Genomic DNA, 57,671 nt, shown 5'->3' with positions numbered 1-57,671 from the left:
TCGTGCACACCCCCGCCCGAACCACCGGGTGGGGCAGGTCACACCGGTTACCGTAGGCACCGTGACCGACACCCGAGAGCGCCCCCGCGCCGACCAGCGCCGGGCTCCCGAACGCTACCTCTCCACCCCCGCCGCGGGCATCGAGACCCGGCACGCCTTCTCCTTCTCCGGGCACTACGACCCGCGCAACACCCACTTCGGCGCGCTGCTCGCCTGCAACGAGGAGACCCTCGCCCCCGGCGCCGGGTACGAGCCGCACCGGCACCGCGACACCGAGCTGTTGACCTGGGTGGTCTCCGGCGCCCTCGCCCACCGGGACGACGACGGGCACGCTGGCGTGGTCCGCCCGGGCATGCTCCAGCACCTGAGCGCCGGCCGCGGCGTGACGCACACCGAGCGCAACGTCGGCGGCGCCGCCGAGCCGGTCCGTTTCGTCCAGTTCTGGCTGCAGCCCGACGAGTTCGACGCCCCGCCGGCGTACGGGCTGCGCCGGGTGGCGCCCGAACCGGGCGGGCTGACCCTGCTCGCCGCCGGCAGCGGCCGGCCGGCCGGGCCGGACGTGCTGCGGCTGCGGCGCGGCGACGCGGCGCTGCACCTGGTCACCGCCGGCCCTTGGCAGCCGCTGCCCGAGCTGCCGGCCGCGCCGTACCGCTACGCGCACCTGACGGCGGGTTCGGTCGGCTACCGCACGGTGCCCGGACCGCAGGGCGGCGGCCGCTCGCTGGAGCCCGGCGACAGCGTCCGGATCACCGGCGGGGCGTTCGCCGACCCGGTGGCCGGGCCGGACGGCGCCGAGCTGCTGCTGCTGGAGATGCACGGCTCGCTGCTGCTGGGCTGAGCCCGCCGGGCCCGGTGGTGGCAGCCGGCCCGCCCCGGTCAGCCGCGCAGTTCGGCCAGCACCGCGTCGGTGAACGGCGGCCACACCTCGGCGGCCCACGGCCCGAAGTCACGGTCCGTCAGGGCGACGCAGGCCACGCCGGCCGCCGGGTCGACCCACAGGAAGGTGCCGGACTGGCCGAAGTGGCCGAAGGTGGCGGGCGAGCTGGTGGTGCCGGTCCAGTGCGGGCTCTTGTCGCCGCGGATCTCGAAGCCGAGCCCCCAGTCGTTCGGGCGGCGGTGGCCGAAGCCCGGGAGCACGCCGCTGGTGCCGGGGAAGGCGACCGCGCGGGTGGCGGTCCGCACCGTGGACGGGTCGAGCAGTCGCGGCGCCTGCAGCTCGGCCGCGAACAGCGCGAGGTCGGCCGCCGTGGACAGGCCGCCCGCGCCGGCCGGCGAGCGGTGCGCGGTGTTGATCAGCGTGGACCGCATGCCGAGCGGCTCGAACACGGCCTGGGCCGCGTACGTCCCGAACTCGATCCCGGCGGCCTCGGACAGGGTCCGCGCCAGCACGTCGAAGCCCGCGTTGGAGTAGAGCCGCCGCTCGCCGGGCGGGGCCATCACCCGGTGCTCGTCGAAGGCCAGCCCGGAGGTGTGCGCCAGCAGGTGGCGGACGGTGGAGCCCTCGGGCCCGGCCGGGTCGTCCAGCTCGAAGACGCCCTCCTCGACCGCGACCAGCACCGCGTACGAGGTGAGCAGCTTGGTCACCGATGCCAGCGGGAACAGGTGCTGCTGCGGTCCGTGGCCGCCCAGCACCGCGCCGTCCTTGGCCCGCACCACCGCGACCGCCGCGTTCGGCGCCGGCCAGTCCTCGATCATCCGCAAGCTCTGCATGGCCCGAACTCTAGCCACCCGGGGCCGTCGTGCGCGTGGCAGGCTTGCTTGGAGTGCACTCCAACTCAGTAGCTTCGTAGCCGTCGCCGATCACCGGGGGTCACCCATGGCAATGCTCGCACCGATCTCGATCGACCCGCGCGGCTGCGGGGAGGCGTACAACCGGCCCAGCCAGGACCCGGACCGCACCCCGCGGCACGCGATCGGCGAGGTCGCCGCGGCCAGCGGCCTCAGCGCGCACACCCTGCGCTGGTACGAGCGGATCGGCCTGCTCGAACCGGTCGACCGCTCCTACTCGGGCCAGCGCCGCTACAGCGACGCGGACCTCTCCCGGCTCGCCTTCCTCGGCCGGCTGCGGCTGACCGGGATGCCGGTCGCCGACATGCTCCGGTACGTGGAGCTGGTCCGGGCCGGCGACCACACCTACGACGACCGGCGCGAGCTGCTGGTCGAGCACCGCGCCGAGGTCCGGCAGCGGCTGGCCGACCTGCACGCGACCCTCGCGGTCCTCGACTACAAGATCGACCTGTACTCACGCCTCCCCGACGCCGGGGAGCAGAAGGAGAGCGCATGACGACCCTCCCCACCACCGCGCTCGGCAGCACCGGACCCGTCGTCGGGATCCAGGGCCTGGGCTGCATGGGCATGAGCGAGTTCTACGGACCGACCGACACCACCGAGGCGCTCGCCACCCTGGACGCCGCGCTGGAAGCGGGCGTCACCCTCTTCGACACCGCCGACGTGTACGGCTCCGGGCACAACGAGGAGCTGATCGGCCCGTTCGTCCGGGCCAATCGCGACCGGGTGGTGCTGGCGACCAAGTTCGCCATCGAGCGCCGCGCCGACGACCCGACCTACCGCGGGGTGCGCAACGACCCCGCCTACATCCGGACCGCCGTCGAGGCCTCGCTGCGCCGGCTCGGCATCGAGGCGATCGACCTCTACTACATGCACCGCCGCGACCCCGCCGTGCCGCTGGCCGAGTCGGTCGGTGCGATGGCCGAGCTGGTCCGGGCCGGCAAGGTCCGCCACCTGGGCCTGTCCGAGGTGACCGGCGACGAGCTGCGCGAGGCGTACGCGGTGCACCCGATCGCCGCGCTGCAGTCGGAGTGGTCGGTGTTCTCCCGGGACGTGGAGCGCACCGCGGTGCCGGCCGCGGCCGAGCTCGGGGTGGCCTTCGTGCCGTACTCGCCGCTCGGACGGGGCTTCCTGACCGGGGCCTTCAGCGCGGCCGAGCAGCTCAGCGAGGGCGACTTCCGGCGCAGCCACCCGCAGTTCAGCGGCGCCAACGCGGAGCACAACGCGCGGCTGGTGGCGCCGATCCAGAAGATCGCCGCCGAGCGCGGCGTCACCGCGGCCCAGGTCGCCCTGGCCTGGGTGCACCAGCGGGCCGAGGTGCACGGCCTGACCGTGGTGCCGATCCCGGGCACCCGCAAGCGCTCCCGGCTGGCGGAGAACACCGCCGCCGCGACGCTGCGGCTGACCGCCACCGAGCTGGTGGAGCTGGAGCCGATCTCGGCCGAGGTGACCGGCAACCGGTACGCCGACATGACCTTCACCTCGGCGGGCCGCGAGTAACCGGACGACCGGGGCGGGGGCGGTGACACCGCCCCCGCCCCGACCCGCGCCCGTCCGCGGGGCCTCAGACCTGGCGGCCCATCCAGCCCGCGAGCCTGGTGTACGCGTCCGCGTCGGCCGGCACCGGCCGGACCGGGCCGAACGGCAGGTCGCCGCCGCGCGGTTCGGCGGGCAGCGCCTGCTCGGCGACCGTCAGCGCGAGGAGCGCCAGCTCCTCGTCGAGCTCGGCCGCCGGGTCCACCACCTGCGCGATGTCCCAGGTGTGGGTGACGGCCTCCATCACGTAGCCGCCCAGCGCGAACCGGCCGGGCATGACGCCCCACGGCACCGAGGCCGGGCGGTCCAGCCTCCCGTCCTCGGCCCAGGCCCTGGCGGCGCGGGCCCGGGCCCGGTCGAGTGCCGCCGCCCACCCGGCGTCCTCGATCTCGCCGGTGGTGGCCGGCACGTCCAGGCTGAGACCGCCCTCCCCGACGTAGGAGATCCGGTGCACGCCGCCCACGGTGTGGCCGAGCAGCGCGCGCAGGTCGTACTCGGTGCACGGAGTGGGCCGCTCCAGCTGCTCCGGGGTGATGCGGGCGACCAGCTCGCCGAGCTGGTCGAGGGCGCGCAGGTAGATCGGGCGGGGGTCGAACGAGGCGTCCATCAGGGATGCTCCTTGCCGTACGGATGCGGTCTGCGGTCCGTACTGTCCCGGCAATACCTGACATCCTGTGTCAGGTTTTAGGCTGGCTTCCGTGAAGGCCGACCGACTGCTCTCGATCATGCTGCTGCTCCAGACCCGCGGCCGGGTGCCGGCCGGCGAGCTGGCCGAGCGGCTGGAGGTCTCCGTCCGCACCGTCTACCGCGACGTGGAGGCGCTGTCCGCCGCCGGGGTGCCGGTCTGGGCGGAGCGCGGGCGGCACGGCGGGATCGCCCTGCTGCCGGGCTACCGCACCGACGTCACCGGGCTGACCGCCGACGAGGCGAGGGCGCTGTTCGTACTGGCCGCCGCCGGGGCGCACGACGCGCTGGGCCTGGGCGCGGCGATCTCCACCGCGCTGCGCAAGGTGATGGCCGCGCTGCCCGCCCCGCACCGGCCGGCGGCCGAGCGGACCAGCGAACGGATCCTGGTCGACCCGGAGCGCTGGCTGCGCGGCGGCCCCGCCGCCCCGGTCGAACTCGGCGAACTGCAGCGCGCGGTCTTCGCCGACCTGCGGCTGGAGCTGGTCTACCGGCACAGCGGCGCGGCCCGGCCGAGCGCGTACACGGTCGACCCTTACGGGCTGGTGAGCAAGGCGGGGGTCTGGTACCTGGTGGCGGACCTGGACGGCGGGCCGCGGCTGTTCCGGGCCGACCGGGTGCGCTCGGCCCGGGTCGCCCAGGAGCCGGTCCGGCGGCGGCCGGGGGTCGGCCTGCCGGAGGTCTGGGCGGTGCTGCGCGAGCGGGTCGAGGGCCTGCCGGACGAGGTCACGGTGGTGGCCCGGGTGCGGCGCAGCCGGCTGGAGATGTTCACCCGGATCCACGCGAGCCTGCTGGCGGCGCCGCCGTCCGGGACGGACCCGGAGTGGGCCGAGGTCCGGCTCGGCCTGCGGGCGGTGGCGGCGGCCCGGATGCTGCTGGCCTTCGGCGCCGACGTGGAGGTGCTCGACCCGCCGCAGGCGCGGACGGAACTGGCCCGGGCGGCGGCCGAGGTCACCCGGCTCTACGGGGCGGGGCCGGCGGGTGCGCCGGCGTAGGCCCTCAGGCCACGGTCGGCGGGTGGCTGACGCTGTCGTAGTGCCCGAGCGCGATGGCGCCGAAGTTGTGCAGGCTGGCGGTGCCGGGGGAGAAGTATCCGTTGTGGCCGGCCGCGCCGGTCGAGGAGACCTCTATCGCGCCGAACCCCGTGCTGGTCGGGTCGGCGCCGTGGCCGAGGCCGCCCACCTCCAGGTACGGGACGTTGCCGATCCAGTCCGTGCGGTTGCGGGTGGCCCAGACCTCGACCCCGTGGCCGAGTTCGGCGGCGGACGCCACGCCCATCCCGGGGCTGCCGAAGACCACCAGGTCGGCCGGGGTGCCCTGGTCGATCGAGGGGGCGGCGGTGCCGCAGACCACCGAGCCGTAGGAGTGGCAGAACAGCGCGGGGGCCCGGTCCGGGTGGCTGGTCATCCGCAGGCCGTCCAGCAGGCGCAGCAGCCGGGGCGCGCCGACCTCGGCGAGCCGGGAGGTGACGGCGTCGGGGCCGAGGCCGGACGGGGTGACGTAGCCGGTCCAGGCGATCACCGCGGTCCGGGTGCCGGGGGACTGCCGCTGCTCCTCGGCGAGCAGGGCGCGGGCCATCCCGGCGGGGGAGCGCAGCGGTTCGACGGCCTGGTCGAAGTGGCCGAGGTCGGCGTCCGAGCCGGGGACCAGCACGGCCACCCGCTGGGCGGTCGCGAGGTCGCCGTAGACCTCGCTGACCAGGCCGCGGCCGCGCGGGTCGAAGGCGAGGATCTGCCGGCCGTCGGAGAGCAGGTGGCCGGAGTCGTCGGCGCGGGCGGCGGACAGCGCGCGGGTGGCGGCGTCCAGGCGGTGGTCCTCGGCGCGGGCCCGGGCGCGGTCGCGTTCGGCCGCGATGGCGATCCGGTTGGCGTGGTAGCGCAGGGCGAGCGGGGCGCCGTCCAGGTTGCCGACCACCAGCGGGTAGGCGGCGGCGAGGCGCTCGGTGTCGGCGGGGCTCAGCGAGGCGAAGAACGCGGCGACCGAGGCGGCCGGGGCGGTCGCGGGGTCGGGGAGGTCGCGGCCGAGCGAGTGGTCGGAGACCCAGGCGGCGCTGCCGGCGGGCGGGGTGGCGATGGCCACCTGCTCGTTCGCGGCCGCTGCCTGCGCGGCGGCCGCGCCGGCGTCGACCAGGACCGCGCAGCCCGCGAAGGCGCCTATCAGAATGCGCTTGACACGCCTGCGCTGCATGGCGTCAACTCCCTCGGGGCCGGTGACCGTCACAGCGGGCCGGGCCCGATGGTGCTACGACTGCCAACTACTCGTCAGCCAGCGTAGAGGGAAGCGGTAGCCGAAGCCGGTCTTCAAACTGTGTTCTGGCTCACATTCGCTCGTGCGGGTGGCGGAAACCGACCGGATCCGACCGGTTCAGGTCCGGTCCACCTGGGCGTGCAGCCGCTTGGGCGCGACGCCGCGCCACGCGTCGGTGAGCAGCTCGCGCAGCTCCTCCCGGCCGACCCCGGCGAGGGCCACCAGCACCCAGCCGTGCCGGCCGACGTACGGGGCGAAGGAGTAGACCTCCGGCGCGGCGGCCAGCAGCTCGGCCTGCTCCTCCTTGGTCGCCTTCACACAGACGTTCCCCGACTCCGGGCGCCCCATCGCGAAGATCTTCCGGCCGACCCGCAGGGTGACCTGCTCCCAGGTCGGCTCCTCGTGCGCCTCCGGCAGGGCCAGGGCCATCTTCCGGAACTGATCGAACGTCACCATCCGGCCAGCGTAGTGCGGGGGGCCGACATCCGGCCGCGAGCGCCGCCGCCCCGCTCGCCCGGCGTGCGCGGCGGCGGTCACAGCACGCCCAGCGCGTAGACCGTGAAGGCCGCCGCCCCGGCGCCCGCCGCCGCCCGCCACAGCCGGGACGGCCACGGGCCGTCGAACCGCCGGGCGTGCCGCCCGATCGCCACCAGCACCAGCGCGAACACCGGCAGCCAGGCCAGCCGGGCGAGCACCCAGCCGAGCGAGCCCGGCTCCGTGGTCAGCCCCGGCACCGCCGCCAGCGCGGAGGCCGGCAGCGCCACCGCGAACATCGCGGTCTGGTGCCAGCAGAAGATCGTCATCGCCGACAGGTTGACCAGCACCACCGGCAGCCACAGCACCGGACGGCGCAGCAGCCGGGCCAGCCGCCCGCGCAGCAGGATCGCCGCGCCGCACTGGGTCGCGGCCAGTGCCAGCACCAGCAGCGACGGCGGGTGCGAGTTGGTCCGGGCCGCGCCCGGCACCCCGACCATGCTGGCCGGGTAGTGGAACACCGCCAGCAGCACCGCGAACAGCGCCGCCCCGCCGAGCAGCAGCAGCCGGCCGCCGGCCCGCCCGATCCTGCCCTGCGCCCAGCCGACCCCGAGCTGGTAGGCGAACAGCCAGCCGGGCAGCAGGTTGACCAGCGCCAGCCAGGACGGCACCGAGCCGGCCCACGGCCCGTACCGCAGCAGGTCGACCACGGCGACCGTGCCCAGCAGCGGGGCCGCCGCCCACCCGCCGAGCCGCCGGCCGGCCGCCACGCAGTACGGGGTCAGCGCGGTCAGCACCAGGTAGATCCCGATGTACCAGAGCGGCTGGACCACCAGCACCGCCCCGGTCCGTACCGTGCCCTCCGGCACCCCGGCCAGCCGCAGCACCGGGATCAGCACCGCCCACACGGCGGCCACCCCGAGCACCGGACGCAGCAGGCGCACCGCCCGGCCGCGCAGCCAGCCGGCCGTGCCGGTGCCGCGCTCCCGGGCCCGGGCCAGCGACTTCGCCGCCGCGTGGCCGCCGACCAGGAAGAACAGCCCGAGCAGCTGGAGCACCCAGCTGAGCGGGGCGAGGAAGCCGAGCGCGCCGAGCGGGCTGGCGTTGTGCAGCACGCCGTCGCCGGCGGAGCGGGTGAAGCCGCCGAGCAGCCAGTGCCCGGTGGGGACGGCCAGCAGGGCGAGGGCGCGCAGCCCGTCCAGGGCGCGGTCCCGGCCGGCGGGGGTGCGGGCGTCCACGGTGGCGGCGGCCCGGCGCAGCAGGTCGGATCGCAGCAGGTCAGATCGCATCGCGGCACTCCTGACCGGCGCCGGTGCAGGTGACGGCGGCCGGGTCGCCGGCGGCGAGCGCGGCGAAGTTGGCGAGCGAGGCGGTGCCGGGGGCGAAGTAGCCGGTGTGGCCGTGCGAGCCGGCCGAGGAGAGCACCCGGGCGCCGAAGGCCGGGTCGGTCGGGTCGGTGCCGTGGCCGAGGCCGAGCACCGAGACGTGCGGCACGTCGCCGATCCAGTCGGCCGCGTTGCGCTCGGCGGCCCAGACCGGGACCCGCAGGTCGGCGGCGCGGCCGGTGCCCATCCCGGGCGAGCCGAGCACCACCACGCCGAGCGCCTGGTCCGGGCCGAGGCCGGCGCGGGCGCAGACCACCGAGCCGTAGCTGTGGCAGAAGACGGTGGCGGCGCCGCGCTGCGCGGCGAGGCCGGTGAGGAAGCGGGCCAGCCGCCGGCCGCCGGCCACCGCTAGGTCCTCGGTGACGGCGTCCAGGCCCAGCCCGACCGGGGTGGTGTAGCCGGTCCAGGCGACCACGGCGACCTGCTCGCCGGTGGCGGCGCGCAGGGCCCGGGCCATCCCGGCGGGGGTGCCGCCCGGGTCGCCGGCCCGGTCGAAGCTCATCAGGTCGATGTCGGAGCCGGGCACCACCACGGCGGTGCGCGGGGCCAGGGTCAGGTCGCCGAACACCTCGGCGACCTGGCCGCGGCCGCGCGGGTCGAAGGCGAGGATCTGCCGGCCGGCCAGCGAGGCGTACCGCTCGGCGCGGGCCCGGGCGGCGGCCCGGGCGCTGCCGCCGAGCCGCTCGTCCCCGGCGGCGGCCAGTTCCGCGCTCCGCTCCTCGGCCAGGGCCAGCGCGTTGGCCCGGTACCGCAGCTCGACCGGCGCACCGTCCAGGTTGCCGACCACCAGCGGGTGCCGGACGGCCAGCGCCTCGCGCCCGGCCGGGGTGAGGCCGGCCAGGAAGGCGGCCACCTCGGCGGGCGTGGCGGTCGCCGGGTCGGGCAGCGCCACGCCGAGCACGGTGTCGGCCCGCCAGGCGGCGGTGCCCGGCGGCGGCCCGGTGACCGCGACCTGGCCCGCGGCCGCGGTCGCGGCACCCGTACCCAGCACCGCGGCCGCGGCCAGCACGGTGGCCACCAGGGTGCGCCCGAATCGCTGCATCTCGTTCTCCCTCTCGTCCGTGAACGTGAGGAAGCTAGGTGGACGGCGGCCCGGCGCACGTCACTCCGCGGAGCCAACTGCCGTGTGGCACCGCGGTATTAGCGGCAGGCCCCCGGGTCGGGCCGGGGGGTATCCCCCCGCTCCGCTCACCGGCCGGGCGTCACCAGGCCCGACTCGTACGCCAGCACCACGGCCTGGGCGCGGTCGCGCAGGTCGAGCTTGGCCAGCACCCGGCCGATGTGGGTCTTCACGGTCTGCTCGGCCACCACCAGGCGCTCGGCGATCTCCTGGTTGGACAGGCCGCGGGCGATCAGCTCCAGCACCTCGGTCTCCCGCGGGGTGAGCCCGTTGAGCCGCAGCGCCGGGTCACGGCGCCGGGCCGGGCGGGTGCGGGCGAAGTCCTCGATCAGCCGGCGGGTGACGGACGGGGCGAGCAGCGCGTCGCCGGCCGCGACCACCCGGACGGCCGCGATCAGGTCGGCCGGCGGGGCGTCCTTGAGCAGGAAGCCGCTGGCCCCGGCGCGCAGCGCCTCGTACACGTAGTCGTCCAGGTCGAAGGTGGTGAGCATGAGGACCTTGGGGCGGTGGGTCACGCCCGGCGGCGGGGTGAGCAGCCGGCGGGTGGCCTCCAGGCCGTCCATCTCGGGCATCCGGACGTCCATCAGCACCACGTCGGGGTGGGTGCGCCCGCTGGCCTCCAGGGCCTGCCGGCCGTCGGCGGCGTCGCCGACCACGTCGATGTCGCTCTGGGCGTTCAGCAGCGCGGCGAAGCCGGCCCGGACCATCGCCTGGTCGTCGACGATGAGCACGCGGATGGTCATGGAGCTTTCTCCCCCGGGGCGGTGACGGGCAGGACGGCGGCGACCCGGAAGCCGCCGTCGGGCAGCGGGCCGGTCTCCAGCGTGCCATCCAGCAGCCGGACCCGTTCGCGCATCCCGACCAGTCCGTGCCCGGTGCCCGCGGCGGGTTCGACCGCGGCGCCGCCGGGTGCCGGGGCGGTGTTGACCACGGTGACCCGCAGCCGGCCGCCGCCGGCGGTGAGCGAGACCCGGGCCCGGGCGCCGGGGGCGTGCCGGACCACGTTGGCCAGCGCCTCCTGGACGATCCGGTGGACCGAGAGGTCGACGGCGGCGGGCAGCGGGGTGAGCTCCTCGACCTCGGGGCCGACCGCCAGCTCGGCGGACACCCCGGCCTGGGCCACCGTGTCGACCAGCCGGCCGAGCTCGGCGATCCCGGGCTGCGGGGCCTTGTCGGGGTCGGTCCCCTCGCTGCGCAGCACGCCCAGCAGCCGCCGCATCTCGGTCAGCGAGGCGCGGGCGGCGGCGGCGATGGTGCCGAACTCGGCGACCGCCTCGGGCGGCAGCCCGGTCAGCCGGTAGGGCGCGCTGTCGGCCTGCACGGTGATCACCGACATGTGGTGGGCGACCACGTCGTGCAGCTCGCGGGCGATCCGGGCGCGCTCCTCCAGCAGGGTGCGCAGGCCGCGTTCGGCCTCGCTGATCTCCTCCTGCTCGGCCAGCTGCCGGCGGGCCTCCCCGCGGCCGCGCAGGCTCCAGCCCAGCAGCAGCACCGCGCCGCCGAGCACCACGGCGACGGCCGGGGCGTCGCCGGCCCGCGATCCGAAGGCCGCGGCCGCGGCCACCGTGCCGAACAGGGTGACCAGCCAGACCGCGAGCAGGGCCTGCCCCCGTTCGCGCAGGGCGAGCGCGCCGAGCAGGAACAGGTAGCCGATCAGGGTGGCGGCCGGCCACGGCCACGGCCCGGCCTTCGGCGGGGAGCCGACCGTGACGGCGGCGGTGGCCGCGGTGGCGGCGGTGACGATCCACCAGGCCGGGAGCGGGCGCCGGACCGCGAGCAGCAGCGGCACCGTCTGGGCGAGTGCCAGCACCGTCGCCGGGTAGCCGTCCAGGCCGTACGAGCCGGTCAGCACCACGATGTCGATCGGGAGCAGGGTCGCGACCAGGGTGACGGCCAGCGCGGGCGGTAGGGCGCGCAGCCAGAAGCTGGGGGAGTCGCCGAGCAGCGGGCGGCGGTCCGGGGAGGGGTGGGCGAGGCTGCGCGGGAGGTCCTGCAGCCGCTCCTGGAGCGTGGGTCCGTTCACCCGGCCCGAGCGTAGGGGCTCGGGCCGGGGATGTCGTCGTACCGGGGTGCCGCGCCGGATGTCGTACTGCGGTACGACTTCCGGCAGGGGCCCGGCTCGACCAGGGAGGGCCTAGTCGCGCCAGGAGCCGGCCAGCGCCGGTCCGAGCTGGTCGAAGTGGCGCTCGATCAGCTCGATCATGCCGTCCGGGCCGGCGTCGGCGCCGGCGCCGTCGGTGCTCCAGGACAGGTGGGAGATCCGCAGCACGGCGCCGAACACGGCGGCCAGCAGCCGGGGGCGCAGGTCGGTGGCCGGGTCCAGGCCCTCGCGGTCGGCGAGCACGCCGGCCACCACCCGCTCCTGCTCGGTGGTGCGGCGCAGGTGGGCGGCGAGCAGGGTGGGCGTGGTCTCGATCAGCTCGAACAGTTCCAGGGCGGCGGTGACGCCGCCGGTGCTGCTGCCGCGCGCCTCGCCGAGGGTGCGCCAGGCCTCGGTGATCGAGGCCCGCATGGCCTGCAGCGGGTTCTCGCCGACCGGGCGGCTGCGCAGGCAGTCGATGAAGAAGTCCTCCGCGTCGGCCATGACGGCGAGCGCGACCTCTTCCTTGTTGGCGAAGTAGCGGAAGAAGGTGCGTTGCGAGACGTCCACCGCGGCGGCGATCTCGTCGACCGTGGTGTCGCCGTAGCCGCGGTCGAGGAAGAGCGTGTGCGCGGCGCCGACCAGGGCGTCGCGGGTGCGCTGCTTCTTGCGCTCGCGCAGCCCGAGCACCCGGCAGCCGGGGTCGGTGGCGGGGGCGGTGACGGGGGCGGCCATGGCGGGGCCTTTCGACTGCGACGGTGCCGGTGGGGGTGGGTGCCCGGCAGGTCCACCCTAGCGCTCTGACATATGTCAGCATGAGTCACAAGTCACAGTTTGCCGAATGTCAGTCGCTGACATAATATTCCCCGGGTGGCGCCGTCGGCCCGACATCTCGTGGGGACGGGTGGGCCGGGGCGCCACCTCGTCCGTCCTGCTACCCCCTCCAGCCCTCGGAAGGCGTTCCGCATGAGCCAGTCCGTCGTCAACACCGACAAGGCGGACGTACCGCCTCGGCGCAACGAGCCCCCGTCGCCCGCGAGCGGGCTGCGCGGCCACCCCTGGCTGACCCTGCTGACCGTGGCGGTCGGCGTGATGATGGTGGCCCTCGACGGCACCGTCGTGGCCATCGCCAACCCGGCCATCCAGGCCGACCTGGGCGCCTCGCCCGCCGACATCCAGTGGGTCACCAGCGGCTACCTGCTGGCCCTCGCGGTCTTCCTGATCACCGCCGGCAAGATCGGTGACCGGTTCGGCCACCGGACCACCTTCCTGGTCGGCGCCACCGGCTTCGCCGCCACCTCGGCCGCCATCGGCTTCGCCGGCTCGATCCAGATGGTGATCCTGTTCCGGGTGCTCCAGGGCCTGTTCGGCGCGCTGCTCCAGCCCGCCGCGCTCGGCCTGCTGCGCGGTGCCTTCCCGGCCGAGAAGCTGAACATGGCGATCGGCATCTGGGGCGGGGTGATCGGCGCCTCCACCGCGGCCGGCCCGATCGTCGGCGGCCTGCTGGTCGAGCACGTCAACTGGGAGTCGGTCTTCTTCATCAACATCCCGGTCGGCCTGATCGCGCTCGCGCTCGGCCTGTGGATCCTGCGCGACGTGCGCAACGAGAACTCCGCCAAGTCCTTCGACCTCCCGGGCATCGTGCTGCTGTCCGGCGCGATGTTCATGCTGGTCTGGGGCATCATCAAGGCCCCGACCTGGGGCTGGGGCGACGCCACCACCTGGGTCTTCCTGGGCGGCGCGATCGTGGCCATGGCGGTGTTCGCGTTCTGGCAGACCAGGGCCGCCGAACCGCTGATCCCGCTCAGCCTGTTCCGCTCGGTCTCGCTGTCGGCCGGCACCCTGCTGATGGTGCTGATGGCCTTCGCGTTCTTCGGCGGCGTCTTCTTCGTCACCTTCTACCTGCAGAACGTGCACGGGATGACGCCGGTGCAGGCCGGCGTCCACCTGCTCCCGATGACCGCCATGATGATCGTCGGTGCTCCGCTGGCCGGCGCCGCGATCGGCAAGGTCGGCCCGCGGATCCCGATCGTCGCGGGCATGCTGTTCACCACCGCCGCGATGCTCGGCATGTCCACCCTGGACGTCGACTCCGGCACCGGCGTGATGTCGCTCTGGTTCGTGCTGATGGGCCTGGGCCTGAGCCCGGTCATGGTCGGCGCCACCGAGGTCATCGTCGGCAACGCGCCGCTCGAGCTGTCCGGCGTGGCCGGCGGCCTCCAGCAGGCGGCCATGCAGGTCGGCGGCAGCCTCGGCACCGCCGTACTGGGCGCGGTGATGGCCTCCAAGGTCACCGACGTGCTGCCCGCGAACTGGGCGAAGACCGGTGTCCCGCTGCCGCAGGGCGCCGAGGGCGAGGGGCTGAAGCAGGCCGCCCAGCTCGGCATCGCCCCGCCGGCCCCGGCCGGCACCCCGCAGCAGCTGGTGGACGCGATGGCGGGCGCCGTCCACACCTCCTTCGTCAGCGGCATGTCGGTGGCCTTCGTGGTCGCCGCCGTGGTCGCGGCCCTGGCCGCCGCCCTCGGGCTGCTCACCAAGCGCGGCGCCAACGAGACCGGGCCCGCCGTCCACATCTGACGACGGACCCGTACGCCCCACCGGTCACCTCAGGTGCCCCGCCGACCTCATCCGGTCAGCGGGGCACCTGCCACTGCCGGCCGCCGGCCCGGCCGCACTCCCGCAGCCGCAGCCCGGTGTCCCCGGCGGCGCCGTCCGCCGGGCCGAGGCACAGACCCGACGGGGCGGCGACCAGCGAACCGTCCGCGCGCGGCCACCACTGCTGGGCGCCGGTCCCGTTGCAGTGCCAGAGCTGGACCGGTGCCCCGGGGTCGGACCGGCTGCCGCTGACGTCCAGGCACCGGCCGAGCGCGCGCAGCGTGCCGTCCCGGGCGACCGTCCAGCGCTGGCCGGCGCCGCCGTCGCAGGTGGCCTCGCGGGCCGGGGCGCCGTCCGCGGAGCCGTCCGGGCCGACGTCCAGGCAGCGCACCTCGCCGCTGTCGGCGCGGCCGGTGACCGGCCCGCCGGCCGCGGTGTCCGGGCCGACGTCGAAGGAGGGCGGCGCGTCGGCGGGGTCGGCGCCCCAGGCCGGATCCGGCTCGGCGGCCAGGGTGTAGCGCAGCCGGCCGCCGTCGCGCACGAAGTCCTCGCCCACCCACGGCCTGGTCGAGGGCCGGCCGTCCACCGTCAGCCGGTGGACGTAGCGGACCTCGGCCGACGCGCCCGGCGCGCTGATCCCGATCGCCGGGCCGTGCTCGCCCCGGCGCACCGTCACGGCCGGGAACAGCGGGCTGGCCAGCACCAGTTCGGCCCGGCCGGGCGCCTGCGGGTACATCCCGAGGGCCGCCCAGACCGCCCAGGCGGAGAACTCGCCCAGGTCGTCGTTGCCCACCAGGCCCTCCGGGGCGTCGGTGAACAGCGTGGTCAGCGCGCGCCGGACCACGTCCTGGGTGCGGTGCGCGTGGCCGGCGTACAGGTACGCCCACGGGGTCTTCAGCGAGGGTTCGTTGCCGAGGAAGGCGTGCGGCGCGGCGGGCCCGGCGTTCAGCTCGGTGAAGAACGCGTCCAGCCGGGTGGCCACCGCCTCGTTCCCGCCCATCGCGTCGAACAGCCCGCGGTGGTTGAACGGCACCATCCAGGCGTACTGCGCGCCGTTGCCCTCGACGAACCCCTCCCGCTGCGACGGGTCGAAGGCGGGCCAGCCGTGGTCGGCGCGCCGGGGCTGGAGGTAGCCGGTCTGCTCGTGCAGCAGGTTGCGCCAGTTCGCCGAGCGGCGCAGCAGCAGCTCGTGCGTCCCCCGGTCACCGATCCGGGCAGCCAGCTGGGCCACCGCGAAGTCGGCCGAGGCGTACTCCAGGGTGGTCGCGGCCGGCCCCCACACCCCGGCGCTCCCGTCCGGCACGAAGCCCAGCGCGTCGTACGGGCCGAAGGCGGGGCGCTCGCGCGCGTCCCGGCGGCCCGCCGTCGCCAGCCGGACCAGGGCGGCGGCGTCGAAGCCGGTGGCGCCGAAGGCGTGGATCCCGGCCGCGATGATCGGCAGCGGGTCGCCGACCATCACCCCGGTGCCGCCGTTCGCCAGCGTCCAGCGGTCGAAGTACCCGCCCTGGGCGCCCTGTTCGACGATCGACTGGGCGATGTCGGCGGCCTCCTCGGGGGCCAGCAGCGCGAGCAGCTGGGTCTGCGAACGGTAGACGTCCCAACCGGAGAAGTCCGCGTACTGGGCGTGCTGCCCCGGGCGGGTGGTGTGCACCTGCCCGTCGAAGCCCGGGTAGCGGCCGTCCACGTCGCTGAGCACGCTCGGGTGCAGCATCGCGTGGTACAGCGCGGTGTAGAGCACCCGCCGCTGTGTGGTGGTCCCGCCGCCGACCGCGATCCGCCCGAGCATCCCGTTCCAGGCATCGCGGGCCCCCGCGGCCACCCGGTCGAACCCGCCGGGGCCCTGCTCGGCGGCCAGGTTGGCCCGCGCGCCCTCGACGCTGACGAAGGAGATCCCGACCCGAGCGGTGACGCTGCGGTCGGTCGAGGTGTCGAAGGAGACCAGTGCCTTCGCGGGCGAGGCGGTGGCCGCCGGCGCCTGCGCCCCGGCGCGCGCAGCGGCGGCCTGCGCCTCGGCCGTCCTGGCGGGCTGCGGCGCGATCCCCTCGCTCTCCCCGCTCGCGCTGCGCCGGCCGGTGTCCAGCCGTCCGTCCGTCAGGATCCCCGAGGTGCTGAACGGCCGGTCGAAGACCACCGAGAAGTACAGCCGGTAGTGGTTGCCCGTGCCGCAGAAGCCGCCGCTCTCGGTCCAGCCGGACAGCGAGTCGCGGCCCACCTCGATGGACCCCGAGGCGTGGTTGAAGGCCCGGCCGGCGTCCACGGTGAGCGAGGCGGTGTGCCCGGCCGGGTAGCTGAACCGGGCGATCCCCGAGCGCCGGGTGGCGGCCAGCTCGGTGCGCACGCCGTTGCCGAAGGTCACCGCGTACGCGCCGGGGGAGGCCGTCTCGTCGGCGTGCGAGAAGGCGGCGAAGTCCACCGGGACGCCGTCCAGCACCGGCATGAACGGGACGTTGCCGTAGTCCCCGCAGCCCGCCCCCGAGACGTGGGTCAGGCTGAAGCCGCGGATCCGCTGGTCGTCGTAGGAGTAGCCGCCGTTCTGGTACGTGGCGGTGTCCGGGCTCCACTGCACCATCCCGAGCGGGGCGGCCGCACCGGGGAAGGTGTTGCCGGCCTCGCCCCCGATGCCGTAGTCCGGGCCGCCCGGCCTGGTCCCGACGTAGGTGTTCACGTACCGGGCGGGGTCCTCGATCCTGACGACCCCGCCCTCGGGGCGGGCCGCCCCCGGTGCGCCGGCCGTCAGGGCCGCGCACACGGCCAGCGCCAGCGCCGGTCGGACGATTCGGACGATCTTCAAGAAGCCTCCTGCCGATGGACGGTCAGGCGGCTCCTCGCAGGTCTGCCGGCCGCCCCGCGCTCCGCGTCCGCCCATCGTGCAGGCCGCCCGCGCCCCGACCCGGCGGCGACAGCTCGAAAGTCCCCTGCCCGGCCCAACCACGGGCCGGGCGGCTGCCCCGGACAGCGGCTACCGGCCGCGCCCGCGCGCGAACCGGCCCTCGGCCAGGTCGATCACCGGCGCCGGGTAGTCGCGCGGCGGCCGCTCCAGCAACCACGGCCGGTGCACCGCCGGGCCCGGGACCTCGGCCAGCTCCGGCACCCAGCGTCGGACGTAGTCGCCGTGCGGGTCGAAGCGCTTGGCCTGGGTGAGCGGGTTGAGCACCCGGTTGGGCCTGGTGTCCGTCCCCGTCCCGGCCACCCACTGCCAGTTCAGCTGGTTGTTCGCCACGTCGCCGTCCACCAGCAGCGACAGGAAGTGCGCCGCGCCCGCCCGCCAGTCCAGGTACAGGGTCTTGGCCAGGAAGCCGGCGGTCAGCAGCCGGGCCCGGTTGTGCATCCAGCCCTCGGCCGCGAGCTGGCGCATCCCGGCGTCCACGATCGGGTACCCGGTGCGGCCCTCGCGCCAGGCCGCCAGCTCGGCGTCGTCGTGGTGCCAGCGGTCGCCCCGCGGCCGGTAGTCGGCCCGCGCCGCGTCCGGCCGGGCGGCCAGCACCTGGTGGTGGAAGTCCCGCCAGACGAGTTGCCGCACGAAGGCCTCCGCCCCCGCCCCGCCGCGCCGCTCGGCGAGCGCCACCAGCTCGGTCGCCGACAGGCACCCGAAGTGCAGGTACGGCGAGAGCCGCGAGGTGTCGTCGCCGGCCAGGTCGTCGTGCTGCTCCTGGTAGGCGTCCACGTCCCAGCCCGACCAGCGCCGCCGGCCGGCGCTCTCGCCGCCCTCCGGCAGGTCCGGCGAGTCGGGGCGCACCGCCGGCACCGCCACGCCCGGCACGTCCGCCGGCACCCGTACGGTCCGCGGCGCGGTCAGCGGCGCCCGGCGCTCGGCCTGCCGCCAGGCCCGCCAGTACGGCGTGAAGACGCCGTAGTGGTCCTTGCCGGCCGGGGTCACGGCGCCGGGGGCGAGCGCGGTGAGGACCGCCTCGTGCACCCGCAGCCGCTCGCCCAGCTCCGCCCGCAGCCCGGCCTCCCGGCGGTGCGCGAAGGCACTCACCCCGGCGGCCAGGTGCACCCCGCGGGCGTCGAGCCGCCGCGCCAGCCGGACGGTCTCGGCCACCGCCTCCCCGCGCCGCACCACCAGCCGCCCGCCCCGCGAGCGCAGCGCGCCGTCCAGGTCGGCCAGGCAGCCGGCCAGGAACGCGGCCCGGTTGGGCACCGCGAAGCCGGTGGCCTCGACGCCCTCGTCCAGCACGAACAGCGGCACCACCTCCGCGGACTCGGCCAGCGCCGCGCGCAGCACCGGGTTGTCGTGGACCCGCAGGTCCTGGGTGAACAGGGCGATCGAGATGGACATCCGCCATGACTACTCCATCCGGCCCCCGGGCCGCCCGTGGCGCGCCGGTCGGAGCGCGGCGGCCGGTGGGCGGCGGGAGACTGGAGGCGTTGCTCGGGGACGGTCGTTCGGGACACGAACAGCGGGATGGGCATGGGTTCTCAGGACGAGGGCGCCCCCGGCGCCGGCCGGCTGCTCGCCGGCCGCTACCTGCTGGGGGAGCAGCTCGGGCGCGGCGGGATGGGCACGGTCCGGGTCGCCCGGGACACCAAGCTGGGCCGCCTGGTCGCGGTCAAGGAGCTGACCGTCACCGGCCTGCCCCCGGGCGAGCTCGCCACCCTCGGCTCCCGGATGCAGCAGGAGGCCCGGGCGGCCGCGAAGATCGGGCACCGCGGCGTGATCACGGTCTACGACGTGCTGGAGGAGGACGGCCGGCCGTGGATCGTGATGGAGCTGATCGAGGGCCGCTCGCTGGCCGAGGTGATCCGCTCCGAGGGCACCCTGCTGCCCCGGGACGCCGCCCGGATCGGCGAGCAGGTGCTGTCCGCGCTCGACCAGGCGCACCGGCAGGGCGTGGTGCACCGGGACGTCAAACCGGCCAACGTCCTGCTGGAGCGCGGCGGGCGGGCGGTCCTCACCGACTTCGGCATCGCCCTGCTGGAGGGCTCGCCCGGGCTCACCCGGACCGGTGATTTCGTGGGCTCGCCGGACTTCATCGCGCCCGAGCGGATCACCGGCAACCGGCCCGGCCCCGAGTCCGACCTGTGGTCGCTGGGGGCGACGCTGTACGCGGCCGTGGACGGGCAGTCGCCGTTCCACCGGACCAGCAGCATGGCCACCCTCCAGGCGGTGATCGCCGACCCCGTCCCGGAGTCGCGCAACGCCGGTGCGCTGGGCCCGGTCATCGAGGCGCTGCTGCGCAAGGAACCGACCGAGCGGCCGAGCGCGGCGCAGGCGCTGGCGATGCTGGCCGAGGTCGGCGGCGGCACCGGGCGCACGGTGGGGAATCCGTTCGCCGACCGGACCCCGTTCGCCGGGCAGCCGCCGACCGCCGGCCCGACCCGGACCGGGGCCACCCCGCCGACCCTGCGGGCCACCCCGCCGACCCCGCCGCCGGGCGCACCCGGACCGCCCGCGCCACCGGGCCCCGGGCCGGGCGGCGGCGGCCACCGCCGGCGGACCGCGCTGATCGCGGCCGGGACGGTGCTGGGCGCGCTGCTCGCCGGGGGCGTGGCGTACGCGGTGGTCAGCAGCACCGAAGGGGACGGCGGGAGCGCGGGGGCGAGCCCCGCCGTCACCGCGGCGACCGGACCGGCCACCCCGTCCGTCACCAGCGCCCGGCCGAGCCCGACCCCGAGCACCCCGCACGCGAGCACGGCGAGCAGTCCGGCCGGCACGTCCGCCACCAGTGCCCCGCCGAGCCCGACCCCGAGCAGCCCGACCGGCAGCACCCCGCAGAGCAGCCCGGCCACCGGCCCCACGAGCCCGTCCGCGCCGTCCTCACCGGGCGGCAGCCTGCCGCCGGCCCCGGCCGGCTACCGCTGGGTCGAGGACCCGGCGGGCTTCCTGGCCACCGTCCCGCAGGGCTGGACCCGCACCGAGAGCGCCGGCGGCGTCGACTACTCGCCCGACGGCGGCGCCCACCTGCTCCGCTTCACCGTCACGCCGGCGGCGGGCGCCGCCCCCGAGGCGCAGCTGCGGGAGCTGGAGCAGTCCGCCGCGGAGCAGCCCGACTACACCCGGATCGCCCTGCGGCCCGACCCCTTCGACGGCAACCCCGGCGCCCGCTGGGAGTACACCTGGACCGCCCCCGACGGCACCGGGCAGCACGCGGCCGTGCAGGCCTTCGTCACCCCGGACGGCACCGCCTACACGGTCTCCCAGAGCGCCCCGGCCGACGACTGGCCCACCGCCCAGCAGCAGCTCGCCACGGTGCTGCGCACCTTCCGCCCGGCCTGACACCCCGGCGCCCCGCCGGTGCGGGCAACGGCCGAGGGCCGGACCCCTGGGTGGGGTCCGGCCCTCGGCCGTCGTCAGGTGCCGCGGATCAGGCGTCGCCGCCGGCCGCGCCCGGGTCGGCCGCCGCCACGTCCAGCAGCTGGTAGCGGTCGATGGCCGCCTTCAGCAGGCTGCGGTCGATCTTGCCCTCCTTGGCGAGCTCGGTGAGCACGCCGAGGACCACCGACTGGGCGTCGATGTGGAAGAAGCGACGGGCCGCGCCGCGGGTGTCGGCGAAGCCGAAGCCGTCCGCACCCAGCGACTGGTACTGCCCCGGCACCCAGCGGGAGATCTGGTCCGGCACCGCGCGCATCCAGTCGGAGACGGCGACGAACGGGCCCTCGGCGCCCTGGAGCTTCTGCGTCACGTACGGGACGCGCTGCGGCTCCTCGGGGTGCAGCAGGTTGAACTCCTCGGCCTCCACCGCGTCGCGGCGCAGCTCGTTCCAGGAGGTCGCCGACCAGACGTCGGCCTTGACGTTCCACTCCTCGGCGAGGATGCGCTGGGCCTCCAGGGCCCACGGCACCGCCACGCCGGAGGCGAGGATCTGGGCCGGGATCTGGCCCGCGGTGGCCGGCGCGTACCGGTGCAGACCCTTGAGGATGCCCTCGACGTCGACGTTCTCCGGCTCGGCCGGCATCTTGATCGGCTCGTTGTAGACCGTCATGTAGTAGAAGACGTCCTCGCCGTGCGGGTGCGCCGCCGACGAGCCGTACATCCGCCGCAGACCGTCCTGGACGATGTGCGCGATCTCGAAACCGTACGCCGGGTCGTAGGCGACCACGCCGGGGTTGGTCGAGGCCAGCAGGTGCGAGTGGCCGTCCGCGTGCTGCAGGCCCTCGCCGGTCAGCGTGGTGCGGCCGGCGGTCGCGCCGATCACGAAACCGCGGGCCAGCTGGTCGGCCATCTGCCAGAACTGGTCACCGGTGCGCTGGAACCCGAACATCGAGTAGAAGACGTAGACCGGGATCAGCGGCTCGCCGTGCGTCGCGTACGAGGAGCCGGCGGCGATCAGCGAGGCGGTGCAGCCGGCCTCGGAGATGCCGTCGTGCAGCATCTGACCGGTCGGGGACTCCTTGTACGCCAGCAGCAGCTCGCGGTCGACCGACTCGTAGGTCTGGCCGAGCGGGTTGTAGATCTTGGCGGACGGGAACAGCGAGTCCATGCCGAAGGTGCGGTACTCGTCCGGCGCGATCGGCACGAAGCGGTTGCCGATGCCCTTGTCCCGCATCAGGTCCTTGAGCACCCGGACGAACGCCATGGTGGTGGCGATGGTCTGGTTGCCCGAACCCTTCTTGACCGCCTTGTAGGCGTCGTCGCCGGGGAGCTCCAGCTTGCGCGGCCGCACCTTGCGGGTCGGCACGTAACCGCCGAGCTCGCGCCGGCGGTCGTGCATGTACTGGATCTCCTCCGAGTCCTTGCCCGGGTGGTAGTAGGGCGGGTAGCCCTCGTCGAGCTGCTTGTCCGTGATCGGCAGGTGCAGCCGGTCGCGGAAGCGCTTGAGGTCCTCGACCGTCAGCTTCTTCATCTGGTGGGTCGCGTTGCGGCCCTCGAAGTTCGGGCCGAGCGTCCAGCCCTTGACGGTCTGGGCGAGGATGACGGTCGGCTGGCCCTTGTGCTCGCGGGCCGCCTTGTACGCCGCGTACACCTTGGCGTGGTCGTGGCCGCCGCGGCCCAGGTGCTGGATCTGCTGGTCGGTCATGTTCTCGACCATCGCGCGCAGCCGCAGGTCGCCGCCGAAGAAGTGGTCGCGGATGTACGCGCCGGTCTCGGTGGCGTAGGTCTGGAACTGGCCGTCGACCGTGGTGTTGAGCTTGTTCACCAGGACGCCGTCGCGGTCCTGCGCGAGCAGCGGGTCCCAGCTGCGGTCCCAGATCAGCTTGATCACGTTCCAGCCGGCGCCGCGGAACTGCGACTCCAGCTCCTGGATGATCTTGCCGTTGCCGCGGACCGGGCCGTCCAGGCGCTGCAGGTTGCAGTTGACCACGAAGGTCAGGTTGTCCAGGCCCTCGCGGGCCGCCAGCGAGAGCTGGCCGAGCGACTCGGGCTCGTCCATCTCGCCGTCGCCGAGGAAGGCGTAGACCTGCGACTCGGAGGTGTCCTTGATGCCGCGGTGCTCCAGGTAGCGGTTCATCCGGGCCTGGTAGATCGCGCCGAGCGGGCCGAGGCCCATCGAGACGGTCGGGAACTCCCAGAAGTCCGGCATCAGCCGCGGGTGCGGGTAGCTGGAGAGGCCGTACGGCGCCTTCGACTTCTCCTGCCGGAAGGCGTCGAGCTGCTGCTCGCTGAGCCGGTCCAGCAGGAACGCGCGGGCGTAGATGCCGGGGGAGGCGTGGCCCTGGAAGAAGATCTGGTCGCCGGACTCGCCCTCGGCGTCCTTGCCCCGGAAGAAGTAGTTGAAGCCCACGTCGTAGAGCGACGCGGAGGAGGCGAAGGTGGCGATGTGGCCGCCGACGCCGATGCCGGGACGCTGCGCCCGGGAGACCATCACGGCCGCGTTCCAGCGGGTCGCGTTCAGGACCTTGCGTTCGATCTCCTCGTTGCCGGGGAAGAACGGTTCGTCCTTGGTGGCGATGGTGTTGACGTAGTCCGTGCTGCGCATCTCGGGCACGGCGACACGCTTCTCGCGGGCGCGCTCGATCAGCCGCAGCATCAGGTAGCGGGCACGCTCGCGCCCCCGCTCGTCGATGGCAGCGTCAAGCGACTCCAGCCATTCCGCGGTCTCCTCGGGATCGAAGTCCGGGACCTGACTCGGAAGGCCGCCAATGATGATCGGGTTGCGATCGGATCCGGAAGCCACGCTGTTCCTTCACTGTCGGTCGAAACTGAGGTGTGTCGCGCCGCCTCCATCGTGTACCGCGACTCGGAGATCCGTCATCTCTACCGATCGGTAACCGTTCCGCCTGTTGGGCGGGCCGGTCAGGAAGCGTGCGGCGCGGGGCTTCATTGCCTCCGCCGCGCACCCCCGGGGGTTACGAAGAGGTGGTCCGACCTGGTTACCCGGGCCACCCGATAGGCGGGCGGTCAGGGTGAGGGCCAACAGGAGACTCTACGCCCGCATGGGCGAGTCCCCCGAATGCCGTTCGTATCTCGGTCAGCTGTACGGCATGAGACCCAGGACCTGGGGAAGCATCCTCGGGGAGGATGGGAAAGGGCAAATCGGTGTGATTCACGCCACCCGGAGCGGCGTGTCCCCCCGCGACACGTCAACCTTTGGGTGGGATCGGGGGTCGGGTACTTGCGCGAACCGCCGGTCCCGTGTGGACTACGGCCACAGCCTCGGCATGGATGCCGAGCCGAATACTGGAGGTTATTCCCGTGAGCGCGACCGCGGACCCCGCGGACAAGTCCAACCCGGCACTGCGTTTCGGCTTCGAAGAGGGCCAGATCGTCCAGGAGCTCGGGTACGACGATGACAGTGACCAGAAGCTCCGCGAGGGCATCGAGGACATCACTGGTACGGAGCTCGTCGACGAGGACTACGACGACGTCGCAGACGCCGTCCTGCTGTGGCACCGCGAGGAGGACGGGGATCTCACCGACGCCCTGGTCGACGCGCTGGAGTACCTGGCGGAGGGCGGCCTGGTGTGGCTGCTGACCCCGAAGACGGGACGCGAGGGCCACATCGAGGCCTCCGACATCGCGGACGCCGCCCGGACCGCCGGACTCTCCCAGACCAGCTCGGTGGCGGTCGCCAAGGAGTGGGCCGGCACCCGGCTCGCCACCCCGAAGGCCTCGCGCACCGGCAAGCGCTAGTCCGACCGCGTCCCCGACGCCTTCCCGGGCCCCGCTGGAGCTTCCTCCAGCGGGGCCCGGCCGTTTGGGCGCGACGCGCTGGAGGACCCGCCGGGGGCACTGTTCACCCAGGGCGAAACCGGCCCCTTGTCAGCCGGAAGCCATCACTCGTTCGGCGTAACCACCCCGATCGGATGCAAGGATGCCCCTGTCCCGCGCGGCACACCGAGGGCCGCGGCACCCCAGAGGAAGGTCCCACCATGGCCATCGAGGTCGGCACCCAGGCTCCGGACTTCGAGCTGAAGAACCAGCACGGCGAGTCGGTCAAGCTCTCCGACTTCCGGGGCGAGAAGAACGTCGTCCTGGTGTTCTACCCGTTCGCCTTCACCGGGGTCTGCACCGGCGAGGTCTGCGCGATCCAGAAGGAGCTCCCGCGCCTGCAGAACGACGAGGTCCAGGTGCTCGCGGTCTCCAACGACTCGCCGTTCACCCTCCGGGTCTTCGCCGAGCAGGAGGGCCTGGAGTACCCGCTGCTGTCGGACTTCTGGCCGCACGGCGAGGTCTCCCGCGCCTACGGCGTCTTCAACGAGGAGAAGGGCTGCGCGGTGCGCGGCACCTTCGTGATCGACAAGGAGGGCGCGGTGCGCTGGTCGATCGTGAACGGCCTGCCGGACGCCCGGGACGAGCAGGAGTACCTGAAGGTGCTCGGCGCGCTCTGAGCCGCCGCACCCGGTGGGTCCCGCGGTCCGGCGCGCGCCAGTTCGAGGCGCGCCGGGCCGACTCGCCGCCGGCGGGGGAACCCGGCACTACGATCGGGCCGTTGGCAGGACAGGCGCCCCTCCGCCGGGCGGGCGTCGGGAAACCGCACCACCGGGGGCACGACCTGTGCCTCCCGATCCCTGGAGGCAGCACGTGGGTGTCAGTCTGAGCAAGGGTGGCAACGTCTCGCTCACCAAGGAGGCCCCCGGCCTGACCGCCGTGGTCGTCGGCCTGGGCTGGGACGTCCGCACCACCACCGGCAGCGGCTTCGACCTGGACGCCAGCGCCCTGCTCTGCGACGAGCAGGGCAAGGTCCGCTCCGACGCCGACTTCATCTTCTTCAACAACCTCAAGAGCGCCGACGGCTCGGTCGAGCACACCGGCGACAACCTCACCGGTGAGGGCGAGGGCGACGACGAGCAGATCAAGGTCGACCTGGCCGGGGTCCCGGCGGACATCGCCAAGATCGTCTTCCCGGTGTCGATCTACGACGCGGAGAACCGGCAGCAGAGCTTCGGCCAGGTCCGCAACGCCTTCATCCGGGTGCTGAACCAGGCCGGCGGCGCCGAGATCGCCCGCTACGACCTGAGCGAGGACGCCTCCACCGAGACCGCGATGGTCTTCGGCGAGCTGTACCGCAACGGCGCGGAGTGGAAGTTCCGCGCGATCGGTCAGGGTTACGCCTCCGGGCTGCGCGGGATCGCCCAGGACTTCGGGGTGAATGTCTGATCCGGGGCGGCGGTTGACTAAACTGCACGGCCGGGGCCGGCGGGAGCGAGTGCGCTCCCGCCGGCCCCGAGTGCTTCCCCGGCCCGCCGACGGGCAGGGGAGTTCAGGAAGTTCAGGCGGTCGGGCAGCACTGCGCGGGCGGTGGTGGGCGTAGACCTTTGGGGTGCGCCGGCCGCGTCCTCGTGCGGCGGCCGGCCGGACCCCGTGGACACGGAGCCCCGAAGTGCGGGGGGACTAGGGAGGAAGTACATGAGCGTCACGCTCGCCAAGGGCGGCAACGTCTCGCTGACCAAGGCCGCGCCGAACCTGACCCAGGTGCAGATCGGCCTCGGCTGGGACGCCCGCTCGACCACCGGGGCGGCCTTCGACCTCGACGCGAGTGCGCTGCTCTGCTCCGGCGGCAAGGTGCTCGGCGACGAGTACTTCGTCTTCTACAACAACCTGAAGAGCCCCGAGGGCTCGGTCGAGCACCAGGGTGACAACCTCACCGGTGACGGCGACGGCGACGACGAGGTGGTGCAGGTCTTCCTCGACCTGGTGCCGGCCCAGGTCGACAAGGTCGTCTTCGCGGTCTCCATCTACGACGCCGAGACCCGGGCGCAGAGCTTCGGCCAGGTCAACAACGCCTACATCCGGGTGGTGAACCTCGCCGACGGCGCCGAGATCGCGCGCTACGACCTGAGCGAGGACGCCTCCACCGAGACGGCGATGATCTTCGGTGAGCTGTACCGCTACCAGGGCGAGTGGAAGTTCCGCGCGGTGGGCCAGGGTTACGCCTCCGGCCTGCGCGGCATCGTCCAGGACTTCGGCGTGAACGTGTCGTAGGGCGCTCCGCGCCTGCGCACCCGGCGGGCGGGCGGTCCGGGCCGTACGGTCCGGGCGGCCCCGCCCTGCCTGAAACCAACAGATTCGAAAGGTAACTGACTCCCGTGTTCCTCCGCACATTCGGATGGTCCTTCGCCATCACGATCGCCGGCCTGGTGGCGGCCGGCCTGATCTGGGGGGCCGAAGGATTCGGCGTGGTGCTGATCCTCTCGGTCCTCGAGATCTCCCTCTCGTTCGACAACGCGGTCGTCAACGCCACCGTCCTGAAGCGGATGAACCCCTTCTGGCAGAAGATCTTCCTCACCGTCGGCGTGCTGATCGCCGTCTTCGGCATGCGGCTGATCTTCCCGCTGCTGGTGGTCGGCCTGACGGCGCACCTCAACCCGGGCACCGTCATCGAGTTGGCGCTCGACTCCAGCAAGACGTACGACGGCATGACGTACGCGCAGTACCTGGAGGCCGCCAACCCGGCGATCGCCGCCTTCGGTGGCATCTTCCTGCTGATGATCTTCCTCGACTTCATCTTCGAGGAGAAGGACTTCAACTGGCTGCGCTGGCTGGAGAAGCCGCTGGAGAAGATCGGCAAGCTGGACGCCCTCTCCTCGGTCATCGCCCTGGTGGTGCTGGCCGTCTCCTCCCGCCTGTTCGCCGCCGAGCACGCCGAGACGGTGCTGCTGGCCGGCCTGATGGGCCTGGCCACCTACCTCGCGGTGAACGGCCTGTCCGGGGTCTTCGAGTCCGGCCTGGAGGCCCAGGAGGAGGAAGAGGAGGCCGCCGAGAAGACCGGCAAGTCGCTGGTGCAGGTCGGTGGCAAGGCCGCCTTCTTCCTGTTCCTGTACCTGGAGGTCCTCGACGCCTCGTTCTCCTTCGACGGCGTGGTCGGCGCGTTCGCCATCTCCCAGGACATCTTCATGATCACCCTGGGTCTGGGCATCGGCGCGATGTACATCCGCTCGCTGACCGTCTACCTGGTCCGCAAGGGCACCCTGGACGACTACGTCTACCTGGAGCACGGCGCGCACTACGCGATCGGCGCGCTGGCGCTGATCCTGCTGGTGAGCATCGAGTACCACATCCCGGAGATCGTCACCGGCCTGATCGGTGTCGCCTTCATCGGGGCGGCACTGCTCTCCTCGATCGTGCGCAACAAGCGTGAGGCGGCGCTGGAGGAGTCCCCGGCCGGCTGACCCGGCCGGCCCCCGCGGCCGTACGACGAAGGTCCCCCGCACACCGCGTGCGGGGGACCTTCGTCGTACGGCGGGCCGGCCACCGGCCGGCCGTGGGCCCGGGGCTCAGCCGAGCTGCTGCTCGATCGCGCGCAGCTTGCGCTCCAGCGAGTCCAGCTTGGGCATCGCCAGGGTGTCGTCGTCGGCCGTCAGATCGATCGAGCCGTACGAGGAGGAACCCAGGTAGGAGTCCGAGGAGTACGGGTTGTCGCCCAGCGGGGCGGACGAGGAACCCACGGCCGCGCGGGGGCGGCGGCCCGCCGAGAGCGCGGCGGGTTCGAGGGCGGAGGGGCCGGTCGGGTCCTCCTGGGCTAGAGCAGGCTCCGTAGCGGGCTGGCCGTCGCTGCCGACCGGCAGCGCCGGCACCTGGCGGCCGCCGCGGGCCCGGGAGAGCACGCCGCCCTGGCGGGCGATCGCCTTCAGCTCGGCCCGCTCGCGGCGGTCGGCGCTGCGGGCGCGCACCTTGGCGTCCAGCTTGGCCTGGCGGTCCTCGCGGACCTCCTCGACCGCCTCGTCCAGGCTGCGGACGTTCTCCAGCAGCATCAGCGACCAGGCCGCGTACGTCTCGCGCGGCGCGCGCAGCCAGCGCACGATCCGGATCTGCGGCAGCGGACGCGGGATCAGGCCCTGCTCGCGCAGCGCGGCGCGGCGGGTCTGCTTGAGCGCCCGGTCGAACAGCACGGCCGCCGAGATCGACATGCCGGCGAAGAACTGCGGCGCACCGTCGTGCATCCCGCCGCGCGGGGCGTGCACCCAGTTGAACCAGGCCGAGGCGACGGCGAACAGCCAGACCAGCAGGCGGGAGCCGAGCGCGGCGTCACCGTGGCTGGCCTCGCGGACGGCGAGCACCGAGCAGAACATCGCCGCGCCGTCCAGGCCGAACGGCACCAGGTACTCCCAGCCGCCGGACAGGTTCAGGTTCTGCTGGCCGAAGCCCACCAGGCCGTGGAACGAGAGCGCCGCGGCCACGCCGGCGCAGCAGAACAGCAGCACGTACGAGGCGCCGCCGTAGATCGCCTCCTTGCGCCGGCGGCGCTCCTCGCTGCGCTCCCAGGAGTCGCTGTTCTCGTCGGCGCCGTTGTTCTTGAACCGCAGGAAGGCCACCAGGATGGCGGTGAACAGCAAGGCTGCGCCGCCTACCACGGCCCAGACCAACTGTATGGAGGAGAAGTTCATCGCGGGGAGGGCCTCGGCTTTCGCAGGGCAGGAGAGAGATCTTCGCGGTCGGGCACAGGGGACGGATCCCGCCGGGGGAGGCGAGTCTGACGACACGTCGCGCCGTCGGGGACATGACGAACGGGACACCTGTGCGGCTAGACGATATCGCGTCCGAGGGTGCGGCATGTTACGGGAGTGGGGATCCTTCTGCCACCACGACCCGTACACGTCCATGACGTTGACTCACCGGCCGGAAGTGGGTATGGCCCTGACGGCCCGGTACGGGCACGATGGGAGGGCCGGCCGCGGGATCATGGGCATGGTCGGATCGGACTGGCTCTGGGGGAGGACGCGATGGTCTCGGTGTGGGAGTTCCTGAAGGGCGATCGGAACAGTGTGGACGCCGGGGGGCAGTTCAAGATCACTCTCACCAAGTCCCGCCCGCAGCACGCCATCACCGGATCCGCCGCCACCACCGGCTACCTCTACGTCAACCTGCACTGGGCCGCGCGGACGGCGGACGGCCCGGCCGGCGGCGGCTCGCTGCGCCGCTTCCTCGACCCGCGGATCCTGCGCCCGCTGGCGCCCGAGTCGTTCAACCGGCCGCAACTCAACGTCGACCTCGACCTCGCCTGCCTGTACGAACTCGCCGACGGCACCCGGGGCGTGGTGCAGCCGCTCGGCCAGCTCTTCGGCGACCTGAACCGGCCGCCGTACATCAAGCTGAGCGGTGACGACGTCTACGGTGCCCCCTCCGGCGAGACGATGTACATCAACCTGGAGAAGAAGGACCAGTTCAAGCGGCTGCTGATCTTCGTCTACATCTACGACGACACCCCGGCCTTCGACCGCACCCACGCCACCGTGACGATCGTGCCGCAGAGCGGTCCCCGGCTGGAGATCAAGCTGGACGAGCGGGCCCCGGCGGCCCGCTCCTGCGCGGTGGTGCTGATCGAGAACTCCGGGGACGGCCAGCTGACGGTCCGCCGCGAGGTCCGCTACGTGCACGGTTTCCAGTCCGACCTGGACCGGCTGTACGGCTTCGGGATGCAGTGGCAGCGCGGCTACAAGGACGGGCCGCAGCCTCCCGGCGTGTGACCGGCGGGCGGCTCCGGCCCCGCCGGCGGCGTCAGCGGGGCTGGAACTGCGGGCCCTGCGGGGGCAGCGCGAAACCGCCCGGCTGCTGCGGCTGGCGCTGCAACTGGACCGGCGGCGGTTGCGGCGGTGCGACGGGCTGCTGCGGGTGGGCGTACCCGGTGGGCTGCTGCTGCTGCTGCGGGTAGCCGTAGCCGGTGGGCTGCGGCTGCTGCGGCGGGTACCCGTAGCCGTACCCGGTGGGCTGCGGCTGGGGCTGCTGGGGCGGGTAGCCGTAGCCGGCCGGCGGGACGCTCGGCGGCGGCGGGGTCGAGCGCGGCGGGCCCGGCGGGGTGCTGGGCGGGGTGCTCGGCGGCGTGCTGGGGGGCGGCGGCGGATCGAGCGGCGCGGCCGGGGTGGCCGGCGCCAGCGTGTAGGTGTCCGGCTCCTCGGCCGGGCGGGCCGGGTGCTGGTCCTCCGGGAGGCGCTGGAGCTGGGCGCCGCCGGTGGAGTCGGCGCCCAGGGCGCCGGCCGCGTCCTCGTCCTCGACCGCGATGCCGTACTCGGTGGCGAGACCGCCGAGGCCGGTGGTGTAGCCCTGCCCGATGGCCCGGAACTTCCAGCCGCCGTCGCGCCGGTACAGCTCGGCCGCGACCAGCGCGGTGACCTCGCCGGTGCCGGTGATGGTGAACTCCGCCAGCGGGTCGGCCGGCTCGCCCGCCGCCAGGTCGTACAGCAGCACCCGCAGGCCGCTCACCGCGGGGAACGCGCCGCCCTCGGCGGAGCCGGCCACCACCACCCGGTCGACCGCGGCCGGCAGCTTGGCCAGGTCGACCTCCAGCGCGTCCCAGACCTCGGTGCCGGAGTCGGAACCCTGCTTGGCCCGGTGGCGGACCAGGCCGGACGGGTGCCGGGGCTGGTTGTAGAAGACGAAGTCGGCGTCCGAACGGACCTTGCCGTCGGTGCCGAGCAGCAGCGCCGAGGCGTCCACGTCGGGGGAGCCGGGCGTGGCGGTCCAGCGCAGCACGGCGCGGACGGCGGCGGCCGTCAGCGGAATGTTGGCGCCCTTCGCCATCACATGCGTCATAGCGCACCATCCTGCCCGTTCGCGACCGGTTCGGACAATGCGCCTCCCCTGGCGCTCCCGTTCCGCGCCGACCCCGGCCGGGTACCGGCGGGCGCGCGTTGTGTGAAGCGGATGGCAACCTTCCGAGAATTCGATGTTTCACGGCTTCGCCTGGCCGGATCTGTCCGTACGATAAGCGCCCAACGGCTCCGGCCTCCCACCCTTCCGAAGCGCCGGCCCGGCGCGCGCAGGGATCATGGGCTGCGGCGGGACCGGGCGAACCATTCGCCCGGCCCATCCGTCCAACTGTTGAGCCACCACTCACCCCGCCACCCGGCGGGCCGCAACCCGTTCCAGGGGAGGGCACTTTGCGCCACTTCGGTCACCTCGCGGAGGACGTCCGCAGCCGGCTCTTCCTCCGGGAGCCCGCCGCCTTCGACCGCGGCAGCGAGGCCGCCGTGCTGGCCACGGCCCTGGGCGCCACCCTCTACAGCCCGGCCACCCGCACCACGCTGGCGGCCGACATCCGCAAGCAGGCCGCCCGGGGCGTGGTCTCCATGGTGCTCTGCCTGGAGGACGCGATAGCCGACCACGAGGTGCCCGCCGCCGAGGCCAACCTGGTGGTCCAGCTCGCCGAACTGGCCGACGACCCCTCCCAGCAGCTCCCGCTGCTCTTCGTACGGGTGCGCGCCGCCCACCAGATCACCGACCTGGTCGGCCGGCTCGGGCCCGCCGTCGCGCTGCTCACCGGCTTCGTGGTGCCCAAGTTCACCGAGGACGGCGGCGGCGCCTTCCTGGAGGCACTGACCGCCGCGGAGGCCGCCTGCGGGCAGCGGCTGTTCGCCATGCCGGTGCTGGAGTCGCCCGAGCTGGCCCACCTGGAGAGCCGCCGCGACACCCTGTCCGGGGTGGCCCGCCTGCTGGAGAAGCACCGCGAGCGGATCCTCGCCGTCCGCCTCGGCGTGACCGACCTGTGTTCCGCCTACGGGCTGCGCCGCTCGCCCGACCTGACCGCCTACGACGTGGCGCTGGTCGCCGGCGTGATCGGCGACGTGGTGAACGTCCTCGGCCGGGCCGACGGCAGCGGCTACACCATCACCGGCCCGGTCTGGGAGTACTTCCCGGTCCAGGAGCGGATCTTCAAGCCGCAGCTGCGCCGCACCCCGTTCGCCGAGGCGCACCCGCCCGCGGAGGGCCTGCGCCAGCAGATCATCGAGCACGACCTGGACGGCCTGATCCGGGAGATCGAGCTGGACCGCGCCAACGGCCTGCTCGGCAAGACCTGCATCCACCCCAGCCACGTGCCGGCCGTGCACGCGCTGTCCGTGGTCACCCACGAGGAGTACTCCGACGCCCAGGACATCCTGGCGCAGAGCCGCGGCGGCGGCGGGGTCCTCCGTTCGGCGTACACCAACAAGATGAACGAGGCCAAGCCGCACCGGGCCTGGGCCGAGCGGGTGCTGCTGCGGGCGGAGGTGTTCGGCGTCGCCCGCGAGGAGGTCAGCTTCGCCGAACTGCTCAGCGCCTGCCTCTGCCCCTGACCAGCACCGGGGCCCGACCCCGAGGCCGTACGCTCGTTCGAACCGCACCACCGTGCGGGCACCACCGAAAGCAGGAGTCTTGACAGCACAGCACGCCGAACCGGCGCCCTGGACCGGCCAGTGGGTCACCGACCGGCTGGACCTGCGGCTCACCGGCTCCCCCGAGCTGCCCGCCCTGATCGGCCTCGCCCTGCGCAAGAACCCGCGCCGGGCCCACCTGCTGGTCTCCGGGGTGCTCGGCAAGCACGTCCCGCAGCGACCCGCCGTGGTGCACGGCACCGGCCTGGAGCTCGGCCGCCGGGTCCGCGAGCTGCTCGGCCCCGAGGCCGCCGCGCGCGCCGTGGTGCTCGGCTACGCGGAGACCGCGACCGCGCTCGGCCACAGCGTCGCCGACGGCCTGGACGCCCCCTACCTGCACTCCACCCGCCGGCCGGTGGCCGGGGTGGCGCCGGTCGGCGGCTTCGAGGAGGAGCACTCGCACGCCACCTCCCACCTGCTGCTGCCCGAGGACTCGCGACTGCTCGCCGGGGACGGGCCGCTGGTCCTGGTCGACGACGAGTTCTCCACCGGCAACACCGTGCTGAACACCGTCCGGGCGCTGCACGCCACCCACCCGCGCGCCCACTACGTGGTGGTCGCCCTGGTCGACCTGCGCACCGGGGCCGACCGCGCCCGCCTGGCCGAGGCCGCCGCCGAACTCGGCGCCCGGCTCGACCTGGTGGCCACCGCCGAGGGCGGGGTGCTGCTGCCGCCCGACGTGCTGGACCGGGCCCGGGCCCTGATCGAGGCGGCCGGGCCCGCCCCCGTCCCGCCGGCCGGTGAGGGCGCCCCCGTGCTGCGGGTCGACCTCGGCTGGCCCGCCGACCTGCCCGACGGCGGGCGGCACGGCTTCACCCCCGCCCACCGGGCCCGCCTCGAACAGGCACTGCCCGGCTGCGCCGCCGAGCTGGCCGCCCGGGTCACCGGCGAGCGGGTGCTGGTGCTCGGCTTCGAGGAGCTGATGTACGCGCCGCTGCGGCTGGCCGGCGCTCTGGCCGAGCTGCTCGGCGAGGACCGGGTCCGGTTCTCCACCACCACCCGCTCGCCGGTGCTGGCGGTGGACGACCCCGGGTACGCGATCCGCACCCGGCTGGCCTTCCCCGCCCACGACGACCCGGCCGACGGGCCGGGCGAGCGCTACGCCTACAACGTCGCCCCCGGCGACGACCCCTCCCGCCGCTTCGACAGCGTGGTCCTGGTGGTGGACGACCGGGCCGACACCCCGGCCCTGGGTCAGGGCGAGCAGGCCCTGCTGCACCAGCTGCGGCAGGTCACCGACCAGGTGGTGCTCGCCGTTCTTCCCTCGTACCGCCCCCCGACATCCCGCTGATGCCCCGCTGCGCCACCATGCAAGCTGAGCACCCCCACCGAAGGCCGGCATGATCACCGAGAACAACCTGACGAGCTCGCCGCCGCTGCACGGACCGGCGTTCTCCTCGTACCCGCCCGAGGACGTCACCTGGCTGCTCAAGGACCTCTCCGAGGTCCCGCTGGAGGCCCCGACCGAGGAGCGCGAGGAGGCCGTCCAGTCGGGCGGCGCCCACTACGCGGAGTCGCTGCCGGTCGAGTACCAGCCCAGCCCCGAGTACCAGGAGCTGTTCCAGCAGGCGCTGACCGCCTCCGCCGAGCGGATCGCGCTGGCCGTCGGCACGGTCGCCGAGACGCTGGTCCGCGAGCGCGGCCGGGAGCTGGTGCTCGCCTCGCTGGCCCGCGCCGGCACGCCGGTCGGCATCCTGATCCGCCGCTGGCTGGCCTTCGCGCACGGCATCGACGCGCCGCACTACACGATCTCCATCGTGCGCGGCCGCGGCATCGACCAGGTCGCCCTGCGCCACCTGGCCGCCCACCACGACGCCGGCCGGGTGGTCTTCGTCGACGGCTGGACCGGCAAGGGCGCGATCACCCGCGAGCTGGCCGAGGCGGTCGCCGGCACCGGCTTCGACCCGGACCTCGCGGTGCTCGCCGACCCGGGCGGCTGCGTGCGCACCTACGGCACCCGGGACGACTTCCTGATCCCCTCCGCCTGCCTCAACTCGACCGTCTCCGGCCTGATCTCGCGCACCGTGCTGCGCGAGGACCTGATCGGCCCCAACGAGTTCCACGGCGCCAAGTACTACCGCGAGCTGGGCGGCGCCGACGTCTCCCGGGCCTTCGTGGACGCCGTGGTCGAGCGCTTCGGCGCCGTCCGGGCAGCCGCCGAGGCCGCCGCGGACCGGCTCGCCACCGAGGACCGCACCCCCACCTGGGAGGGCTGGGCGGCGGTCGAGCGGATCAGCACCGAGTACGGCATCGACAGCGTCAACCTGGTCAAGCCCGGGGTCGGCGAGACCACCCGGGTGATGCTCCGCCGGGTGCCCTGGCGGGTGCTGGCCCGGCGCGGTGCCGGCGCCGACCTGGACCACGTCCGGCTGCTGGCCGAGCAGCGCGGCGTACCCGTGGAGGAGGTGGACGGGCTGCCGTACTCCTGCGTCGGCCTGATCCACCCCCGCTACACCCGGGGTGCCACCGGCGCCGACGGGACGGCAGTGCGAGCGGAGGACATCTGATGGACACCCGGTTCCTGGTGGCGAGCGACCTCGACCGCACCCTGATCTACTCCAACCGGGCGCTGGCCCTGGAGATGCCGGACCGGCTGGCCCCCCGACTGCTCGCGGTCGAGGTGCACGACGGGCGGGCGCTCTCCTTCATGACCGAGGAGGCCGCCCGGATGCTGGTCGAGCTGACCGGGCTGGCCACCTTCGTCCCCGCCACCACCCGGACCCGGGCCCAGTACGAGCGGGTCCACCTGCCCGGCCCGACCCCCGGCTGGCTCCCCGAGTACGCGATCTGCGCCAACGGCGGCCACCTGCTGGTCAACGGCGTGCCGGACGAGGACTGGCAGGCCGAGGTGCGGACCCGGCTGGACGCCTCCTGCGCCCCGCTCGCCGAGGTGGTCGAGCACCTGGCGCTCACCGCCGACCCGGAGTGGACCCACAAGCGCCGGGTCGCCGAGGACCTGTTCGCCTACCTGGTGGTCGAGCGCGCCGAGCTGCCCGAGGGCTGGCTCGCCGAGCTCACCGGCTGGGCCGAGGAGCGCGGCTGGACGGTCTCCCTCCAGGGCCGCAAGGTGTACGCCGTCCCGGCGCCGCTCAGCAAGAGCGCGGCGCTGGCCGAGGTCGAGCGGCGCACCGGCGCCGCCACCGTGCTCTCGGCCGGCGACTCGCTGCTCGACTCCGAGCTGCTGCTCGCCGCCGACCACGGCTGGCGGCCCGGCCACGGCGAGCTGGCCGAGACCGGCTGGACGGCGCCGGGCGTCACCGCGCTGGACCGGATCGGGGTGTCGGCGGGCGAGGAGATCGTGCGGCAGATCCTGGCCCGGGTGCGGGCGGGGGCTTCCGTCCGGGTCTGATCGGCGGGCCGGGTGTGTCCCGCGGGTGCGGGCGGGCCCGTTCTACGGGTGCGGGCGGCGGTGGCCGCCGCGCAGGACCAGCGCCGGGGTCCGTTCGTCGTAGGCGCCGCAGGCGGTGGCCGACCACGGCGACCACTGCTGCGGGACGGCGTAGTACGGCACCAGCACCGGACCGTCGCCGCGGCGCCGGGCCCCGGCCGGCAGCAGGGCCGGCAGCACGTCCAGGCCCTGCCCGGCCAGGATCGCGTTGCGGCAGGCGGCGCAGGCCGGCCTGCGCTCGGCGGCGGCCTCCCGGGCCCCGACGGTGGGCCGGCGGCGGGCCTTGCGGCCGGCCGCGGCGGGCTTGGCGGCCGTGCGGACGGCGGGGCCGTGCAGCGGGTTGTAGAAGCAGCGGACCGCGAACGGGCGGGGCCGCCCGCCCGCGTGCGCGGTGTGCGCGGCGGCCAGCCGCTCGACCGCCTGCTCGGCGAGCACCACGGCGGCGGTCAGGTCCGGCAGGTCCTCGGCCTCGTCGAGCAGCCGCCCCGCCGCGTCGTACGCCTCCAGGGCCCAGAGGTAGTTCCGGCGGGCGGCGGTCTCCTCCGGCGGCAGCTGGAGCTCGGCCACCCGGAGCAGGTCGCCGGCGGCCGTGACCCGCTCGGCCGCGATCTCGGCCAGCCGGTCGCGCAGCACCTGCCACTCGCGCAGCACGAACTCGCGGGCCTGCTTGGACTCCCGGCGGCCCGGCGGGCGGGTGCCCGGCTCCGCGGGCCGGAGCAGGCGCAGGAACCACCAGCGGCGAAACACCCGGCCCCCTCTGCGGTCACGATCGGTCTGCTGCTCGCCGGGCCGGTGTTCGGTCGCCCCGGGCGGTGGCCCGGCGGTCCGGCGTCGGTCGGCCCCGGCCCCGGGCGGCGGTCCGGCGTCGGTCGGCTCCGGCGGTGGGTCAGCCGCAGCAGCCGCCCCCGCAGCAGCCGCCGCCACCCGCGGGCGCCTGCGGGGCGGCCGAGCCGGAACCGCCGGTCACGGCCACGGTGGAGAGCAGCTTGGTGGTGTCGGCGTGCCCCTGTGGGCACACGGCGGGGTCGTTGGCCTGGGCCATGGCGCGGCGGAGCTCGAAGGTGGCTCCGCAGGAGCGGCAGCGGAAGTCGTAGCGAGGCATACCCGCAGGGTACCCAGCTTCAGTCGGCCGAGGGCCCGCCGCGACGCTTCTCGCGCACGTAGATCTGCTTGCGGACCCGGGCGACCACCGTGCCGTCGGCCGCCACCACCTCGGTGTCGAACCAGACCAGTGCCTTCTTGCCCTCGGCGGTCAGCTCGCGGATCTCGGCCAGCCGGTCGTCGGTGAGGTGGAACTCGGCGAAGACGTCGCCGCGGCCCGGCGAGACGAACTCGATCTCGGCCGCACTGTCCCAGACCAGATGGTCCGGGCCGAGGTTCTGCATCACCAGCAGCATCCAGAACGGGTCGGTCATCGCGAAGATCGAGCCGCCGAAGTGGGTGCCCACGTAGTTGCGGTTCATCCGGCCCAGGCGCAGCCGCACCTTCGCGGTCCGGAAGTCCGGGCTGATCGAGAGGACCCGGATGCCGGCGAACAGGAACGGCGGCCAGACGGAGAGCACGCGCCGGAAGGTGGACGCGGTGAGCTTGCGCTTTCGAGCCATGGGGCCACTCTAGCAACTAAGTTACCGATGGGTAGGGGTGTCCTCCGGTCACTCCTCCGGTCACTCCTCCGGTTGCTTCTCAGTGGCTCCCGCGGATCATCGTGACCACCTCGGCCGCGGTCTCCCGGACGCCCGCCAGCTCGGTCAGGAAGTGCCAGTAGTCCGGGTGCCGGCCCGAGTCCTCCAGTGCGGCCACCGCCCGGTCCAGCCGGGCGACCGCCGCGTCCAGCGGGCCCGCGTGCCGCGGGTCCGGGGTCTGCCGGCCCGACATCGCCAGCCGCTGCGCGTCCCGCAGCGCGAACCGCGCCCGGTCGATCTCGCGCTGCGGATCGCGCTCCACCTCGTTCAACTGCCGCAGTCGGTCGGTCACCGCGGCCACCGAACCCTCGGCGGTGTCCAGCAGCGCCCGTACCGTGCCGATCGCGGCCGTCGCGTCCGGCCAGCGCTGCTCGTCCCTGGCCCGGACGGCGTCGGCCAGCCGGTCCTGCGCCGTCCGCACCGCGGCCGGGATCTGGGCGGGCACCTGCTGCAGGTCCTGCCAGCAGGCCACCGCGAACCGGCGGCGCAGCTCGCTCAGCGCCGGCGCCACCGACTCCGACCTGGTCTCCAGCGCCTGGATCCGGGTCCGCAGGCTGCCCACCCGGCGGTCGATCTCCTTCGCCCGCTCGGGCAGCTGCTCGGCGGCCGCCGCGACCGCCTCCGCCCGGTGCCGCACCTCGTCGGCCCGGCGCAGGGTGTCCGGCACGCCGTGCCGGCCGGCGCCCTCGTTCAGCTTGGTCAACTCCGGTGCCAGCTCGGCCAGTCGGGCTGCCAGGTCGTCCGCCTTCAGCCCGCTCGCCCGGACCGCCTCCAGTGCCGTGGTCGCCGCCAGCAGGGCCCGCTTGGCCTGCTCGACGGCCGGGGTCACCTTCATCAGCTCGGTCTCGGCCCGGTCCACCAGCGGCTGCAGGCGGGCCAGGAACGCGGTCAGCTCACCCTTCGCCGCCTCCAGCTGCTGCTGCGCCTGCTCCAGCTGCCGGCGCGCCTGGGCGGCGGCCGACGACTCCAGCTCCTCCGCCTCCAGGTCGTGGGCGTCGAGCGCGGTCAGGTAGCCGACGGTGACCTCGTCCACCCGCGCCGAGATCTGCTGGAAGTCCGCCAGGGTCCGGCGGCCGGTGGCCTCGTTCTCGACGGCGCGGACGGTCTCCACCGCGAGCTGGACCTCGCGCTGGGTGGAGTCCAGCTGGTAGAAGGCCTCCTGGGCGGCGTCCCGGGCGGCCTTCGCGTCCGCCCGCTGCCCCTCGCCCCGGCGCCACCAGCCGCCCCGCCCGCCGCCACCGCCGGCCACCCTCACGCCACGCTCCCTGTTCGGCCCCGCTCGCCTGATCCACCGCCCATTCTTGCTGATCTCCACCCCCCACCGGCACCCCCGGGTCGGGCCCCGCCGGTGAGGGGGCCACGCGGAGGCCGCCGGACCAGGTACTCTTGGCTGTCGCCGTGCGGCCGGAGTCCGGCAACCACGGCACACGGGCGCATAGCTCAGCGGTAGAGCGCCGCCCTTACAAGGCGGATGTCGGCGGTTCGAAACCGTCTGCGCCCACAGAGCGTGAGCAGTACCGAAGCCCCGGACCGAGCGCGGTCCGGGGCTTTTGACATCCAGATCTGACATCAGTGCCGCTTGAGTAGCCGATCCATGTTGGCGAGGGCTTCCCGCTGCGAGTCCTGGGTGACGTGGGTGTAGACGTTCATCGTCAGCCCGATCTGGCTGTGGCCGAGGATCTCCATGACCACCCGCGGCGAGACCCCGCAGGCGACCAGCAGGGTCGCGGTGCCGTGCCGGGCGTCGTGCATCCGGACCACGGGCACCTTGGCGTCCGCGGCGATCCGGCGGAACGACCGGTAGACGTTGGTCGGCTCTACCGGCCGGCCGGTCCGAGTGGTGAAGATGTACCCGGTCTCCGTCCAGTGTTCCCCGGCCGTCCGCCGCGTCTCGGCCTGGCGCAGGCGGTGCCAGCGCAGGGCCACGATGGCGATGCGGGGGAGCGGGATCGGCCGGCGCTTGCCGTTCTTCGTCGTGTCCGCGTACAACTCGCCGCCGACGCGCTGGATTTGCTCCCGAACCACCAGTGCCCGGCCGTCAAGGTCCACGTCCGACCAGCGGAGTCCGACGATCTCGCCACGCCGCATGCCGAGCGCGATGGCCAGGACGAAGGCGGCGTAGAGCGGGTCCCTTCGGGCGGCGGTCAGGAAGGCCAGGGTCTCGTCCAGGGTCCAGGGTCGCGACTCCCGGCTGACCACGCGGGGCGGTGGCACCATCATGGCGACGTTCCGGCTGATCAGCTCGTCACGGCAGGCCGAAGTCAGGGCCGTGCGCAACACCTTGTGCGACTCCTTCGCGGTCGCGGCGCTCGACTGAGCGGTCACCTTGGCCAGGAAGAGCCGGACGTCCCGGGGACTCAGCGACTCAAGCCCCTTGTTGCCCAGGTGGGGGAGGAGGTAGAGCCGTACGTGCATCTCGTACTTGGACGCGGTGGTGCGCTTCCTCTGGGGGCTGATGAAGTGCTCCAACCAGTACGGCAGCCACTCGGAGAGCTTCGCCGACCGGGTGGGCGTCGAGATGCCCTGCTGGTCGCGCTCGACCAGCTCTCGGCGCTTCTGGTCGCACTCCTCCCAGGTCGTGCCATAGACGAACTTCCGGGCCCGGGTGCCGTCGGGCTGCGGCACGTAGACGGCTGCCTGGTAGCGGCCGTCCTTGCGCTTGGTCACGGTGCCGGAGCCGTTCGGGTTGCGCTTGGCCATCAGGCATTGCTCCTGGTCTGGTTGCGGATGTAGGCGGTCAGGTCATCGGCGGCCACGCGACGGCAGCGACCGATGGTGAAGCTGGTCAGGTTCTTTGAGCGGATCAGGTCGTAGACCTTGCTGCGGCTGAGTCGGAGGGCGGCCATGACCTCAGGCACGGTCAGGGCTTCGGGCGTCGCGGTGGCCATGGCGGTCCTCTCGTGCGGATGGTGGCTTCGAGCGGTGCGCACCTGTCCGAGGTAGGGATTTCTGCGTCACAGCGTCGTCAGCGTCATTCGGGCCTTTGACCTGCAGTTTTGTGTGTCGCACTGGCCGGGGCCTGCGTCACCGGTGCGTCACGGGCTTCGTCACCGTGACGAAGCCCGTGACGCAGGTGACGCAGGATGACGCAGCGGCCGTCCTCTGCGTCACGGTCTTGGCCGCAGGTCAGGGGCCGTTTTCTGTCCCGCGTGACGCAGGTGACGCAGCGTCTTCCTACTTAGGAAAAAAGGAAGGGGTGCCTGTAGGTACTTGGGCGCACCTCAGAGCGAAAGAAGGAGCCGCTGCGCGGCACGACCCTTGGGCGGCTTCGCCGAACTGCAAGAGGAGCACCCGTCCTCGGCCGCCGGTGCTCCTCTTGCAGTTCGGGTGGTGGCCCGGGTCAGAGCAGCGACGGCTGCTCGTGCGGGGGCGCGGGGGCGGGGCGGGTCATTTCGAGGTAGCGGCCCTCCCGCGTGCGCCCGGAGTCGATGAGCAGGCCACGGGCGGCAAGGGTCGGTTGGAGGCGCTTGAGCCGGTCGGACAGCACCTTGCCGGTGGTCGGCCAGCCCTTCGGCACCGCCCGCAGCTCCTCACCGGCGTAGACCCGGCTGAGGCAGGCCAGCCACTCGGTGGACGTCATCCGCTGCGCCGTGCCCGGGGCGATCGTGTCGGCGTGCTGGAGAACGGTCTGTGCCAACAGGTCGCCCTCGATCACGTCGTCGTTCAGGTCGTCCAGACTGGCCCGGTACGCGGCCAGCGCCCCGAGGCCGGTGGCGGCGTCGAGCTGCGCGCACAGGTGCGCGAAATCGGCCATGCGCAGGTCGGTCGGGGTCTCCACCTCGGCCGCCCGAACCTGCACCGTGAGGTCGAGCAGCGAGCCGAGCACGATGGGCAGCACCTCGGCGTACTCCGCCCACAGCTCCGCCTCGGTGCGGCGCACCCGGGGCCGCTCCAGCCGCAGCGGCAGCAGCCGCTCTGCAAGGTCAGGGCGGATGACGCCGACGTCGATGCCGGTCAGCAGCAGCGGTCGGCGGTAGCCGACCCGGAACACGTCGCCGTCGGTGAACAGCGCCCGCTTGACGTTCTCGGCGCCGGTGACGATGCAGCACATCGCGTCGGACATGTCCGGGCCCATGTGGGAGAGGTTGTCCAGGGCGGTGACCCATCCGGCCGCGACGGCCGCGAGGAGGTTCTCCTCGTCCTTCGGCGGGCGGCGCAGGTCGCCGCTCATGCCCTCGATGATCCGCATGAGCATCCGGCCTGCGGTGGACTTGCCCGCGCCCTGCGGGCCGGTGAGGAACGGGGCCGGGACGGGCACGGACGGCCCCAGGCAGCCGATCAGCCACGCCATGGCCAGGCACTCGGAAGCGGCCGTGGCGAAGTTGCACAGCCCGAACAGCAGGTCGATGCCCTTGCCGTCGGTGTCCGTCACCGGGAGGGGTAGTTCGCCGGTGAGCTGGGTGCGCCGCCAGCACACCTCCCGCGGATCCGGGGTGAGGATGTCCCAGCCGGTGGGGTGGATGCGCACGGACAGGCCGTCGGCGCGCCCGAGGTCGAGCCAGGTCGCCCCGTCGAACCCGGGCGCCACCCGGATGTGGACGGGCTGCACGTCCTCGGTCAGTGCGAGTGCTTCGATCAAGTCCAACGCCTCCTTGAGGGCGGTTCCGTTGAAGACGCCGCGCCCGTCCCGGTACAGGCCGACCATGAGTTCCTGGCGGTGGCTTCCGGTGGTGCCCTGGGAGCGGATCTGGCGGGCCACCGGGTGGCCGGTCCGCTGGGCGTAGACGGTGCCGTCGGCGGTGCGGAAGTACCGGAAGTGCGTCTGCGCGTACTCTGCGATGACCTCGCGGGCCGGGTTCTTCTCGTCCTCGGCCACGACTACATCCCCAGCCTGCGGACAGCATTCGTCCATGCGTCGGCGCAGTGCCGGGCGGTCTCGCCCTTCGTGCCGGCGGCGGCGAACAGCCGGGCGGTGTGCGCTTCGGTGAGGCAGCCGCAGCGGCCGTGCGTGGACAGCACCGCGAGGAACGTCGCGAACACGGTGGCGTGCACCGCGCTGGTCGCATCGGTGATGCGCTGCTCGGCCATGGCGATGCCGCGTTCCAGGTAGGCCGGGCTGCGGTGCGGGCACCGCCTGCCCCTGGCGGCCGGCCGGGGTACCGTGACGGCCGCCGGGCTGGCCGGGGCCGCCTCCCGTACCAGCAGGGCCCGCACGGTGTCCGGCAGGGGCGCCACGATGCCGGCACCGGCACCGAGCCACCGGGCGTAGGACATCAGCGATTTGATGTCCAGACCGGGCCGCACCGCGTTGGCGGAAGGCATGGTGCCCCGGTAGATCCAGTGCTCACCCCGGGTCGTGGACACGGTCCGGGTGGCGGGCAGGTTCGCTCCGGCCCAGGTGATGGCGTCCGCGTTGTCGAGGTCCACGACCGTCAGCCCGGCGCCGCCCGGGTGGTAGGCCACCGCCGCTGCCTCGCGCCACGCCCGCGCCCACGCGGCCGAGCCGATGACAGCAGGGTCGGTGGTGGCGCCGGCCCAGCCGTGGCACGGGGCCGGGCAGGTGCAGGGGCCGGGGGTCTTCATGTTCGGCCGCCCGCCGCACCGGTTGTCGGCGCAGGCCGGGCAGTTGCCGAACGGGACCTTCCCGGCCCGCAGCGGCAGGACGGGCAGGCCGCGCGGCGCCAGGGTGAGCGCGGTGGGCAGGTGCTCTCCCCGGATCATGGTCGGTTGGGTCATGCTGGGTGTCTCCAGTTCTGTTCGGCTGGATTGGCGGCGGCCCCGGTTCTTGGCGGAAGGGGGCCGCCGTTGTCATGTCGGTGTGCTCTGTTCCTCGGCGCAGACCTTGTGCGATGGGCGGTGCTGGTCGTCGCGGAGTGGGGTGGGGCGCCCGCACCACCGGCAGGGCAGGGTGCGGGTTCGGTCGTAGTGCCGGGCGTCGCGCCAGTCGAGGGCGGCCACGGTGCGGTCAGCGAAGGTCGAGGGGGAGTTGGCCGTCGATCTGGATGGGCGGTTCGGGTGGCATCAGCGCGTCGATGGCGGCGCGGTGCTGGTGGTCGTCGCGGGGGCAGGTCACGGTGCGGTCGGCGGCGATGATCCAGCCCGCGCGCCGGGCGGCCGTGACAGCGTCCTCGCGGGTCTCGTGGAGTGCGATGACCTCTTCGTCGTCCAGTCCGCAGGTGTCGCAGACGACCACGTGGAAGGTGCGGGGGCTGATCGGCACCGGGTCCTCCTCACGCGGCCTGTCGGGCGGGGAAGTCGATGACCGCCGCCAGCCGCACCGACGGGGCGGCCTGCGGGATCGGGGCGGGCTCCCGGGCCGGGGGCGGGGTCGAGCCGTCCTCCTGCTGCTCGGCGAGGGCGGCACGCTCGGCGGCGGAGTTGGCCAGCACGGCCTGCACCCGGGCGGAGTCGGCGCGCTGGCCGCGCATGGACCGGGCGTAGGCGGCGGCGCCGGCGGTGCCGGGTCCGAAGATCAGGGCGGCGGCGATCAGGTCGGTGGTGCTCACGAAGTACCCCCTGCTGCGGTGGTGAGGGCGGTGAGGATGTCGGTGCCGAGCTGGGCGAGGCGGTGGTTGATGGCGTGCCAGGAGTCGGGGTCGATGTGCATGAGGGCGGCGAGTGCGGCGGGGCCGTCGTGGTTGGCGGTGGCGGTCATCGCGTCGCGCAGGTGGACGGCGGCCAGCGGCCGGATCGTGCGGGCGGGGGTGGGCATGGCGGGGTGTCCTCCGCTTCGGGTGTGGTTGCTGTGGGTGAGCGGGAGGGAAGCGGGTGGCGGCCGGAACAGGCGTTCTGGGAGCCGCTCCGGGGCCGTGTGGGGCTGGTTCCCTGGCTCCCTGGTGTCCTGATCTGCGCAGATCAGGGCGGGGATCGGGGGCCAGGGAGGCGGGTAGGGAGTTCTCCCTGCCTCCCTGGCGGTTCCCTTTACGCTCCGTGCTGGTCGAGGGTGTCGGTGTCGCGTGCGGAGAGGGCGTTGAGGACGCGGGCGCGGGAGACGACCATCTGTCCGTCGGACTTGTACGGGGCCGCGCCCACCGCTTCCAGGACGGTCTTGAGGTCGCTGAACGTCCACTCCCGGTACTCGCCCGGGTCGGTGGCGGCGAGCCGGGCCAGGACCTCCTGGGTGCGCACGCGCGGGGCGTCCCCGAGGGCGGCGGCGATGTCGGCGAGCGCGTCCACCGCCTGCTCGGGCCGCTCGACCGCCGTGAGCGTGGTGACACCGGCACGGCGGGCCTTGGCCCGCTCCGCGATCTCGGCGGCCTGCTCACCGGTCACGTAGTGCGTGCGGATGGTGGTCGAGGACTGCCCGGGGGCGAGCTTGACGCCGTCCCCGGCGACCACGACGGTGCCCTTGTCGAGGCCCTGGCGGAGCTTGTGAGGGGCGGCGCCGCCGTTGACGGCCTTGTCCCCCAGGGCCATGCGGGCCTGCTCCTCGGTGCCGAGCACGAGCGAGGCCCGGATGTGCGCGCCCTCCCGGACGAGCTTGGGGAGGTTCTGGTCGGTGGGGTCCTGGGTGCCCTGCCACAGCACCACGTTGACCGCGCGGCCCTGGTTGTGGAGCTTGCGCGCCGCCATGAAGTAGCGGCTGGTGGCCTTGACCCCGCCGTAGGGGCGCTTGTCCTCGCCGACGGTCGGGCACATGAACGCCACCTGCGCCTCATCGACCAGCAGCACGATCGGGTGGAACCGGGGGTCGGTGCGGGCCATCTCGCGGGTCACGCCGTCGGTTGCGCCGGACTGCTCCAGCAGCGCGATGCGCCGTTCCATCTCCGCGACGCCGTCCTCCAGCATCTCGGTGGCGTCGATGACGTGCTGGTCGGTCGGGCCCTGGATCAGGACGGTGGCCAGGCCGTCGAACATCCGCCAGTCGCCCACGCCCTTGAGGTCGGCGATCCGGAACTCCACCGAGCTGTCCAGCGCCAGCCACAGCGCCAAGGCCCGCAGCGAGGCGGTCTTGCCCTGGTTCGACAGGCCCGTGATCAGCAGGTGCCGTTGCAGCAGGCTCAACAGCGCGGCGTCGCCGCGCAGGTCCTGGCCCCAGGGTGCGCGGCCGGTGTAGAGGTCGGCGCTCAGGTCGGGGTCGGTGACCAGCGGGGACTGGCCGATCGGCTCGTCCAGCGCGCCGGAGTCGGCGATCCACAGCCGGACCGTGCGGGCCGCCTGGGGGATCGTGACGAACACCTCGTGCTCGTGCCGGGCGAGGTTCTCGGCGAGCTTGCGGCGCCGCTTCTGCACCTCGTCCGTCGACACCCCCGACGGCAGGGTGACATCCACCTCGACCCCGCATCCGGCGATCCGGATCGGGCCGAGCATCCCGGCCCCGGCATCGCCCATCTCCCTGATGGCCGCCCGCAGCGGCGCGATCCCCAGGTCCCGCAGCGACGTGACCACGACGGAGGGGGTGATCGGCGCCCCCACGTCACTGCTGGTGGCGGTGGGCAGGGTCCAGGCGGGTGCGGCCTGGCGGTTGCGGCCGACGGACCACATGGCCAGCAGGCCCAGCCACGGGCCGATGGCACACAGCGGGCCCCACACGATGCTGACGAACACCACCGCCCACCGGATCAGCTCGATGACGGTCATGGTCGGGGCGATCACGTCCGCGAGGCGCTTCTCCGCGATCGCCAGCACGATGCCCAAACCGAGCAGGGCGCCGGCCGTCGCCGCGGTGGCGATGGCGGCGCTCTTGGCGAGCCGCACGGGGGCGGTGAGCAGGTCCATGCGCCGCTGATGGCGGGCGGCGCGGAACGCGGCGGCCCGCACCTCCCACTCCAGGGCATGTTCGGGCTGCCCGGCGGCCTCGGCCGCGCGCATCATCCGCTCGTAGCGGGCGGTGCTGCGGCTCTCCCACGCCCGGCGGGCCAGGATCCCGCCCCCGGCGAGCACGTAGGAGCCGTGACGCACCACCAGCCGGGCGGTGGTGCGGGTCCGGTCGTCGGTCAGGACCACCCGCACCGCCCGCCGGCCCCGCACCCACGCCGGGGCCTTCGGGCCGTGCGGCGTGCGGGGGTTGGGCAGGACGACGCCCGAGACGGGCCCGGCCTGCGACGGCCCGGCGGCGGTGCGGTGGGCGCGGGCCTTGCCCAGGTCGACCACGACCCCACCGGGCACACCGGGGGTGTCGGGGGTGGTGCTGGAAGGCTGGTTCACTGGTGGTTCCTTCCTCGCAGTTGAAGCTGTGCTGGATGGGGACCCGGGGCGGCCGACGATGCTTGCCGGCGGTGCGGCCGCCCCGGGGTTGTCACCTGCTGTTTCGCGCGGCCTGTTCGGCGGTCTCCCGCTCGACGGCGCGCGCCTGCAACCGGTCGATCTGCCGGTCGTACTTCGAGGGGTCGCCACCACGCGCGGCGGTCACGGCGGCCTTGGCGATGATCCACGCGGACCGGGCGATCTCACCGGTGGTGTAGTGGTCGGGCTCCTGCGCCATGGACGGCACACTCCTTGCGGGGTGGGCCGGGTCTGTCCCGGCTCCCCACCCCCGCCCGGCACCCCGGGCGGGGACGGGCAACCGTCAGCCCTCGTTCGACCGGTCGAGGTGGTCGAGGGCGCGACGCAGCAGGGGGCGGTGCGCGCCGTACAGGGTCCGTCCGGCGGCGGTGATCGCGGCGTCGAGCTGGTCGAGGCTGGCGAAGGGCCACCAGGTCGCTTCGAGGGCGTCGTCGGCGCCGACGGCGGCCACCGTGGCGGGCAGCAGGTAGAGCGCGCTGGTCGAGGCGACCCAGGCGTGGTCCGACTGCCGCCAGTCGTCCACGATGTCCCGGCCGAGGATCACGGGGTGGTGACCGGCGAGGTCCACCCCGGTCTCCTCCCGCAGCTCCCGCACCAGGGCCGCCGGAGCGGTCTCGCCCGGGTCGACCATCCCACCGGGGATCGCCTCCACGCCGATGTCGGAGCGGGTGATCAGCAGCACCCGCCGGGCCGGGCCGGTGCCCGCGACCACGATCGGGTCGGCGGCTGCGTTCTCGCCCCACTTGCCCAGGTTGCGGCCGGTGCAGCCGGTCCGGCCGAGCGGGTGCAGCGGCCAGCCCCGCCCGTCCAGGTCGAACGGCACCAGCGCGACGCGGCGCCGCTGGTCCCAGTCGTGCACGTCGGTCGGGGTCGGCGCCCCCTCGGCCCAGTCGGGCACGTCGGCGGCCAGCGCGGCCGGCCGCAGTTCGGGCGGCGTCACGTCAACGGGCGCGTACTGCGGCCAGATCACCGACCAGCTACGCGGTCCGGCGGGAACGATCTCGTTCATGGTGGATCTCTCCGGGGCTCGTGATGGGTTCGGAACGGGCACTCAGGCGGAGGCGATGGCGGCCGCGATGGTCTCAATGCCGTGGTGGAAGGCCTGGTCGAGCAGGTAGGCGCCGTTCAGGCCGTGGTCGGCGAGCCGCACGAACGCCCGTCCGCCGGTGGCGTCGGCGAGGCGCCGCAAAGGCTCGCGCCGGTCGGCGATGTAGTGGGTGACGGCCGAGACGGTCAGGCCGGCGGCGACGGGGCCGGGCCGCAGCCGCACTCCGAGCACCCGGGTGCCGAGCAGCAGGGCGGCTGCCTGGGTGGCGGTGTAGGTGGCGACGTGGGCGGCGCAGGCTCGGCGGCCGGCCGCGCTGGACTGCCCGTCGGTGTGGTCGTGCTGGCCCTTGGTGGCGGCCTGGTGGTCGGTCTGGATCCAGTGGTCCGCCACGTCCGCGGCCGAGCGGAGCAGGGCGTAGGAGACGGCGAAGCGGGCAGCGCGGTCAAAGCTCACGGCGGATCTCCAAAGATGCTGTGGTGCGCGGGAGTTGGGGGACTGTGGGCCGTTCAGGCGGCGGCCGGGGCGGTCACGACGCCCGCTCCTGACCGTCCTCACCGTCGGCCGGCTCGGCCGGAGCCTCGGGCTCGGTGTCGGGGACGGCGTGCAGGCCCGGACGGGCGGCCTGCTCGGCCCGCTCGGCCTTGAGCGCGTCCCGCAGGACGCGGGCCTTGGCGGACGACGTGCGGACCGCCCCCCGGATCCGGTCGGCCACCAGGTCCTCGGCCGACCACCCGGCGGTTGCGGTGCGGGCCTCGGCCAGCAACTCGTCCGCCGTCCGACTCGACCGGGCCGCTCGGGCCGACTGCGGCACCGTGCCGGTCGCCCGGCGAGGCCGACTCATTACTGCCGCGACCGCCTTGACCGGCCGGACCGGCTCCACCACCGGGGCGGGCACGGTCGGCTCCACCGGCGGGGCCGGGTCGGGCGACTCGTACACCGACCCGAACAGGTCCGGGTCGGCAGGTTCGGGCAGGTCAGAAACCGACCGATTTACGGTGCTCTGGGTGTTTTCTGCCGGTTCGGGTCGGTGGTGCAGGACCTTGGCGACCAGGTCAGACCCGAACGCGATCGACCCGACCGGCAGCGAGCTGGCGAGCAGCACCAGCGCCCAGTGGGCGGGTGCCCAGTCGGCCAGCTTGGCCCGACCAGCGCCGTGCAGGGTCACCAGTCCATGGGTGTAGTTGAGGACCAGCGAGGCGACCGTGTAGCCGACCAGGACCCGCAGCGCGAACCGGCGGTCGGCCCCGGTGAGGATCAGCACGGCGACCAGGGCCAGCGCCATCAGGCCGTCGATCACCAGCGGGTAGACGGTCGCGGCGGTCGGGTCGGCGCCGATCGCGGTGGCGATGTCCTTCAGCGCGTTCCAGGAGACCCGGAACGCCATCCCGACCACGCCCAGCAGCGCGGCGACCATCCAGAACTTGCCCGCCCGGTTCACGCTGCCACCCCCAGCGCCGCAGCCGGGCGGACCGAGCGGCGCGCGGCGGTCAGCGGGACCGGGGCGGCGCCCATCAGGCGCTCGGCGTAGGCGGCCAGCTCCGGGTCCTCCCGGCGCAGGTCCGCCAACACCGCCACCGCCACGTCCAACCGGGCGGCGCGCTCGATCACCGACTCACCGGCCACACCGGCGAACAGCACCTCGTCCACACCCAACGCCAACTCCGCGAACTCCTCCGGACCGGCGGCGTACTGCCCTGCAACAATCGACTTCACGGGACAACCTCTCCTAGATGGGGTGGGCCCGAGGGGCTGCCGCGCTCCGGCCAAGGAATTGCGCGGCGGCCCCGACTCGTCGGGCCCGGCTGCTCGATCGACACGAGCGGCCACGACCCCCGACACCCGCCACAGCACGCATGAGTGCGCGGGGATATCGAGGACCGTGATCACTGGTGAAGCAAGAGGTTCGGTCTCAGATGGACGCGGGGCCTGCTCGCTCCGGGGAGATCCCTCCCGGAGGTCGTCGCCGGCGAAAGGTCGGCCGCGTCGTTTTTTGGAGAGGCCGGTAGCTCCTCTCAGTCGGCTGCGTGTCCCATGTACGGCCGCCGTCTGAAGGGCGGTCCGAGGTGTCAGGGCGTGCGCCCCTTCTCTGCCGACTGGTCTCCACTCACCCCGACCTGGCGCGGTCACAGGCGGACTGCGGTGGTGGATCACGCTCTTGAGTTGTTCAGCGGGCAGTGCGTTGGTGCAGGTCAGAGCAGCCCAAAGAAGGCCCCATCTCCTCTACATGAGTGCTCATGCACTTATGTAGAGGAGTGACATGCATCAGAGTGGCCTGCTCCTGTATATAAGTCAACCCCCCGTGCCCCGGAGGGTGCGGAGGGTTGCGTTCGGAGCGGGTTTGATCAGTCGCTGGCCGGGATGCGGTAGTCCAAGACGAACTGGTCAGCGGCCATCAGCGTGTCGCACACCTCGACCACCCGGCCCGCCTCGGAGATGGCGTTGCGGGTGAGGTGGATGATCGGGGCGCCAGGACTGAGGCTCAGGGCCGTCGTCTCCGGCTTGGTCGCCAGTCGCGCTCGGACGGTCTCGGTGAACTCGGCCAGGGTGTGGCCGTGATCCTCAAGCCGCGCGTAGATCCCTCCACCCCCGGGGTTCTCCGCGAAGAGCTCCGGAATGTCCTTCGCGATGTCCCACGGTAGGTAGGAGGTGGCCTCCTCGGTCGGCACCCCGTCGCTGAAGTAGAGCCGACGGCGCGCCAACACCTGAGTGCCGGGGGCGATGGCGAGACGATCGGCGATCTCGGCTGGTGCCTCGGTCGGGCCGATGTAGAGGACGCGGACAGACGGTGCGGCTCCAGCCTGCTCCGCTTCAGCGATGTACGCCGCCTTGCCAGCCTTCCGGTGGGAGCGCCGGAACCGGTCCGACGACTTACGGTTGACCGGCGGGCGGGACTTCACGAACGATCCGCGTCCGTGATGGGTCTCGATCAGTCCCGTGGTGCGCAGCTCGGCCACTGCCTTCCTGGCCGTGCCAGGGGCGACCTTGTAGCGGTCCATGAGTTCAGACTCGCTGGGGATCTGCTCGCCAGGGGGCAGAACGCCCTTCTGGATCTGTTCCGCGAGGTCCTCGGCAATCTGCAGGTACCGAGGCGCTGATGTCTCGCGAACGCTTCCACTCCTCATCTGGGTGGAACCTCCTATGCTCATATACATGAGTAACAGCACGCAGCAGGGCCGGTCAACGCCGCTTCATTCAGTGTCGGTGGCCGGCGTCGTTGTGCGGGACGGTGGTGACGTGCTGGTCATCCGCCGCGCGGACAACAACACGTGGGAGCCGCCCGGGGGAGTGTTGGAGCTGGCGGAGTCGGTCGAGGCTGGGGTTCGCCGAGAGGTACTGGAGGAGACCGGTGTCGAGGTAGAGGTGGAACGGCTGACCGGCGTCTACAAGAACATGTCTCTGGGAGTCGTGGCCCTGGTCTTCAGGTGTCGCCCGGTTGGCGGTACGCCGTCCGTCTCTGAGGAGTCCACTGTTGTCCAGTGGATCCCAGCCGAGGAAGCGGCAGCCAGGATGGGTGCCATGTACTCGGTTCGGTTGCGCGATGCCCTTGGTGAAGGTGCCCCGGCCGTACGAGCCCATGACGGTAGGCGCCTGGTTGGCTGACTGGCAGTGACAGCGGCACAGTGTTGCGCCGCCCTGGCCGTTTGGAGCCTGAGAGCGCCGCCGCTGAGGTCGTGCGGCGGTCGTGCCTGACATTCCGACATCAGTCTCTGACATCAACAGCGGCAGACTTGGGCGGTCAACCGGAGCTTTGCAGGTACCGACGGTCGAGCCCGGAGCGGTTACCGCGCTGGCTGCTGCTCCCTCCGGTCGAACTTACAAGGCGGATGTCGGCGGTTCGAAACCGTCTGCGCCCACAGTGCGTGAGCAGTACACCGGAGCCCCGGACCGACCTCGGTCCGGGGCTCCGTGCGTTCCGGGTGCCGGCCGGGTCGGTCGCCGCCTGCCCCGGGACCGCGCCTCATCGGCCGGTCGGTGCCGGTGGGCCGCGCCGCTCCGCGATGTCCGAGTTGGAGTGGATCATGGGCTTTGTAATCCTATGCCCCCCTCTTGGTAATCATTTTGACGATCGATCAATTCATCGACACCATGCACCTGACTTAATCGGATTCTCATTCGAGGAGTGCAGTGTCGGTACGGATTGGGCGAAGACGACCCATACCCGCCTGGGTCGCCGCGGCAGTGGTGGCAGGCGCCCTCCTGGGAGGGGGGGTCGTCCCCTGGACACCTCCGGCCGCCCATGCCGTGGAGGCGGCCCCGGCCGCCGATCCGGCGTCGTCCGCGACCGGTGACGCTGCTGAGGTGGCGGCCGTCGCGGAGGCTAAGCGGACCGGCAAACCGGTCGAGGTGGTGTCGAAGCGGACCGAGACCGCCGATGTGGTCGCGCAGCCGGACGGTCGGCTGCTGGCGACGACGTACGTGCAGCCGCACCGGGTGCGCAGGGCCGGCGGCTGGGTCGACATCGATCCCGTGTTGTCCGTGCGCGCGGACGGTTCGGTGGCGCCGAAGGCGGCGACGGCCGATGTGGTGTTCTCCGGTGGTGGGAGTTCCCAGCCGCTGGTGCGGATCGCCTCGCGGGGCAAGGAGCTCAAGCTCAGCTGGCCGAAGGCACTGCCGAAGCCGGTGGTGGAGGGCAGCACGGCGGAGTACCGCTCGATCCTGCCGGAGGTTGACCTGAGGCTGACCGCGACGCGGACGGGCTTCAGCCAGATCATCGTGGTGCACAGCGCCGAGGCCGCGAAGAACCCTGAGCTGGACCAGTTGCGGCTGGGTCTGGCGGGTGAGGGCCTCAAGGTCGGACAGGCCGCGGACGGCTCGCTGTCCGCGGTGGACCGCAGCGGCGGTGGCACCGTCTTCGAGGCACCCACTCCGGTGATGTGGGACTCCTCCCGCCCGGTGGCCGGGGCGCCCGGCGCCAGCGCCTTGACCTCGCCGACGGCGCGCTCGGCGCCGGCCTCCAAGGCCAAGAACCTGCTCGCCCCCGCGGCCCCGGCCACCGCGCAGACCTCCGGCGACCCGTTGGACGGGCTCGTCCCCGGCGACGGCGCCAAGGTCGCCCGGATCAAGGTCGACCTGCCCGCTGCCCAGGACAAGCTGGTCCTCACCCCGGACCAGGCGATGCTGGACGACCCCGGCACCGTCTTCCCGGTGATGATCGACCCGGCGTGGAACACGCCGAGCGCCGCCGACTGGGCCGGTGTCTCCCGCTACTACGCCTCCCAGGCCTACTGGCACTTCACCTACAACAGCACGTACGTCCACGACTGGGGCGTCGGCTACTGCGGCGACACCAGTCGCTGCGCGCCGGCGGACGTGAAGCGGGCGTTCTTCCAGATTCCGACGTCGACGTTTGTCGGGAAGCAGATCCTGAGCGCGGAGTTCGGTACGTACGAGAGCCACTCATGGTCGTGCTCGCCGAGCAACATCGAGCTGTGGAGCACCGGTTGGGTGTCCTCGGGCACGAACTGGAACTCGCAGAACGCGTCCGGGTTCTGGAGCCGCAAGCTGCAGACGATGAGCGCGGCGAAGGGCTGGAGCGGAAGCTGCCCCGGCGGCTGGCTGGAGTTCGGTGGCACCTCGGGCGGGGTCAAGGACCTGGTCCAGGACGCCGCCAACTGGGGCTGGTCGTGGACCACGTTCGGCCTCAAGGCGGAGAACGAGGGTGACAGCAACAGCTGGAAGCGCCTGACCGACGACGCCTTCCTGCGCGTGTACTACAACCTGCCGCCCCGGCAGACGCCGATGAACCAGCTGACCATGTCGCCGGGCAGCGTCTGCTCGTCGACGGGTGTGGGGATCAACAACTGGCCGCAGATCACCGCGACGGCGAGCGACCCGGACGGCGAGGCCGTCGGCGTGCAGTTCGCGGTCGCGTGGGACGACGGCAGCTCCGGCTACAAGCGCCGGTGGTGGTCGACGGGCAGTGAGGGCGCCGCCCCGAACGGCAACTCCTTCAAGGGATCGGGGTCGCTGTTCTCGGTGTCGCTGCCGACGTTGCCGGCCTCGGTCGGTGGTTCCTACGGCTGGGAGATGCGGGCCTGGGACGGGGCGAGCTGGGGGCCGTGGTCCTCGGACGGCGACCCGACCGTCTGCTACTTCAACGTCGACACCACCCGCCCCGAGGGCCCGAAGGTCACCTCCTCGTCGTACCCCGGATCCACGGACGCGGCGGCCGCGCTGCCCTGGACGGACGGGGTCGGCAAGTATGGCGACTTCACCGTGAGCTCGACCGCCACCGATGTGGTGAAGTACCAGTGGGGCCTGGACTCGGGCGCGTCCGCCGCCCACGAGGTGGCGACGGCGGGCGGTGCGGCCAGGACGATCAAGCTGCTTCCCCAGACGCCCGGCGTGCACCTGCTCGCGGTCCAGGCCGTGGACGGCGTCGGTAACGTCTCGGAATCCCAGAGTTACTACTTCAACGTCCTGAACGGTCAGCCGCAGCGCACCGGTTGGGCGCTGGACGAGACGGGCGGAAGCAGCTACGCGGGCGGCGGCGGCAGCGTCCCGCTGGCACTGCGTCCGGGTGCGACGGCGGGTGCGCCCGGCCATCAGGGCAGTGCCGTCGCGTTCAACGGCACTTCCGACGGGTATGCCGGCACGGAGGGTGCCGTCCTCGACACCGACCGGAGCTTCAGCGTCTCGGTGTGGGCCAACCTTGCCGACATCAGCCTGACCCGGACCGCCGTGAGCCAGTCGGCGGGCAACACCGCCTTCTTCGACCTCGGCGAACGCAACGGGAAGTGGGCCTTCACCACGTACACCGCGGACCTGGCCGACGGATTCGGTTGGCAGCCGGCGATCGGGACGGCGCCGGCGGCGCTGAACACCTGGACCCACCTGACCGGGGTCTACGACGCGGCCGGGGCCAAGGTGCTGCTCTACGTCGACGGCGCCCTGGCCGCACAGGCCCCGGCCCCGAAGTCGTTCGCCTCCCGCGGCCCGCTGGAGCTCGGGCGGTTCCGCTACATGGGTGGGTACGTCGACCCGTGGAAGGGGTCGCTCGACGAACTCAAGGTCTGGGACCGGGCGCTGTCCGCCACCGAGGTGGCCGACTCCGCCGCCGACCGGCCGCTGACCACGGGCCTCCCGGCGAAGGCCGTCTGGCACCTGGACGAGAGTGCCGCTCCGGCGGTCGGGCTCCCGGAGTCCGACCCGCTGATCGCGAGCGGCGGGGTGCAGGCCGGTGTTCCCGGTACGGCCGCCAAGGCGCTGCACTTCGACGGGACGAGCGGTTACGCGCGGACCGCCCGGCCGCAGGTCGACGGGACGCGCAACTTCTCGGTGGCGGCGTGGGTGCGTCTGCCGGCACCGGCGGCGGGCGACACGACCGCGAAGATGGCCGTGACGCAGAACGGGCAGCACAACAACGAGTTCTCGTTGTACTACTCGGCGTACGGCAAGAAGTGGATCTTCGGCCGGTACAAGGAGGACACCTCCGCGGACACCCTGGTCCGGGCGGCGCAGGCGGACTGTGCGCCCGGGACGTCGGTGAACGGGGTGCCGTGCTTCTCGGGGACGGACAACCAGTGGGTGCATCTGCTGGGTGTGTCGGACGCGGTGGCGAGGAAGACCCGGCTGTACATCAACGGCTTCCTGGTCGGTGAGGCGGACTACACGCAGACCGCGCCGTGGGCGAATCCGGGGCCGTTGCAGGTGGGTGCGGTCAACCGGGAAGGCGTCAACGCCGAGTTCTTCGGCGGCGACGTGGACGACGTGCGGGTCTACGACCGCGTGGTGACCGGCTCGGAGGCGGCGGACCTGGTCGTCCAGCGCCCGCAACTGGCAGGCCGGTGGAAGCTCGACACGGCTTCCGGTTCGCCGACGGCCAGCCCCGGTGAGGGTCCGGCGCCGCGGGGTGCGGTGCTGAACGGCGGTGCGACGATCAACGCCGCAGGTGGTCTTTACCTCGACCAGGGGACGCTGCAGCTGAACGGCAGCACCGCCTACGCGGCGACCGCCACCGCCCCGGTGCACACCAACCAGAGCTTCACGCTGGCAGGTTGGGCGACCATGGCGGGTTCCCCGACCCGGAACATGACGGTCCTCTCGCAGGGCGGGACCACCGGTGACGCGGTGACGGTGCGCTGGCACTACCTCAAGGACGACCCGACCACCGGGGAGCACCTGGGCGAGTGGCAGGCCGTGCTCTCGGGGACGGACGCGGCCGGAACGGCCCAGACCGTCGTGGTGCACTCCCAGGACCCGACGGTGCCGGAAAACTGGGCGCACCTGACCGTCGTCTACGACGCGTTGTCCAGCCGGCTGAGCCTGTACGTCAACGGCAACCTGGAGAACCAGGCGTGCACCACCGGCGCCACGGACTGCACCGGCCGCACCTCATGGGCGCAGGCGATCCGGCCGTTCGATGCGACGGGTGGGCTGCAGCTCGGCCGGGGCAGGTCCGCGGGAACCTTCGGTGAGTACTTCTCGGGGGAGTTGGACGACGTGTGGGCGTTCCAGGGCGTGCTGAGCAGCGCCCAGATCGTCAGGCTCGCCGACTACGGCACCGAGCTGGATTCGACCACAGGCCCCTGACCGACCCTTCTGCGGGCCGGAGAACCGTGTGTTCTCCGGCCCGCCTTGTTGTCCTCCGGCGGTCCTGACGGCCTGTCGGAGGGCAGCGAGGCGGGCCGGGTCATCGACGGGCGCCGTCATCGTCGACATCGAAGGAGTACGCATGAGTAGGGAGAGGGCTGCCGGGCGGCGGTCCCGGTCCAGGGTCGCGGCCGCGGTGGCCGTGGCTGTGGTCGGGTCGTTGCTGCCCACGCTGCCACTGGCCGTAGGCGCCGCCGCGGCCGACTGGACCAAGCCGTCCGCGGTCTCGCCGGAGAAGCCGGTCAAGGGCTCGGCCGGGAAGGTGAAGAGCCGCTCGGCGGACACCACCGTCAGCGCCCCCGAGGCCGGGCGGGCCGCCTGGCCGGACGCCGGCAGCGCGAAGGTCGCCGTGCCGGCCGAGGCCGGAAGGGCGGTGCGGGCCGGCGACCTGCCCGTCAGCCTTACCGCGGTGGGAACGTCTCCCAAGGATGCCGATGTCCAGGTCCTCGGTCAGGACCTCGCCCGCAAGGCCGGGATATCCGGGGTGCTGGTCAGCGTGTCAGCGACGCGTACGGCGGAGGGCGCGAAGGCGAAGGTCGCGGTCGACTACAGCGCCTTCGCTCAGGCCGGCGGCGCCGGTTTCGGTTCCCGACTGCACCTGGTACAGCTCCCGGAGTGCGTGCTGACCACCCCGGACCGGCCGGAGTGCCGGGTGCAGACCCCGCTCCCGGGCGGCAACGATCTGGAGAAGCAGACGGTCAGCGCGGACGCGGTCACCCTCGCCGCGCCGATCCCGGTCGGCGGGATGAGCCTGCAGTCCGTCGCCGGTGGCGCGACGGTTCTCGCCGCCACGGCCGGCACTGCAGGCCCCAGCGGCGACTACAAGGCGACCCCGCTCTCCTCCGCCTCGTCCTGGTCCACCCAGCTGACCAGCGGCTCGTTCGCGTGGTCCTACGACATGCCGTTGACCGCGATGCCGGGCGGGCTGACCCCCAAGCTGGGCCTGTCCTACAGCTCCGGGGCGGTCGACGGCCGTACGGCGAACACCAACAACCAGGCGTCCTGGGCGGGTGACGGTTTCGACCTGTCCCCGGGCTTCGTCGAGCGGACCTACAAGGCGTGCGCGGACGACGGGGCGCCAAAGACGGGCCCCAACAAGCCGGGTGACCTGTGCTGGGCGACGGACAACGCGACGATGAGCTTCGCCGGGCACTCCGGTGAGCTGATCCCGGTCTCCGGTGACGAGTTCCGCCTCAAGGGCGACGACAACACCAAGGTCGTCCGCCTGCGCGATGGCGCCCGCGGCAACGGTGACAACGACGGGGAGTACTTCCGCGCCACCACCACCGACGGCACCACCTACTACTTCGGCTACAACCGCCTCCCCAACTGGACCAGCGGCAAGCCGGAGACGAAGTCGGTGTACACGGTGCCGGTGTTCGGCAACAACGCCGGGGAGCCCTGCAACGGCGCCGACTTCGCCTCCTCGTGGTGCCAGCA

The 57,671-nt window shown here is 73.4% G+C and carries 48 protein-coding genes, 1 tRNA gene and 2 pseudogenes; 19 read left to right on the top strand and 32 right to left on the bottom strand.

The features are described from left to right. Positions 1-61 precede the first annotated feature (61 nt). Complete coding sequence (locus ABT014_RS23345) at positions 62-838, top strand: pirin family protein (RefSeq protein ID WP_350640969.1); 777 nt, start codon at positions 62-64, stop codon at positions 836-838. Positions 839-876: 38 nt separating this feature from the next. Here the strand turns inward: ABT014_RS23345 and ABT014_RS23340 are convergent, their stop codons facing one another. Next, positions 877-1,710, bottom strand: coding sequence for a serine hydrolase domain-containing protein (locus ABT014_RS23340; RefSeq protein ID WP_350640968.1), 834 nt, complete (start codon positions 1,708-1,710; stop codon positions 877-879). 106 nt (positions 1,711-1,816) lie between these two features. Here ABT014_RS23340 and ABT014_RS23335 point away from each other — a divergent pair, with 106 nt between their 5' ends. Together ABT014_RS23335 and ABT014_RS23330 are read left to right on the top strand one after the other, a co-directional pair. Then, positions 1,817-2,284: a MerR family transcriptional regulator gene (locus tag ABT014_RS23335; protein WP_350640967.1), complete on the top strand. Its 468-nt coding sequence runs from the start codon at positions 1,817-1,819 to the stop codon at positions 2,282-2,284. Then, on the top strand, positions 2,281-3,288 hold the full coding sequence (locus tag ABT014_RS23330; protein ID WP_350640966.1) for an aldo/keto reductase: 1,008 nt from the start codon (positions 2,281-2,283) through the stop codon (positions 3,286-3,288). Before ABT014_RS23335 ends, ABT014_RS23330 begins: the two co-directional genes overlap by 4 nt. Positions 3,289-3,352: 64 nt before the next feature. On the opposite strand, the gene ABT014_RS23325 is transcribed toward ABT014_RS23330, so the two are convergent. Next, positions 3,353-3,931 carry a TIGR03086 family metal-binding protein gene (locus ABT014_RS23325; protein ID WP_350640965.1) on the bottom strand — a complete coding sequence of 193 codons (579 nt, stop codon included), beginning with the start codon at positions 3,929-3,931 and terminating at the stop codon, positions 3,353-3,355. Between the two features lie 91 nt (positions 3,932-4,022). On the opposite strand from ABT014_RS23325, the gene ABT014_RS23320 reads away from it, so the two are divergent. Continuing rightward, on the top strand, positions 4,023-5,003 hold the full coding sequence (locus tag ABT014_RS23320) for a helix-turn-helix transcriptional regulator (RefSeq protein WP_350640964.1): 981 nt from the start codon (positions 4,023-4,025) through the stop codon (positions 5,001-5,003). Between the two features lie 4 nt (positions 5,004-5,007). Here the strand turns inward: ABT014_RS23320 and ABT014_RS23315 are convergent, their stop codons facing one another. The 7 genes from ABT014_RS23315 to ABT014_RS23285 all read right to left on the bottom strand — a co-directional run bounded on the left by ABT014_RS23315 (position 5,008) and on the right by ABT014_RS23285 (position 12,049). Next, entirely contained in the window at positions 5,008-6,195 is a 1,188-nt protein-coding gene (locus ABT014_RS23315) for an alpha/beta hydrolase (RefSeq protein ID WP_350640963.1), read from the bottom strand. Positions 6,196-6,372: 177 nt separating this feature from the next. Beyond that, positions 6,373-6,711, bottom strand: coding sequence for an MmcQ/YjbR family DNA-binding protein (locus tag ABT014_RS23310; RefSeq protein WP_350640962.1), 339 nt, complete (start codon positions 6,709-6,711; stop codon positions 6,373-6,375). Between the two features lie 77 nt (positions 6,712-6,788). Then, the gene (locus tag ABT014_RS23305) at positions 6,789-8,018 is read right to left on the bottom strand and encodes an acyltransferase family protein (protein WP_350640961.1); all 1,230 of its coding nucleotides are present in this window, start codon (positions 8,016-8,018) and stop codon (positions 6,789-6,791) included. Next, positions 8,008-9,156: an alpha/beta hydrolase gene (locus ABT014_RS23300; protein WP_350640960.1), complete on the bottom strand. Its 1,149-nt coding sequence runs from the start codon at positions 9,154-9,156 to the stop codon at positions 8,008-8,010. The genes ABT014_RS23305 and ABT014_RS23300 overlap by 11 nt, the downstream gene beginning before the upstream one ends. A 146-nt stretch (positions 9,157-9,302) precedes the next feature. Further along, positions 9,303-9,977 (bottom strand): response regulator, encoded by a 675-nt coding sequence (locus tag ABT014_RS23295; RefSeq protein ID WP_350640959.1) that lies wholly within the window; start codon positions 9,975-9,977, stop codon positions 9,303-9,305. Beyond that, positions 9,974-11,257, bottom strand: a complete 1,284-nt coding sequence (locus ABT014_RS23290; protein ID WP_350640958.1) for a sensor histidine kinase — start codon at positions 11,255-11,257, stop codon at positions 9,974-9,976. Before ABT014_RS23290 ends, ABT014_RS23295 begins: the two co-directional genes overlap by 4 nt. Positions 11,258-11,368: 111 nt before the next feature. Continuing rightward, positions 11,369-12,049 (bottom strand): TetR/AcrR family transcriptional regulator, encoded by a 681-nt coding sequence (locus tag ABT014_RS23285; RefSeq protein WP_350640957.1) that lies wholly within the window; start codon positions 12,047-12,049, stop codon positions 11,369-11,371. 231 nt (positions 12,050-12,280) lie between these two features. On the opposite strand from ABT014_RS23285, the gene ABT014_RS23280 reads away from it, so the two are divergent. After that, on the top strand, positions 12,281-13,891 hold the full coding sequence (locus ABT014_RS23280; protein ID WP_350640956.1) for an MFS transporter: 1,611 nt from the start codon (positions 12,281-12,283) through the stop codon (positions 13,889-13,891). Positions 13,892-13,946: 55 nt separating this feature from the next. Here ABT014_RS23280 and ABT014_RS23275 read toward each other — a convergent pair whose 3' ends face one another. After that, positions 13,947-16,700 carry a GH92 family glycosyl hydrolase gene (locus ABT014_RS23275; protein WP_350640955.1) on the bottom strand — a complete coding sequence of 918 codons (2,754 nt, stop codon included), beginning with the start codon at positions 16,698-16,700 and terminating at the stop codon, positions 13,947-13,949. 168 nt (positions 16,701-16,868) lie between these two features. Next, positions 16,869-18,188, bottom strand: a complete 1,320-nt coding sequence (locus ABT014_RS23270) for a cryptochrome/photolyase family protein (RefSeq protein ID WP_350640954.1) — start codon at positions 18,186-18,188, stop codon at positions 16,869-16,871. 132 nt (positions 18,189-18,320) lie between these two features. On the opposite strand from ABT014_RS23270, the gene ABT014_RS23265 reads away from it, so the two are divergent. Next, positions 18,321-20,126, top strand: coding sequence for a protein kinase domain-containing protein (locus ABT014_RS23265; RefSeq protein ID WP_350640953.1), 1,806 nt, complete (start codon positions 18,321-18,323; stop codon positions 20,124-20,126). Positions 20,127-20,214: 88 nt separating this feature from the next. On the opposite strand, the gene aceE is transcribed toward ABT014_RS23265, so the two are convergent. Then, complete coding sequence (gene aceE, locus ABT014_RS23260; RefSeq protein WP_350640952.1) at positions 20,215-22,965, bottom strand: pyruvate dehydrogenase (acetyl-transferring), homodimeric type; 2,751 nt, start codon at positions 22,963-22,965, stop codon at positions 20,215-20,217. A 518-nt stretch (positions 22,966-23,483) separates the two neighbouring features. On the opposite strand from aceE, the gene ABT014_RS23255 reads away from it, so the two are divergent. The 5 genes from ABT014_RS23255 (at position 23,484) to ABT014_RS23235 (ending at position 27,400) form a co-directional block, all read left to right on the top strand. Then, a complete protein-coding gene (locus ABT014_RS23255; RefSeq protein WP_350640951.1) occupies positions 23,484-23,921 on the top strand; it encodes a DUF3052 domain-containing protein in 438 nt (145 codons plus the stop codon). 239 nt (positions 23,922-24,160) lie between these two features. After that, complete coding sequence (locus ABT014_RS23250) at positions 24,161-24,619, top strand: peroxiredoxin (protein WP_350640950.1); 459 nt, start codon at positions 24,161-24,163, stop codon at positions 24,617-24,619. 193 nt (positions 24,620-24,812) lie between these two features. After that, positions 24,813-25,388, top strand: coding sequence for a TerD family protein (locus ABT014_RS23245; protein ID WP_350640949.1), 576 nt, complete (start codon positions 24,813-24,815; stop codon positions 25,386-25,388). A gap of 249 nt (positions 25,389-25,637) precedes the next feature. Next, complete coding sequence (locus tag ABT014_RS23240; protein WP_350640948.1) at positions 25,638-26,213, top strand: TerD family protein; 576 nt, start codon at positions 25,638-25,640, stop codon at positions 26,211-26,213. 104 nt (positions 26,214-26,317) lie between these two features. Further along, on the top strand, positions 26,318-27,400 hold the full coding sequence (locus tag ABT014_RS23235) for a DUF475 domain-containing protein (RefSeq protein WP_350640947.1): 1,083 nt from the start codon (positions 26,318-26,320) through the stop codon (positions 27,398-27,400). Between the two features lie 105 nt (positions 27,401-27,505). On the opposite strand, the gene ABT014_RS23230 is transcribed toward ABT014_RS23235, so the two are convergent. Further along, complete coding sequence (locus ABT014_RS23230) at positions 27,506-28,615, bottom strand: DUF2637 domain-containing protein (protein WP_350640946.1); 1,110 nt, start codon at positions 28,613-28,615, stop codon at positions 27,506-27,508. Between the two features lie 336 nt (positions 28,616-28,951). Between ABT014_RS23230 and ABT014_RS23225 the strand changes: the two genes are divergently transcribed. After that, positions 28,952-29,695 carry a Tellurium resistance gene (locus tag ABT014_RS23225; RefSeq protein WP_350640945.1) on the top strand — a complete coding sequence of 248 codons (744 nt, stop codon included), beginning with the start codon at positions 28,952-28,954 and terminating at the stop codon, positions 29,693-29,695. Between the two features lie 31 nt (positions 29,696-29,726). Here the strand turns inward: ABT014_RS23225 and ABT014_RS23220 are convergent, their stop codons facing one another. After that, entirely contained in the window at positions 29,727-30,758 is a 1,032-nt protein-coding gene (locus ABT014_RS23220; RefSeq protein WP_350640944.1) for a TerD family protein, read from the bottom strand. 347 nt (positions 30,759-31,105) lie between these two features. Here ABT014_RS23220 and ABT014_RS23215 point away from each other — a divergent pair, with 347 nt between their 5' ends. From ABT014_RS23215 to ABT014_RS23205, 3 genes and pseudogenes are all read left to right on the top strand, one after another. Then, the gene (locus ABT014_RS23215) at positions 31,106-32,278 is read left to right on the top strand and encodes an HpcH/HpaI aldolase/citrate lyase family protein (RefSeq protein WP_350640943.1); all 1,173 of its coding nucleotides are present in this window, start codon (positions 31,106-31,108) and stop codon (positions 32,276-32,278) included. A gap of 52 nt (positions 32,279-32,330) precedes the next feature. Continuing rightward, a pseudogene (locus ABT014_RS23210) lies at positions 32,331-34,863 on the top strand (phosphoribosyltransferase). Continuing rightward, positions 34,863-35,705, top strand: coding sequence for an HAD family hydrolase (locus tag ABT014_RS23205; RefSeq protein WP_350640942.1), 843 nt, complete (start codon positions 34,863-34,865; stop codon positions 35,703-35,705). The pseudogene ABT014_RS23210 and the gene ABT014_RS23205 overlap by 1 nt, the downstream one beginning before the upstream one ends. A gap of 42 nt (positions 35,706-35,747) precedes the next feature. Here ABT014_RS23205 and ABT014_RS23200 read toward each other — a convergent pair whose 3' ends face one another. The 4 genes from ABT014_RS23200 to ABT014_RS23185 all read right to left on the bottom strand — a co-directional run bounded on the left by ABT014_RS23200 (position 35,748) and on the right by ABT014_RS23185 (position 38,681). After that, the gene (locus tag ABT014_RS23200) at positions 35,748-36,491 is read right to left on the bottom strand and encodes a hypothetical protein (protein ID WP_350640941.1); all 744 of its coding nucleotides are present in this window, start codon (positions 36,489-36,491) and stop codon (positions 35,748-35,750) included. A 139-nt stretch (positions 36,492-36,630) separates the two neighbouring features. Further along, positions 36,631-36,846 (bottom strand): FmdB family zinc ribbon protein, encoded by a 216-nt coding sequence (locus ABT014_RS23195; RefSeq protein WP_350640940.1) that lies wholly within the window; start codon positions 36,844-36,846, stop codon positions 36,631-36,633. Between the two features lie 19 nt (positions 36,847-36,865). After that, positions 36,866-37,348, bottom strand: coding sequence for a DUF4442 domain-containing protein (locus ABT014_RS23190; protein WP_350640939.1), 483 nt, complete (start codon positions 37,346-37,348; stop codon positions 36,866-36,868). Between the two features lie 79 nt (positions 37,349-37,427). Further along, positions 37,428-38,681, bottom strand: coding sequence for a coiled-coil domain-containing protein (locus tag ABT014_RS23185; RefSeq protein ID WP_350640938.1), 1,254 nt, complete (start codon positions 38,679-38,681; stop codon positions 37,428-37,430). Between the two features lie 174 nt (positions 38,682-38,855). Here ABT014_RS23185 and ABT014_RS23180 point away from each other — a divergent pair. Next, a tRNA-Val gene (locus ABT014_RS23180) sits at positions 38,856-38,927 on the top strand. A gap of 68 nt (positions 38,928-38,995) precedes the next feature. Here ABT014_RS23180 and ABT014_RS23175 read toward each other — a convergent pair. From ABT014_RS23175 to ABT014_RS23110, 14 genes are all read right to left on the bottom strand, one after another. Further along, complete coding sequence (locus ABT014_RS23175) at positions 38,996-40,126, bottom strand: tyrosine-type recombinase/integrase (RefSeq protein ID WP_350640937.1); 1,131 nt, start codon at positions 40,124-40,126, stop codon at positions 38,996-38,998. Next, positions 40,126-40,314, bottom strand: a complete 189-nt coding sequence (locus tag ABT014_RS23170) for a helix-turn-helix domain-containing protein (RefSeq protein WP_350640936.1) — start codon at positions 40,312-40,314, stop codon at positions 40,126-40,128. Before ABT014_RS23170 ends, ABT014_RS23175 begins: the two co-directional genes overlap by 1 nt. A 452-nt stretch (positions 40,315-40,766) precedes the next feature. Continuing rightward, a complete protein-coding gene (locus ABT014_RS23165; RefSeq protein ID WP_350640935.1) occupies positions 40,767-42,242 on the bottom strand; it encodes an AICE element replication initiation protein in 1,476 nt (491 codons plus the stop codon). Positions 42,243-42,244: 2 nt separating this feature from the next. Continuing rightward, a complete protein-coding gene (locus tag ABT014_RS23160; RefSeq protein WP_350640934.1) occupies positions 42,245-43,102 on the bottom strand; it encodes a bifunctional DNA primase/polymerase in 858 nt (285 codons plus the stop codon). A gap of 229 nt (positions 43,103-43,331) precedes the next feature. Further along, positions 43,332-43,586, bottom strand: coding sequence for a hypothetical protein (locus tag ABT014_RS23155; protein WP_350640933.1), 255 nt, complete (start codon positions 43,584-43,586; stop codon positions 43,332-43,334). 10 nt (positions 43,587-43,596) lie between these two features. Next, entirely contained in the window at positions 43,597-43,872 is a 276-nt protein-coding gene (locus ABT014_RS23150) for a hypothetical protein (protein ID WP_350640932.1), read from the bottom strand. Next, positions 43,869-44,078, bottom strand: coding sequence for a hypothetical protein (locus ABT014_RS23145; protein WP_350640931.1), 210 nt, complete (start codon positions 44,076-44,078; stop codon positions 43,869-43,871). The genes ABT014_RS23150 and ABT014_RS23145 overlap by 4 nt, the downstream gene beginning before the upstream one ends. A gap of 209 nt (positions 44,079-44,287) precedes the next feature. Continuing rightward, a complete protein-coding gene (locus ABT014_RS23140; RefSeq protein WP_350641038.1) occupies positions 44,288-46,381 on the bottom strand; it encodes an FtsK/SpoIIIE domain-containing protein in 2,094 nt (697 codons plus the stop codon). A gap of 223 nt (positions 46,382-46,604) precedes the next feature. After that, complete coding sequence (locus ABT014_RS23135) at positions 46,605-46,790, bottom strand: hypothetical protein (RefSeq protein ID WP_350640930.1); 186 nt, start codon at positions 46,788-46,790, stop codon at positions 46,605-46,607. 84 nt (positions 46,791-46,874) lie between these two features. Continuing rightward, entirely contained in the window at positions 46,875-47,600 is a 726-nt protein-coding gene (locus ABT014_RS23130; RefSeq protein ID WP_350640929.1) for an NUDIX domain-containing protein, read from the bottom strand. A 42-nt stretch (positions 47,601-47,642) separates the two neighbouring features. Then, positions 47,643-48,092: a hypothetical protein gene (locus ABT014_RS23125; protein ID WP_350640928.1), complete on the bottom strand. Its 450-nt coding sequence runs from the start codon at positions 48,090-48,092 to the stop codon at positions 47,643-47,645. Positions 48,093-48,165: 73 nt separating this feature from the next. Continuing rightward, complete coding sequence (locus ABT014_RS23120) at positions 48,166-49,077, bottom strand: DUF2637 domain-containing protein (protein WP_350640927.1); 912 nt, start codon at positions 49,075-49,077, stop codon at positions 48,166-48,168. Next, on the bottom strand, positions 49,074-49,352 hold the full coding sequence (locus tag ABT014_RS23115) for a hypothetical protein (RefSeq protein ID WP_350640926.1): 279 nt from the start codon (positions 49,350-49,352) through the stop codon (positions 49,074-49,076). The genes ABT014_RS23120 and ABT014_RS23115 overlap by 4 nt, the downstream gene beginning before the upstream one ends. Positions 49,353-49,981: 629 nt before the next feature. Further along, positions 49,982-50,761: a GntR family transcriptional regulator gene (locus ABT014_RS23110; protein WP_350640925.1), complete on the bottom strand. Its 780-nt coding sequence runs from the start codon at positions 50,759-50,761 to the stop codon at positions 49,982-49,984. A gap of 16 nt (positions 50,762-50,777) precedes the next feature. Between ABT014_RS23110 and ABT014_RS23105 the strand changes: the two genes are divergently transcribed. From ABT014_RS23105 to ABT014_RS23095, 3 genes and pseudogenes are all read left to right on the top strand, one after another. Continuing rightward, a complete protein-coding gene (locus tag ABT014_RS23105; RefSeq protein ID WP_350640924.1) occupies positions 50,778-51,239 on the top strand; it encodes an NUDIX domain-containing protein in 462 nt (153 codons plus the stop codon). 699 nt (positions 51,240-51,938) lie between these two features. Further along, positions 51,939-56,171, top strand: coding sequence for a LamG-like jellyroll fold domain-containing protein (locus ABT014_RS23100; RefSeq protein WP_350640923.1), 4,233 nt, complete (start codon positions 51,939-51,941; stop codon positions 56,169-56,171). A 142-nt stretch (positions 56,172-56,313) separates the two neighbouring features. Continuing rightward, positions 56,314-57,671: pseudogene (locus ABT014_RS23095) on the top strand (sugar-binding protein); the annotation flags it as partial.

The organism is Kitasatospora sp. NPDC094015 (assembly GCF_040304075.1).
GTDB lineage: Bacteria > Actinomycetota > Actinomycetes > Streptomycetales > Streptomycetaceae > Kitasatospora.
This window is presented reverse-complemented; position numbering and strand designations above follow the sequence as displayed.

Bases quoted from the DNA above. Each gene is read 5' to 3' on its own strand.
- ABT014_RS23340 (WP_350640968.1), bottom strand. From the start codon at position 1,710: ATGCAGAGCTTGCGGATGATCGAGGACTGGCCGGCGCCGAACGCGGCG.
- ABT014_RS23335 (WP_350640967.1), top strand. From the start codon at position 1,817: ATGGCAATGCTCGCACCGATCTCGATCGACCCGCGCGGCTGCGGGGAG.
- ABT014_RS23330 (WP_350640966.1), top strand. From the start codon at position 2,281: ATGACGACCCTCCCCACCACCGCGCTCGGCAGCACCGGACCCGTCGTC.
- ABT014_RS23325 (WP_350640965.1), bottom strand. From the start codon at position 3,931: ATGGACGCCTCGTTCGACCCCCGCCCGATCTACCTGCGCGCCCTCGAC.
- ABT014_RS23315 (WP_350640963.1), bottom strand. From the start codon at position 6,195: ATGCAGCGCAGGCGTGTCAAGCGCATTCTGATAGGCGCCTTCGCGGGC.
- ABT014_RS23310 (WP_350640962.1), bottom strand. From the start codon at position 6,711: ATGGTGACGTTCGATCAGTTCCGGAAGATGGCCCTGGCCCTGCCGGAG.
- ABT014_RS23305 (WP_350640961.1), bottom strand. From the start codon at position 8,018: ATGCGATCTGACCTGCTGCGATCCGACCTGCTGCGCCGGGCCGCCGCC.
- ABT014_RS23300 (WP_350640960.1), bottom strand. From the start codon at position 9,156: ATGCAGCGATTCGGGCGCACCCTGGTGGCCACCGTGCTGGCCGCGGCC.
- ABT014_RS23295 (WP_350640959.1), bottom strand. From the start codon at position 9,977: ATGACCATCCGCGTGCTCATCGTCGACGACCAGGCGATGGTCCGGGCC.
- ABT014_RS23285 (WP_350640957.1), bottom strand. From the start codon at position 12,049: ATGGCCGCCCCCGTCACCGCCCCCGCCACCGACCCCGGCTGCCGGGTG.
- ABT014_RS23280 (WP_350640956.1), top strand. From the start codon at position 12,281: ATGAGCCAGTCCGTCGTCAACACCGACAAGGCGGACGTACCGCCTCGG.
- ABT014_RS23270 (WP_350640954.1), bottom strand. From the start codon at position 18,188: ATGTCCATCTCGATCGCCCTGTTCACCCAGGACCTGCGGGTCCACGAC.
- ABT014_RS23265 (WP_350640953.1), top strand. From the start codon at position 18,321: ATGGGTTCTCAGGACGAGGGCGCCCCCGGCGCCGGCCGGCTGCTCGCC.
- ABT014_RS23250 (WP_350640950.1), top strand. From the start codon at position 24,161: ATGGCCATCGAGGTCGGCACCCAGGCTCCGGACTTCGAGCTGAAGAAC.
- ABT014_RS23240 (WP_350640948.1), top strand. From the start codon at position 25,638: ATGAGCGTCACGCTCGCCAAGGGCGGCAACGTCTCGCTGACCAAGGCC.
- ABT014_RS23230 (WP_350640946.1), bottom strand. From the start codon at position 28,615: ATGAACTTCTCCTCCATACAGTTGGTCTGGGCCGTGGTAGGCGGCGCA.
- ABT014_RS23225 (WP_350640945.1), top strand. From the start codon at position 28,952: ATGGTCTCGGTGTGGGAGTTCCTGAAGGGCGATCGGAACAGTGTGGAC.
- ABT014_RS23220 (WP_350640944.1), bottom strand. From the start codon at position 30,758: ATGACGCATGTGATGGCGAAGGGCGCCAACATTCCGCTGACGGCCGCC.
- ABT014_RS23205 (WP_350640942.1), top strand. From the start codon at position 34,863: ATGGACACCCGGTTCCTGGTGGCGAGCGACCTCGACCGCACCCTGATC.
- ABT014_RS23195 (WP_350640940.1), bottom strand. From the start codon at position 36,846: ATGCCTCGCTACGACTTCCGCTGCCGCTCCTGCGGAGCCACCTTCGAG.
- ABT014_RS23190 (WP_350640939.1), bottom strand. From the start codon at position 37,348: ATGGCTCGAAAGCGCAAGCTCACCGCGTCCACCTTCCGGCGCGTGCTC.
- ABT014_RS23175 (WP_350640937.1), bottom strand. From the start codon at position 40,126: ATGGCCAAGCGCAACCCGAACGGCTCCGGCACCGTGACCAAGCGCAAG.
- ABT014_RS23170 (WP_350640936.1), bottom strand. From the start codon at position 40,314: ATGGCCACCGCGACGCCCGAAGCCCTGACCGTGCCTGAGGTCATGGCC.
- ABT014_RS23160 (WP_350640934.1), bottom strand. From the start codon at position 43,102: ATGACCCAACCGACCATGATCCGGGGAGAGCACCTGCCCACCGCGCTC.
- ABT014_RS23145 (WP_350640931.1), bottom strand. From the start codon at position 44,078: ATGCCCACCCCCGCCCGCACGATCCGGCCGCTGGCCGCCGTCCACCTG.
- ABT014_RS23135 (WP_350640930.1), bottom strand. From the start codon at position 46,790: ATGGCGCAGGAGCCCGACCACTACACCACCGGTGAGATCGCCCGGTCC.
- ABT014_RS23130 (WP_350640929.1), bottom strand. From the start codon at position 47,600: ATGAACGAGATCGTTCCCGCCGGACCGCGTAGCTGGTCGGTGATCTGG.
- ABT014_RS23110 (WP_350640925.1), bottom strand. From the start codon at position 50,761: ATGAGGAGTGGAAGCGTTCGCGAGACATCAGCGCCTCGGTACCTGCAG.
- ABT014_RS23105 (WP_350640924.1), top strand. From the start codon at position 50,778: ATGCTCATATACATGAGTAACAGCACGCAGCAGGGCCGGTCAACGCCG.